Here is a 56,752-nt window from a genome sequence, read left to right as displayed (position 1 = left end):
ACGCTCGCCTCGGGCGCGACCGGATGGGCGCCGAACCCGCAGACCTACTACACGGCCGACAGCGTGCTCGGACCGTGGATCCGCGGCGTCCAGGCCGGCGACCCCTACGAGAACGTGGCGTACAACCAGATCCCCGAGGGCGGCGACGGACTCCTCTCGGTCGGCGACGGCCGCAAGACGACCTTCGGCTCGCAGTCGACGAACGTCCTGACCCTCGGCGCCGGCAGGCACGTCTACATGGGCGACCGGTGGAACGACGGCGCGGCCGACTCGAACTACGTCTGGCTGCCGATGACCATCGGCGAGAACGGGCGCCTCGAGATGCGCAATCCCGCCGTCGAGGACCCGGCGCGCTGGGCCGACGGCTGGAACGCGTCGTACTGGGACGACAAGGGCGTCGGAGCCGGCCTCTGGTCGGTCGTCGACGACCGCCTCCCCGACACCGTCACCCGCGCGGCCGACATCGGCGCGAAGCTGCCCGCGACCGTCTCGGTCCGCTCCCCCGGCGGCACGCGCGACGTGGCCGTCGAGTGGGAGCCGACCGGTCCGAACGTCCTGGGCACGCTCAGCGTCACGGGAGTGCTGGCCGGCGACGCCGAGTACTCGGACGGACGCCGCTTCACCCGCACCATCGAGGTCGCCGAGCCCGGGATCGCGAACCTCGCACGCCTGGCGACGGTGACGACGACGAGCCGCTCGGACCTCGCTCCGAAGCTCGTCGACGGCGACCTGAAGGGCAAGGGCTGGGACGACTGGACCTCCACCGGGTACCCGCGCGACAGCCGCCTGACCTTCACCTGGGGCTCGCCGCAGGACCTCGACTCGCTCACCGTGCACACCTTTAAGGACGGAGCCGCGAGCTGGCCCTCGAGGATCGAGGTCGAGTACCAGGTCGACGGCGCCTGGCGCACGTCGACCGTCGCGGCGACCCTGACCCAGGTCGCGACCGACGCGGCGCCGACCGTGGCGCTGGATCTCTCCTCCCTCCCCGACACCGCGGCCGTGCGCCTGCACCTCACCAGTGCGGCGAACACCTGGCAGTCGATCTCGGAGGTCGAGATCTGGGGCGAGGCGCCTCCGGTCAACCTGTGCCGGATCGCCGGCTCGAGCGTGAGCGCGTCCTTCAGCCAGACGGAGTGGGCGACCCTGCCCGCGGCGAACGCGTGCGACGGGAACGCGGCGACCACCTGGTCGACGTGGTCGAGCGCGCCGCTGCGGAGCAGCGCGGACTTCACGCTGACCACCGCGGCGTCCCACCGCGTCGACCGGGTGACGTTCACCAACATCGAGGGCACGATCGCGTCGGCGAGCGTGGCGTACCGCGGCACCGACGGCGTGTGGCGCCCGACCACCGCGCAGACCGCTCCGGTCGCGGCGAACGGCGCGGCCACCACGCTGACGTTCGGCGCCGTCACGGCGACGGGACTGCGGATCACCTTCGCGACTCCGGACTCGTTCGTGAAGATCACCGAGATCGTGGTGCCGGAGGCCGCCGCCCCGGCGGTCGTCGCCCCCGTCAGCGTCACGAGCCGCTGCATCGCCAAGAAGGCCGTCCTGACGGTCACCACGGCGAACGGCTCGGCGATGCCGATCGACGTGACCGTGCGCTCGGCCTACGGGCAGAAGGCGTTCGCGCAGGTCGCTCCCGGAGCGAACGCGACCCACGCGTTCACGACGCGCCTGGCCACCGCACCGGCGGGCCAGGTGACCGTGACCGCGGTCGGCGGCGGGGAGACGCTCGAGCAGACCGTCGCCTACCCGGCGCGGAGCTGCTGACCCGGAGCGCTGAAGGGAGCCCCGGTCGGGTGGACATCGTCCCCCGACCGGGGCTCCTCCGCGTGACGGCGCGAGTCGGCGTGCACCGGAAGAGGGGTCTCGGAGCGGACGGCGGCACTGGTACGAAGGACTCGCCGCTCGCAGTGCCGCTCGGCAGAACCAGGATCCACGCGTGACCCGCTCCGCCCGCACGGCCGCCCTCGCCGCCGCCGCCCCGACCGCCGGCCTCGTGCTGGCGCTCCTCTTCGCCACCGCCGCAGCCGCCCCCGAGGCCGTGCCGCAGACTCCCGAGACGGCGGTCGCGGAGCCGTCCGCGACTCCGACCGCGACTCCGACGACGACGCCGAGCCCCGTGGACTCGATCAGGAGCCCGCGCTCAGGCGCCACCGATGCCGTCGGTGGCGTCGCGGAGGAGCGCCCCGAGGGCACCGACCTCGACGGGACCCCGGAGCCGCAGGTGTGCGCGCCGGTTCCGCCCGCCGCACCGGCTCCCGCGCCCTCGATCGCACCGAGCGTGCCGGAGGAGCAGTCGACGGACGGTGTCGACGTCGGCGTCTCGATCGATCCCCCGGTCGACGGCGGTGCTCTGACCATGACCGTCGCGGGCGACGCGGCCGCGCTGACCGAGTCCGGGTCCACCGCCACGGCCCGCCGCTTCCTCGGCGTCCTGCCGACCGTCACGGTGCGCGACACCCGCGATCCGGACGCGGTGCCGGAGGGCGCGGACTGGTCCGTGCTCGGCACCGCCGCCGACCTCACGGGCGACGACGGGCAGCCGGCGCTCGGAGTCGAGCACCTGGGCTGGGCGCCCCGGCTGCTCGAGGGCGAGGGTCCCGTTGTCGCGGGACCGGCCGTCCGGACCGTGCTGGACGGCGGCACGGAGGGACCGCGCCCCGGGCTCGTCTCGGCCGAGCTGCTCGCCCTGGCCGACGGGGCGGCGGCCCGGCCCGGACGGTGGACCGCGGACGCCGAGCTGGTGCTGCGCACCGCGCCGTCCGTCCGCGCGGGCGGCTACGCCTCCGTCGTCACCCTCTCGCTCTTCGAGTGAGCGCGGCTCGCGGCCGCCCGTGATCGAGTCGTAGGCTGATCCGACCGCTGCAGGCGGATCGGACAGGATCGATCCGCTTCGATCACACTCGAGCACACGGGACGAGACATGTCGACGACGACCGCCAAGCCCTTCACCGGCCCCCTCCGCCGCCGCTTCGGCGCCGCCCTCGACGCGGAGGCGCTGGTCCCCCTCCTGGCCGCCGCCCGGCTCCCCCTCGGGGTGCTCGAGCACGCGCCGACCCTCGAGGCGCTCCGGCGCCGTGCGGAGGAGGACCTCGGCACGCCGTGGCCGCAGCCGCTGCTCTCGCACTACGCCCGCTACGCCCGCGACGGCAACCGGACCGACTACGAGGGCCGCATCGGCGAGCGCCAGCGCCGCCTCACCCGCGCCGCCGTGCTCGCAGCGGCCACCGGCGAGCAGCGCTGGCTCGACGAGACGGCCGACGGCGTGCAGCTGCTGTGCGAGCAGAGCAGCTGGAGCTGGGCCGCGCACGACGACGCGCTGCCCCTGCTCGGCCGGGTCGTCCCTCCGATCGACCGCCCCTACCTGGATCTCGGAGCGGGTGAGGTGGTCGGGCAGCTGGCGTGGATCGACGCCCTGCTGGGCGAGCCGCTCGGCCGACGGGCCCCTGGCCTGCGCGAGCGGATGCGTGCCGAGACGCGGACGCGCGTGATCCGGCCGTTCCTCGACCGGCGCGACTGGCACTGGCTCGGGCTCGACGGCGACGTGCACAACTGGAACCCGTGGATCCACGGCAACGTCCTGCTCGCCGCCGTCGCGCTGGTCGACGACCCGGAGGAGCGGGCCGACGTCATCGCGCTGCTGCTCGAGGGGCTCGACCGGTTCCTGGACTCGCTGCCGGCGGACGGCGCGATCGACGAGGGCTTCGCCTACTGGTGGAACGGCGCCGGCCGGGCGCTCGAGACCCTGGAACTGCTGGCCGAGGCGACCGACGGCGCGCTCGACGCCTCCGAGCTGCCCGTCGTGCGGCAGGCCGTGCGGTTCCCCCATCGGATGCACCTGGGCGGTGCGTGGTACGCGAACGTCGCCGACGGGCCGGCGCGCGCCTCCGACACTCTGCCCTGGCACGTGCTGCACCGCTGGGGGCGGCGGATCGGGGACCGGGACGTGATCGCGCACGCCGCCGTCCAGCGCCGGCCGGCCGAGCCGCTCGCCGATCCGGCGGCCGGGCTCGGGCGCCTCGTCCGCGCCCTCTCGGACCGGCAGTGGATCGCGGCCGAGCCCGGGCCGGCGCCCCTCGTCTCCCCCACCTGGCTGCCGTCGGTGCAGCTCCTCGTGACGCGCGAGCACCCGGGCGGCGCGGAGGGTCTGGCCCTCGTCGTCAAGGGCGGGCACAACGGCGAGCACCACAACCACCTCGACGTCGGCAGTGTGATCGTGGCGCTGGACGGCGTGCCCGTGCTGGTCGACGCCGGACAGCCGACGTACACGTCGCAGACCTTCGGCCCTGAGCGGTACGGCATCCGCGCGATGCAGAGCCGCTGGCACTCCGCTCCGGCACCGTGGGGTCTCGAGCAGGGGGTCGGCCGCGGGTTCGGCGCGTCGGACGTCTCGTCGGGACCGGCCGGGCTCCTGCTCGAGCTCGCCACCGCGTACCCCCTGCCCGCCGGATCGAGCCTGAGGCGCCGCGCCCGGCGCGAGGGGGCGCAGGTCGTCGTCGAGGACGAGTGGCGCCTGCCCCGCCCCGCGAGCGTTGTGGTGGACGGCGTCGAGGTGCACCTGCTGATCGCGGGAGACGTGGAGCTGCAGGACGGCGCCGCGGTCGTGACTCCGATCGAGGGGGCGCGGCGGCTGAGGCTCGAGTGGACCGGCGCCGAGGCGACGACGGAGGAGTGGCTGCTCGAGGATCCGCTGCTCGAGGCGAGCTGGGGGGTGCGGCTGACCCGGCTGACGCTGACGGTCGGCGCGGAGGGCGCCGAGGTCTTCGAGGGCGCGCTGCGCGTCACGGCGTCGGTGGCCTGAGGGCTCGGCCCTGCGCGGACCGGCCGTTCGGCGACGCTCGGCGGGAATGCGCTTGCCCCCGATCGATCCGCGGTCCTACACTCTGGTAAACGCTTTCCGCCCGGCCCGTCGGCCGATCGGGGCACCGCACAGCAGAAGGGCCTCCCGTGTCAGAGTCGACCACCCCCGCCACCACCTCCGCCGAACCGCGGACCCTCGGCATCATCATGAACGGCGTCTCGGGCCGCATGGGATACCGCCAGCACCTCGTCCGCTCGATCCTCGCGATCCGTGAGCAGGGCGGAGTCCTGCTCTCGGACGGCACCCGCGTGCAGCTCGAGCCGCTGCTCGTCGGGCGCAGCGAGGCCAAGCTCGCCGAGCTCGCCGCGAAGCACGGTCTGCAGCACTGGACCACCGACCTCGACGCCGCGCTCGCCGACCCGAAGTGGCAGATCTACGCCGACTTCCTGGTCACCAAGGCCCGCGTCCCCGCGTTGAAGAAGGCCATCGCCGCCGGCAAGGACATCTACACCGAGAAGCCCACCGCCGAGAGCTACGCCGAGGCGCTCGAGATCGCCGAGCTGGCCAAGGAGGCCGGCATCAAGAACGGCGTCGTGCACGACAAGCTCTACCTGCCCGGCCTGCAGAAGCTCAAGCGCCTGATCGACTCCGGATTCTTCGGCCGCATCCTCTCGGTGCGCGGCGAGTTCGGCTACTGGGTCTTCGAGGGCGACTGGCAGGACGCTCAGCGCCCCAGCTGGAACTACCGCAAGGAGGACGGCGGCGGCATCATCGTCGACATGTTCCCGCACTGGAACTACGTGCTCGAGAACCTGTTCGGCGCCGTCGAGGGCGTCTACGCCAAGGCCGCGACCCACATCCCGGTGCGCGTCGACGAGAACGGCGAGGAGTACACCGCCACCGCCGACGACGCGGCCTACGCGATCTTCGACGTCGCGGGCGGCGCGACCGTGCAGCTGAACTCCTCCTGGGCCGTGCGCGTGAACCGCCCGGAGCTCGTGGAGTTCCAGGTCGACGGCACCCTCGGCAGCGCGGTCGTCGGACTCTTCGGCGCCAAGGTGCAGCCGCGCGTCGCGACCCCCAAGCCGACCTGGAACCCCGACCTGCCCGAGCAGCACGTCTACGCCGAGGACTGGCAGGAGCTGCCCGTCAACGACGTCTTCGAGAACGGCTTCAAGACGCAGTGGGAGGAGTTCATCCGCCACGTGGTCGAGAACGGCCCGCACCCCTACGACTTCTTCGCCGGCGCCCGCGGCGTCCGCCTCGCCGAGCTGGGCCTCGAGTCGGCTCGCGAGGGCCGCCGGATCGACGTCGCCGCGCTCGACGCCGAGGCCGACGAGCAGGCCCTCGCCGCCACCTCCGCCGAGGTCGCTCCGTGACCGACGTCACCCTGCTCGCCGCGGACGGATCGCTCCGCACGCACACCGTCTCTCGCGCGCCGGACCTCGTGCGCCCCCGCCGTCCGCTGGGCGCGCGGGTGGCCTACGCGGCCGCGCACGTCGTCCCGGTCACCTGGGCCGAGAACACCCCCGGCAGCCCCGCGGCCGTCGATTGGGACGCGACGCTCGCGTTCCGGCACCACGTCTGGTCGTGGGGCCTCGGAGTCGCCGACGCGATGGACACCGCCCAGCGCAACATGGGCATGGACTGGGCCGCGACCACCGAGCTCATCCGCCGCAGCGGCGCCGAGGCGGCCTCGGTCGGCGGCGACGTCGTGGTCGGAGTGAACACGGACCAGCTGACCGACGACGTCGTGCCGCTCGAGCGCGTCATCGACGCGTACCTCGAGCAGCTCGAGGTCGCGGAGGACGCCGGAGTCGGCGTGGTGCTGATGGCCAGCCGCCACCTCGCCCGCGCGGCGGAGTCCGGAGCGGACTACGAGCGCGTCTACCGCGCCGTGCTCGAGCGGGCCTCGCGCCCGGTCGTGCTGCACTGGCTCGGACCGGCGTTCGACTCCGTGCTCACCGGCTACTTCGGCAGCGAGGACGTCGCCACGGCATCGGACACCGTGATCCGCATCATCGAGGACAACCTCGCGAAGGTGCGCGGCATCAAGATGTCGCTGCTCGACGCGGACGCCGAGATCGCGGTGCGAGCGCGCCTCCCGTTCGGCGCGACGCTCTTCACCGGCGACGACTTCAACTACGTCGGCCTCATCGAGGGCGGGCAGGACGCCGACGGCGAGGTGCGCCACTCCGACGCCCTCCTCGGCGCATTCGCGGCCTTCGCGCCCAACGCCTCCGCCGCGATCCAGGCGCTCGACGCCGACGACGTCGAGGCCTACCGCCGCATCCTCGGGCCCACCGAGGCGCTCGCTCGCCAGGTCTTCGCGGCGCCCACGCAGTACTACAAGACCGGCGTGGCGTTCCTCTCGTGGCTGAACGGCCACCAGACCGCGTTCGCGATGGTCGGCGGACTGCACTCGGCGCGCTCGCTGCCGCACCTCTCCGAGATCGTGCGGCTGGCCGACGAGGCGGGAGCGCTGGAGCGTCCCGAGCTCGCCGCCGCCCGCTGGACGGGCCTGCTCGCCGTGAACGGCGTCGACGCGCTCCGGACGGTGCTCGCATGACCGCGCTCGATCCGGTGGTGCGGGCCGATGCGACCACCGTGCATCCGCGGCTCTCGCTGAACCAGGCGACCATCAAGTACGCGGACCTGCGCGAGGCACTCGACGTCACCGCGCGGGCCGGCTACTCCTCGATCGGCCTGTGGCGCGAGCCCGTCGCCGAGGTGGGGGTCGCGGAGGCGATGCGCCTGGTCGCCGAGAGCGGCCTGCGCGTCTCGAGCCTGTGCCGGGGCGGCTTCTTCACCGTGCCCGAGGGGCCGGACCGCCGCGCGGCCCTCGAGGAGAACCGCCGGGCCATCGACGAGGCGTCCGCGCTGGGCGCACCGGCGCTGGTGCTCGTCGCGGGCGGCCTGCCGACCGGCTCGCGCGACCTCGTCGGCGCGCGCGCCCGGGTCTCGGAGGCACTGGCCGAGCTGGCCGACTACGCACGCGGCTCCGGAGTGCAGCTGGCGATCGAGCCGCTGCACCCGATGTACGCGTCAGATCGCGCCGTCGTCTCGACGCTCGGCCAGGCCCTCGACCTCGCCGCGCCGTTCGAGGCGGCCGCGGTCGGCGTCGTGGTCGACACGTTCCACGTCTGGTGGGACCCGCAGGTGCTGCCGCAGATCCTGCGCGCCGGGGCGGACGGGCGCATCGCCTCGTACCAGGTGTGCGACTGGGCCACTCCGCTCGCCGCCGACGTGCTGCTCTCGCGCCACTACGTGGGCGAGGGGGTCATCGACTTCGCGCTGCTCACGCAGACCGTCGTCGAGGCGGGCTACACGGGCGACATCGAGGTCGAGATCTTCCATCAGGAGGTCTGGGACACGGCGTACGCGGACGTCGCGGCCAAGGTCGCGGCGGGCTTTGCGGAGCACGTGGCTCCGCATCTCTGACCCGCCGCTCAGGCCTCGGCGAGCGCCAGCGTGACGACGAGCGCCGAGTGGACCGTCGGCTCCGAGACCGCGAAGTAGCGCTCGGAGCCGTCGATCCAGGCCTCGGTCGCGCCCTCGCGGGTGCGGAAGCGCACCGCCTCGTCGATGTCCGTGCCGCGACCGTCGGCCTTGGCGACGGCCTGCGCGCGGAGCCCCTCGAGCACCTGCTCGGCGCTCTCCTGCCCGGAGGCGATGCGCTCGCGCACGACGCGGGTGCGGGCCGCGTCGATCCCGACGTCGCGACCGGTGGCCAGCGCCGCGACGACGGCGCCCTCGCAGTGGGCGATGCTGATGCGCATCCGCTCGAGGGCGGGGTGCTCCCCCGCGAGGACGGGGCGGCCGTGCGGTCCGCCGCAGCGGGCGCAGCGGGCCTCCACCGCGATCTCGAGCGGGTCGATGCCGAGCGTCTCGGCGGCGAGCTCGCGCACGAGCACCCGGCCCAGGAGGAAGCTGTCGCGCGCCTCGCGGCGGCCGGTGGCTTCGAAGCGCAGGCGCTCGGCGAGGGTGAGGAGGCGGAGCATCCGGTGCCGCGAGGAGTCGAGCACCTCGGGGCGCGCCCAGCGCAGCTGGACGTCGTCGGTGGCGAGGAGGGGGAGTCCGGTCATGGACCGCACGGTACGGGCCGCAGGCGTCCTCGACGTGACGACCGGGTGGCCGGGGGACGACGCGGCGAAGGGGCGACGGGGCTCGTCCCGCACGCGCGCCCTCGTGTTGACTGGAGGGGATGCAGACGTTCCTCCCGTTCCCCGACTTCCACGCGAGCGCGAGCTCCCTCGACGACCGGCGCCTGGGCAAGCAGCGCGTCGAGACGCTGCAGGTGATGAAGGCGCTCACCGTCGCCGGCTACGGCTGGCAGCACCACCCGGTCACCGCGATGTGGCGCGGCTACCGGCCCGCGCTGATGGAGTACCAGCGCGAGACCTGCGCCGTCTGGACGGAGCGGGGCTTCGCCGACACCTGCCTCGTCAAGACGATGGCCGTGCTCGAGACGGTGCCGGAGGACGCCGAGGCGTACCTGCTCGGCGGCTTCCCGGTGCCGCCGTGGCTGGGCCGGGAGGAGCTGCACCGCTCGCACCGCTCCAAGCTGCTCGCGAAGGCGCCGGAGTTCTATGCACCGCGCTTCCCCGGCACCCCGGACGACCTCGACTACGTCTGGCCCGTCGCGACGTCCTGAGCGGTCAGTGCGCGGTGCGGCGGCGGAGGAACGGGATCGCGAGCGGGTTGCGGAACACGTGCCCGCGGTTCGCCGAGACGAGGCCGCAGATGATGACCACGAGGTGGGCCACGGCCAGCACCGCGAAGACCGTGATCGGGACGCCGATCGGGTAGAAGCTCGTCGACGGCGCGTCGGCGGTCAGCGCGAAGAGCAGCACGAAGTGGCCGACGAGGCAGAGGACGGTGATCAGGACCGTCGTGAGACCCCAGTTCGCCGCCCGCCGGCCGTTCTCGGCGACCGCTCCCCCGCGCCGCCGGGCCGACGGGTACACGGCCGCCATCACGACGCCCGCGACGATCAACGAGAGGAACGGGATCCCGGTCAGGGCGAGGAAGCCGAGGGCGTAGGGCATCGCCCCGGTCGGCGGTGCGGGCTGCGCGGGCGGCAGCGCTTCCGGACGGGGGTCGGGAGGGGTGCTCGACATACCAGCACCCTAGAAGACCGGCCGCGCTCATCCCGCCCTCAGGGCGAGCGCCGGCTCGATCCGCGCGGCACGGAGCGCCGGTCCGACCGCGGACAGCGCCCCCGCCCCCACGCCCGCGACGAGGCCGACGGCGGCGCTGGTCGCGTCGAGCACGGGCGACCAGCCCTGCAGACCGCTGAGCACCGAGGTCGCGAGGACGCCGAGAGCGAGCCCCGAGACGCCACCCGCGAGTCCGATGACCGTCCCCTCGATGAGGAACAGCAGGCGGATGTCGCGTCGGGTCGCTCCGACGGCCCGCCGCAGCGCGATCTCGCGGGTGCGGGCCGACACGGCGAGGAACATCGACGTGGCGCTGCTGAAGCAGACCAGCAGGAGCAGCACGGCCGAGACCACGAGCAGGTTGGCCGCGAGGTCGCTGCTCACCCCGCGGGCGAGCAACCGCAGGTCGGCGACGGTCTCGACGACGACCCTCTCGGGATGCCCCGGGTCGACGGCGAGCGGGATCGATCCGGCCACCGCGGCCGGACGACCCGGGCTCGTCCGGGCGACGACCTGGCGCTCGGACCGCGGAGGAACGGACAGGTCGGTGAGCGAGACGAGGATCGACTCCGTCAGCGCGGGATCCCGCTCCGAGGACGTGAGGAACCCCGCGACGACGACGGACTGCCCTGCGATGCGGATCGTGTCCCCCGTGCGCCCGATGGGGATCCCGAGGTCCTCCGCCGCTCCGATCCCGAGCAGTGCGACGGGCACGCCGTCGACGACGTCGAGCCAGGCCGGCGCCGTCGTGGGGGCGACCGCGACCAGCTCGACGGCGAGGAACGACTCGTCGACCGCCAGGACGGTCGCCTCCGTCGACAGTCCGTCCGGCCCGAGGAGACGCCCCGGTCGTCCCTCCGATCCCGTGAGCAGGACCCTCGGGCCCGCCGCGGAGACTCCGCCGAGACCGGCGATCGCCGCGGCCGCGTGCCGCAGGTCCTCGTCCGAGGAGGACTCGGGCATCCGGACGGTCACCTGGTCGAGCGCTGCGGCGTCGAGCCGCTCGGTCACCTGCTGCGCGGCGGTGGCGCTGATCCCGACCGAGGACACGAGTCCGGCGATCGCGAGGACGAAGGCGGCAAGGACCCCCAGGGTGCGGGCGGGCGAGAGCAGCAGCGCTGACACCGCGTCGGCCAGCACCCAGGCCGGACCACGTCGCCCCCGCTCCCGCGGCACCGCGGTCGCCACTCCTCCGAGCACCCCGAGCCGATCGTCGAGGCCGTCGCCGCTGTCGGCGACGATCGCGCCGTCCTCGAGTCGGATCCGCCGTCCCGCGTTCGCGGCGACCTCCGCCGAGTGCGTGATGAGCACGACCGTGACCCCGCTGCGGTGCAGCTCGACGAGCAGGTCCATCACGACCGCGGTCGTCGCCGAGTCGAGGTTCCCCGTGGGCTCGTCGGCGAGGACGACCGCGGGCCGCCCGACCACGGCGCGGGCCAGGGCGACCCGCTGGCGCTCCCCGCCCGACAGCGTGCCGGCGGGCTGCTCCGCCAGTCGGAGCAGGCCGAAGCGGTCGAGCACCGCGGCGACGGCGGTGGTCTGCGACTCGTGGGACTCCCTCCGCATCCGCAGGGGCAGCGCCGCGTTGCGAGCGACGCTCTCGCCCGGCAGCACGAACGAATCCTGGAACACGAAGCCGAAGGTGCGCGCCCGCAGGGCGTCCCGGTCGCCCTCCGGCAGCTGCGAGACGTCGAGCCCGCCGATGCGGTACTCCCCCGCGTCGGACGAGTCGAGGAGCCCGAGCACGTTGAGGAGCGTCGACTTGCCCGCTCCGGAACGGCCGACGACGGCGACGAACTCGCCCTCGTGCACGTCGAGGTCGATGCTCTGGAGCGCGAGGGTGCCGGTCGCGCCGGCGTAGCGCCGCGAGACGCCGCGGAGGGACAGGAGCGGCACGGTCACGGGCCCACCTCGATCCGATCGCCCTCGAGGAGCCCCGACTCCTCGTCGATGCGCACCCAGCCGTCGCCGGAACCGAGCACCTGGACCGGCACCCGCTCTCCCCGGTCGAAACCCGCCGTCTCGGAGGAGACGACGTAGGGGTCCGTGGACGCGTCGTGGACCGCCGTGAGCGGCACCGCCAGCACCGGCTCGCCCGCCTCGACGGTCGTGAGCGTGACCGTCGACTTCTCGGCGAGATCGGCCCAGTCGGCCGGGAGGTCGACGCGCACGTCGCGTCCCGACACGCTCTGCGCGGTCCCGTCGGCGGCGACGAACCCGCCGACCGTTGCGACGGTGCCGCTCTGCTCGGGCCGTCCGCTCGCCCGCAGGGTCACCGCGGTCCCGACGACGAACTCGTCCGCATCGAGGACGCTCGCGCGGGCGACCACGCGGCGCGGGCTCGTCTGCAGCGTCGCGAGCGGGGCGCCGGCCTCGGCGATCGCGCCGACGTCGAGCACGGTCAGCACGCCGACCGCGTCGGCGTGCAGCTGCACGATCTGCGCGACGTCGATGTAGGCCTCCGGAGCCGCAGCGATCGCCGGAGTCGTGGCCGTCGCGGGAGGTGTCGTCGCCGTCGTGACGGCAGCACCGGTGGCCACCGGACCCGGTGCCGACGGGGACGGCGCCGGAGCGACCACCTCGCCGGGACGGGTCGGCAGGTCGTACCCGAGCCGCTGCCAGAGCTGCTCCGCCGCCGCGAGGGTGCGGGCGGTGAAATCCTCGTCGACGTCGAAGTCGCCGGGGACCACGGCCTTCAGCGCGGTCTCGAACGCCCGCACGTCCTTCCCCTCGTCGCCCACGCGGAGGTCGCGGTACAGGGGCGAGGCGACGTGCAGCGCGATCCGGGGCCGGTCGGCGACGGCGAGCAGGAGCCCTCCGTTGACGAGCGCCGCTCCCGCAGCGGTGCCGACCTCGGTCACGTAGGGCAGCACGTCCTCACCGCCCGCGTCGCGGAAGGCGACCGTCGTCGTGTCCCCCGCGTCGACGGCCCCCTGCAGCATCCGAGCCGGATCGATGGAGCGCCTCTCGACCGCCGCGTCGACCGGCGGAGGAGCCAGGAGCGCCTCGTCGTCGACGACCGACGTCGAGCGCATCGAGGCCCCGAGCGCGACTCCCGCGGCACCGACCAGCAGCACCGCGACCGCGAACACCGCCAGAGCGCGCGGACGCACGACGGCGGGCAGGCGGACACGGGAGGGCGGCTCGTCGCTCACCGGCCGCTCCCCGCGATGATCCGGTCGGCCCGCTCGACGATCTCCCGCTCCTTCTCGGCGACCTCGTCCAGAGCCGCTCGCTCCCGATCGATGAGGGCCGCCTGGTACTGCGCCTCGAGCGAGCTCAGCGTCTCGACCAGCTCGGTCCTCGCCTTGCACTCGACGTCGAGGACGGCCGTCCTGATCGCCGCCTCGGGATCCTCGGGCACCTCGGGAGCCCAGGGCGACGTCTCGCCCTCGCGCAGGCGGAGTCCCTCCGCGACGAGGCAGTCGGTCCACCTGGCCCTCGCCTCGTCCCAGCGCGGGTCCGTCATCGCGAGCATCTTCGCGTCGTCGGCGACCTGCTTGGCCGGACCGGAGATCGCCAGCTCCGCGTCTCCGCTGTAACCGCGCCCGGGCTCCGGGATCCGGGGGGTCGACTCGAGGCAGACGTCGAACGCGGGATCCCATCCGGGATCCGCCGCCGCGGCCGCCATCAAGGCCTCGTTCGCCGCCTCCATCACCGCGTCGTTCGCGGGGTCGAGCCCGTACCCCCACTGCCGGGCGTTCTCCGGGCTCCAGATCCCGTACAGCGTGTCGGGCAGCATGCCCGACGTCGTGAGGTCGAAAGCGGCCGGAGGGTAGGTCCGCCCGCCCTCCCGCATGCACGCGTCCCAGAGCAGCGCGTTCGCCTGGCCCACCCGGCCGAGCGCGGCGGGAGACAGGAAGAACGCGTCGATCGGGAACGTCATCGTCTCGTTCGCCGCGTCCAGGCCGGCCCTGACGTCCGCGTATTCACTGATGTCGACGCGCTCCGGCGTCGTGGCGCCGGTCGGTTCGGGGCCCGGCCCGGTGCACGCGCAGAGCGCGAGCACCGGGACCAGGACGAGCGGCGGGAGTAGGCGGACCCCCGCCATCAGTCGACGCTCGAGATGAAGTCGTTCCAGTCGGAGTGGTACCAGACCCCGGGCGAGCGGTCCTGGAGGTTCGAGATCTTCTCGTACGCCTTCACCTTCAGGTACTGGCCTCCGCGGTCGATGTGCTCGAACCAGGTCTTCTGACCCGGGTACCGGTTCTTGATGCTCGAGATGGAGTCGTTGAAGATGCGGCCGCCGACGGCGTAGTACTCGTGGTAGTTGGCGTTGCCGCGGCCGGAGTAGCTGCTCGAGTAGTCCTTGTCGGTCCAGACGCAGCTGAAGCCGGTGGGGCACTGACTCTCCGCCGCGGTGGCGACGGGAGCAGCGAGGGTCGCTGCGGCGACCGCTACGAGGGCGAAAGCGCTTGCGCGCCGGGTGAGGGACATGGGATCTCCTTCGGATCGGTGAGGTTTCCTCGGAGAGTAGGGACAACACCGGTATGGCGCAATGGCGCTGCCCTGTGGAGGAAGCCCTCGGGCCACCGGCGCGCGGCACCGAGGAGAGCGGACGGGCCGCGCCACCGCACCGAGGCCGCGCTCTCCCGAGCGGCCCCTGCATCGGACCCGCTCGCCGTCATCCTGTGTTTCTTCTCAGGCGATCATCAGCCCTTGGCGCCCGACCATCCCCGACCCGCCGAGCGCGGCGCGCACGCGCCGACCGCCCGGCTGCCTCCGCCCCGCGTCCCAGCCCCCTTTCAGGCCTCGGACCGGGCCTTCGTCTTCGGGAGGTCTCGGGTTAGTCTGTCGAGGTTGACCTGTCGCAGAGCGCGTCAGGGCGTCGGTCGCGACCGTCGCGAGACCGGGGGTACCCGAAGGAGACGGATTGGCGACGGACAGACGGACCACCGGCGGCGTGATCAAGGCGATCGTCGGCTTCCTGGGCATGAGCGTCGTGGCCGGAGTCCTCGTGACCGCCACGGTGACGCCCGCTGTGGCGATCGCCGGCGTCGCCGCGAACCAGTCCATCGGCGTCTTCGACGGCCTCCCCGAGTACCTCGAGGTCGACAAGCTCTCCGAGAAGAGCAACATCTTCGCCACGCGCGCCGACGGCTCGACCCAGCTGCTCGCCTCCTTCTACGTCGAGAACCGCGTCGAGGTCCCGCTCGACCAGATCTCGCAGTTCGCTAAGGACGCCGCGGTCTCGGGCGAGGACCCGCGCTTCTACGAGCACGGCGGAGTCGACCTCCCCGGCACCCTGCGCGCGGTCGCTCAGACCTACGTGCTCGGCAACGACGTGCAGGGCGGCTCCTCCATCACGCAGCAGTACGTGAAGAACGTGCTCATCGAGAAGGCCGTCCGCAACATCACCGACGAGGCCGAGCGCGCCGCGGCGATCGAGAGCGCGACGAAGACCACTCCCGAGCGCAAGCTCCGCGAGATGAAGCTCGCGATCGGTCTCGAGAAGGAGTACACGAAGGACCAGATCCTCCAGGGCTACCTGAACATCGCGTTCTTCGGCGGCACCACCTACGGCCTCGAGACGGCCGCCAACTACTACTTCAACACCACCGCCGCGAATCTCACGATCGCCCAGGCCGCGAGCCTCATCGCCATCGTGAACAACCCGGCGAACCTGCGCCTGGACCAGCCCGACGACCCCGACAACGGCGCCGCGAACGGCTACGCCCGCAACAAGGACCGGCGCGACTACATCATCGGCAAGATGCTGGAGGAGGGGAAGATCACGCAGGCGGACCACGACGCGGCCCTCGCCACGCCGGTCCAGCCCGCGATCACCGAGCCCAGCACCGGCTGCTCGACCGCCGGCAACGCGGGCTTCTTCTGCGACTACGTCACGAACGTCCTCAAGAACTCCCCCACCTTCGGCGACAACGAGGACGCGCGGTGGACGAACTTCCGCCGCGGCGGCCTCGACGTCTACACGACGCTCGACGTCTCCCTCCAGGACACGGCGGTGAACGCCGTGAACGCGCAGGTCCCCGAGACGTGGAACTTCGACGTCGGCGCCGTCGCCGTCAGCGTCGAGGTCGGCACCGGCCGGGTGCTCGCGATGACGCAGAACAAGAAGTACTCGCAGGACCCCGACGTCCTGAACGCCGACGCCTCCTACAGCGCGATCAACTTCAGCACCGACAAGGAGTACGGCGGCTCCTCCGGCATCCAGCCGGGATCCACGTACAAGCTCTTCACCCTGATCGAGTGGCTGAAGGAGGGGCACAGCATCAACGAGCGCGTCGACGGCACGCGCAAGTCGACCTGGGGCACCTTCACCGACTCGTGCGTGGACGGCGGAACCGACACGAACAACGAGACGAGCGCCAAGAACGACGAGGGCGGCACCGGAGAGGTGGGCACGCCCGTCTCCTTCACGAAGACGTCGCTGAACACCGGCTTCGTCGGCATGGCGCGCAAACTCGACCTCTGCGGGATCCGAGACACCGCCCTCGACATGGGCGTGAAGCAGGGCCGCGGCGCCGAGCTCGAGCACAATCCGTCCTCGGTCCTCGGCACCAACTACGTCTCTCCGCTCTCGATGGCGGGCGCGTACGCGACCGTCGCCTCGGGCGGCATCACCTGCGACCCCATCGCGATCGACCGCATCACCGACACGGCCGGGGCGGAGCAGCCGGTCCCGCCGGCCAACTGCCGCCAGTCGATCGACGCGAACGTCGCCGCCACCGCCGCCGTCGCCCTGCAGTCGACCTTCACGGCGGGCGGCACGGCGACCGCCTCGCGCACCCGCGACAGCATCCCGCTGATCGGCAAGACCGGCACGACCGACAGCGCCGCCGCCACCTGGATGAGCGGAGCGAGCACCCGGGTCGCGACCGTCGTCGGCGTCTTCAACGTGAAGGGCGCCGCGAACCTGCGCCTCCGCCAGTTCAACTTCGACTCCGGGTCCGCGGCGACCGCCCGTCACCGCATCTGGCCGGTCGTGATGGCGGCCGCGAACGCCGAGTACGGCGGAGCGGCCTTCCCGAAGGCGAACGGCTCGCTCCAGGTCGTGCCGCGGGTCGAGATCCCCGATGTGACGGGGCTCGCCCTCGCGGATGCGAAGGCCAAGCTGTCCGCGGCGGGCTTCCCCCTCATCGAGGGCGGCACCGAGGCGTCCGACGCCCCGGTCGGCACCGTGACGCGCCAGGACCCGTCGGGCTCGGCTCAGGCGGGCACCGGCATCACGGTGTTCACCAGCAGCGGGAACCAGAAGACGGTGCCGGACGTGACAGGTCAGGACCTGGAGGCGGCGAAGGCCGCTTTCGGGGCCGCCGGATTCACGCAGATCACGCTGTCCTGCACCGAGGCCGGCGATGCGCCGGACACCGGGAAGGTGACCGGTCAGGAGCCGGCGGGCGGCTCCTCCGTCGCCCCGGACGCAGCCCTGAAGGTCTCGATCACCGCGAAGAAGTGCCCCTGACGGGTATAGCCGGCTGAGTCCGGCTCGTCAGACCACGTTCGGCTCGCGGAATCCTCGGATTCCTGCGAGCCGAACGTGTTCCTGCGAGCCGAACGTGTTCCTGCGAGCCGGACCTACTGCCCGCGCCCCCGGATCGCCCCGACGATCGCGACCACCGCGAAGTGCACGATGAGCGCCGCGATGCCGAAGCACGCCAGCGCCCCGCTCGCTTCGGCGTAGGGCCGTGCCGCGTCGGTCATCGATCCCGGCGTGACGACGTCGAGCGCGAAGAAGCCGACCGCCAGCCCGAAGCAGACGAGCGAGATCCAGAGCAGTGCGCGGATCGCGCGACCGACCGGGTCGTAGTAGCGCGGGTTCGACATCGGGCCTCCGGTTCTCGTGCTCTCCCGTGTCTATCCGCCGGAGCGGGCCCGCGCAAGCGGTCGCGCGAGCGGCCCGGCGCACACCACGACGCCCCGGCTCCCGAGGTGAGGGAGCCGGGGCGTCGGCGGGCGGCGGGCTACGCCGCCAGCGGCATCCGCGACGAGGACGTCACGACCAGCTCGCCGCCGACGGCGTCCACGTGCACCGCGCCTCCGTCGGTCACGTCGCCGCTCACGAACAGGTCGGCGATGCGGTCGTCGACCGAGCGCTGCACGAGGCGGCGGAGCGGACGGGCACCGTACTGCGGCTCGTAGCCGTGCTCGGCGAGCCAGTCGATCGCCGCCTCCGTGACCTCGAGCGACACCTCGCGCGGCGCGAGACGGGCCCGGGTCGCGTCGAGCACGATGCCCACGATCTCGCGGAGCTGCTCGCGACCGAGCTTGCGGAACAGCACGATCTCGTCGATGCGGTTGAGGAACTCGGGCCGCATCGCCTCGCGGAGCCGGCCCATGACGCGGTCGCGCAGGTCCTTCTCCGAGGCGAAGCCCTCGGCCGACGCGTCGCTCTGCGCGACGAAGCCGAGCGCGCCGGAGCGCGAGGCCAGGAACTCCGACCCCAGGTTCGAGGTCATGATGATCACCGTGTTGCGGAAGTCGACCGTGCGGCCCTGGCCGTCGGTCAGACGCCCGTCGTCGAGCACCTGCAGGAGCACGTTGAACACGTCGGGGTGCGCCTTCTCGATCTCGTCGAACAGCACGACGGAGTAGGGGTTCCGCCGCACGCGCTCGGTGAGCTGGCCGGCCTCGTCGTAGCCGACGTACCCGGGAGGGGCGCCGACCAGCCGCGAGACGGTGTGCCGCTCGCCGAACTCGCTCATGTCGAAGCGGATCACGGACTGCTCGTCGGCGAAGAGCGAGCCGGCCAGCGTGCGCGCCAGCTCGGTCTTGCCGACGCCCGTCGGACCGAGGAACAGGAACGAGCCGACGGGACGCGAGGCGTCGCCGAGGCCGGTCCGGCTGCGGCGGACGGCGCGGGCGACCGCGGTCACCGCGTCGTCCTGGCCGATGACGCGCCGGTGCAGCTCGTCCTCGAGGTGCGCGAGCCGCTCGCGCTCCCCCTCCGTCAGGCGCGACACGGGGATGCCCGTGGCGCGGGCCACGACGGCCGCGATCTCCGTCTCGCCCACTTCGGCCCCGGTCGTCGCGCGTCCGGTCGAGGTCGCGGCGTCGAGCTGTGCCTGCACCGAGGAGATCTCGTCGCGCAGTCGCGACGCCTCCTCGTAGTGCTCGGCCGAGACGGCCGCGTTCTTGTCGCCCTCGAGCACCGCGAGGCGCTCGAGCAGGGCCGCGGTGTCGACTCCGGCGCCCAGCGAGAGGCGGAGGCGCGCACCGGCCTGGTCGATCAGGTCGATCGCCTTGTCGGGCAGCACGCGGTCCGGCAGGTAGCGGTCCGACAGCTCCACGGCGGCGCGCAGGGCGTCGTCGGTGAAGCTCACGCGGTGGTGCTCCTCGTAGGCCTGACGCAGTCCGTGGAGGATCGCGACGGCGTCCTCGACCGACGGCTCGCCCACGCGGACGGGCTGGAAGCGGCGCTCGAGCGCCGGGTCCTTCTCGATCGTGCGGTACTCCTTGAGCGTGGTCGCTCCCACCAGGTGCAGCTCGCCGCGGGCGAGCCGGGGCTTGAGGATGTTGCCCGCGTCCATGCCGCCCTCGCCGGCGCCACCGGCGCCGACGACGGTGTGCACCTCGTCGATGAAGACGATCAGCTCGCCGGAGCGGGCCGCGATCTCGTCCATCGTCTTCGTCAGGCGCTCCTCGAAGTCGCCGCGGTAACGGGTGCCGGCGAGCATGCCGGGGAGGTCGAGGGAGACGACGCGCTTGTCGCGCAGCTGCTCCGGGGCCTCGCCCGCGACGATCGCGCGGGCCAGGCCCTCGACGATCGCGGTCTTGCCGACGCCGGCCTCGCCGACGAGCACCGGGTTGTTCTTGGTGCGCCGGCTGAGGATCTCGATGGTCTGCTCGATCTCGTCGGCGCGGCCGATGACCGGGTCGAGCTTCCCGTCGCGGGCGAGCTGCGTGAGGTCGGTGCCGTACGTGTCGAGCATCGGCGTCTCGGAGGCGGGCGTGCCGGTCTCCTGCTGCTGCTCCGGACCGGTGGTGACGGTCTCGCGCAGTCCCTGGGTGAGCGCCTCCGCCGTCACACCGGCGCGCGCCAGGACCTGCCCGGCGGGCGCGTCCTGACCGAGCACGAGCGCGAAGAAGAGGTGCTCGGGATCGATGTAGGTCGATCCGCTCGAGCGGGCGACCTGGTAGCTGTGGAACAGCGCCCGCTGGGCGCTGGGCGTGATGGTGGCGGCGTTCGGCGACGCCTGCCCTTCGGCGGCCTGCGGCAGGCGCGCCTCCGTCGCGGTCGCGATCGCGCCGGGGTCGACGCCGATGCGCCGGACGGCCTGCGCGACGGCCTCGTCGTCGACGAGGACGCGCAGCACGTGCAGCGCGTCGAGCTCGGTCTGGCCGCGCTCGAGGGCGAAGCGTCCTGCGGACTGCAGGATGCTCTGGGTACGGGCGGTGAGGAATCGGCTGAGGTCGATGGACCGCGCCGCGCGGGCGCGCTCACCGTCGAGGTAGCGGGCGAGGAAGTCGTCGAACGAGCTCGCTCCGGCCTCGTTGAAGTTGTCGGGCACCAGTCCTCCTGAAGAGTTGAGTCACTTGCACTCAAGTTCAACGCGGAGAGCCGGATCCTATTCCCGGGTCGTCGCTGTACAGCTCCCCCCGCCCTCGGTACCGTCGAGTCATGAGCAGTGACGGAGGAGAGGTGCGTGCGCAGGAGCGCGCGAGACCGACGGCTCCGTCGCTGCAGGAGCTGCGAGCGCACCGCGAGGAACTGCTCGACCTGGCGTCTCGCTCCGGGATCACCTCGGTCGCCGTCTTCGGTTCGGTCGCACGCGGCACATCGACGAACGGCAGCGACATCGACCTGATCGTCGACGCCGAGCCCGGCACGAGCTACTTCTCCCTCGCGGCCTTCGCTCTCGGCGCGGAAGCGCTTCTCGGTCGCTCCGTCGACGCCGTCTTCCGGTCAGGTCTGCGTCGAGGACGAGACGACGCCGTGCTCCGCGATGCGGTGCCTCTGTGACGGACCGATCGGCACGCTGGCTCGACCTGATCGTCGAGGACTGCGCGAAAGCGCAGGCCGCAAGAGCCACATCGGTGACTGACAGCCACAAGTGCTGAGCACATGGAGATCGAGTTCGACGCCGTCGTCGTCTTCTGGCGCGGGCCGGCGCCCTGGCACTTCGTGCGGGTGCCGGAGGAGCACGTCCCGGCGATCGCGGACGCCGCGGCCCACGTGTCGTACGGCTGGGGCATGATCCCCGCGACGGTCGTGCTCGGCGCGAGCACTTGGAGCACGTCGCTCTGGCCGAAGGACGGCGGCTACCTGGTGCCACTCAAGACCGCAGCGCGCCGGGCGGAAGGCGTCGAGGTCGACTCCGCCGTCACCGTGCGCCTGCGCATCTGACGCCTGCCGGACGTGCGAGAGGGCACGGCCGGAGCCGCGCCCTCTCTGTGCGCCGACGCGCCTTTCCTCCGGGGTGGGAGCTCTAGGGGACCGTGTAGCCGGCGGCGCGGAACATCTCGTACCACTCGGCCCGGGTCAGGGGGATGTCGGAGCCGAGTGCCGCGTCGTGCACGCGCTGCTCGTTGGTGGTGCCGAGCACGACCTGCATGTTCGCGGGGTGGCGCGTGATCCACGCGGTCGCGATGGCGATCGCGGGCACGTCGTACTGCGCGGCGAGGCGGTCGATCACGGCGTTGAGCTCCGTGTACGCGGGGTTGTCGAGGAAGACCCCGGTGAAGAAGCCCGCCTGGAACGGCGACCACGCCTGCACGGTGATGTCGTTGAGGCGGCAGTAGTCGACGATGCCGCCGTCGCGCATGATCGACTGGTCGAGCGCCGCCATGTTCGACGCGACTCCCTGCGCGATCAGCGGAGCGTGCGTGACCGAGAGCTGCAGTTGGTTCGCCACGATCGGCTGGTTCAGCGACTTCTTCAGCAGCTCGATCTGGAACGGCGTGTGGTTCGAGACGCCGAAGTGCGTCACCTTGCCGGCGGCGTGCAGCTCGTCGAAGGCGCGGGCGACCTCGTCCGGCTCGACGAGCGCGTCGGGGCGGTGCAGGAGCAGCACGTCGATGCGGTCGGTCCGAAGAGCCTTCAGCGACCCCTCGACGGACTCGACGATGTGCTCGTAGGAGAAGTCGAAGTAGGGGCCGTCGCCGACGATGCCGCACTTGGTCTGCAGCACGATCTCGTCGCGCTGGGACGGGGTGAGCTGCATCGCCTCGGCGAAGCGCTCCTCGCAGTGGTGCACGGCGTTGCCGTAGACGTCGGCGTGGTCGAAGAAGTCGATGCCGGAGTCGCGCGCGGTGCGCACGAGATCGCGGATGGCGTCGTCGGTCATGTCGGGGATGCGCATGAGGCCGAGGACGACGTTCGGGGATTCGATGCCGGAGGCACCGAGGGGGACGTGCTTCAAGAGGGACTCCTTCGTCGGGTACTCCCCCACGGTAGGGGGGCCGGCTGAGTGGCGTCCAACAGCGGGTGCTGGTGCGATTCATGCGACGGAGTGGTCAATCCGGACGCTTGCTCGCCCCCCTTCCCGGTGGCAGGGTGCCGTCATGACGATCGAGGTGCGCCCGGCGTCCGTCTTCGACGACGTCGCGACGATGAACGGGCCGAAGCGAGCGGATGCGAGCGTGTGCTGGTGCCTGAGCTACCGGTTGCTCTCCTCCACCGAGAACACCTCCCTCCGCGGTCCTGCGCGGGGCGAGCGGATGCGCGAACTGGTGGCGCAGGATCCCCCGCCTGGCGTCCTCGCCTACGACGGCGACGAGGTGGCGGGCTGGGCCGCCGTGCACCGCCGCGCCGACACGAGCTACGCGAAGAACCGCAGAATCCCGCACGTCGACGACCTCGACGTGTGGACCGTCTGGTGCATCCGCGTCCGCCCGGGCTTCCGCCGCCGCGGCATCTCGCACGCCCTACTCGCGGGAGCCGTCGACTTCGCTCGGTCTCACGGCGCTCCGGCGATCGAGGGCTACCCGGTCGACAACCACGGCGCGAAGGTCGAGCAGACGATGGCCTACGTCGGCACCCGCGCTCTGTTCGAGCGCGCCGGCTTCTCCTGGGCGGCCGACACCACCTCGGTATTGAACGGCTTCCCGCGGGTGCTGATGCGCCTGCCGCTCTGAGTGCCCGGCGCCCGGGAACGAGGAACGGCCCCTCACCCGTGTCGGGGAGGGGCCGTTCGCCGTGGAGGACCGGACGTGGTGTCGACGCCTAGAAGTCCCAGTCCTCGTCCTCGGTGTTCACGGCCTTGCCGATCACGTAGGAGGAGCCGGAGCCCGAGAAGAAGTCGTGGTTCTCGTCCGCGTTGGGCGAGAGGGCCGACAGGATCGCGGGGTTCACATCGGTGACCTGCTTGGGGAACATCGGCTCGTAGCCGAGGTTCATCAGGGCCTTGTTGGCGTTGTAGTGCAGGAACTTCTTGACGTCCTCGGTCAGGCCGAGCTGGTCGTAGAGGTCCTGCGTGTACTGCGCCTCGTTGTCGTAGAGCTCGTAGAGCAGCGAGAACGTGTAGTCCTTGATCTCGTCGCGCTTGGCCTGGTCGACGCGCTCGAGGCCCTTCTGGAACTTGTAGCCGATGTAGTAGCCGTGCACGGCCTCGTCGCGGATGATGAGGCGCACGAGGTCGGCCGTGTTGGTGAGCTTGGCCCGCGAGGACCAGTACATCGGCAGGTAGAAGCCGGAGTAGAAGAGGAACGACTCGAGCAGCGTCGAGGCGACCTTGCGCTTCAGCGGGTCGTCGCCGCGGTAGTAGTCCATGACGATCTCGGCCTTCTTCTGAAGGTTCGGGTTCTCCACGGACCAGCGGAATGCCTCGTCGATGTCCTGGGTGTTGGACAGCGTCGAGAAGACCGACGAGTAGCTCTTCGCGTGCACCGACTCCATGAACGCGATGTTCGTGTAGACGGCCTCCTCGTGCGGGGTGATCGCATCGGGGATGAGCGACACCGCGCCGACCGTGCCCTGGATGGTGTCGAGCAGGGTCAGGCCCGTGAACACACGCATCGTGAGCTGCTGCTCCTCGTGGGTCAGCGTGTTCCACGACTGGATGTCGTTGGACAGCGGGACCTTCTCGGGCAGCCAGAAGTTGCTCGTGAGGCGGTTCCAGACCTCCACGTCCTTGTCGTCCTGGATGCGGTTCCAGTTGATGGCGTTGACGTGGCTGACCAGCTTGAGCTTCTCAGGGGGAGTCATGATCTCTTCTTCGTGCGGATAGGTCGTGCAGAGGTGTCGAAAGGGGCAGCGGCGGACGCTACAGCATGCAGCTGACGCAGCCGTCGACCTCCGTGCCCTCGAGCGCGAGCTGGCGGAGACGGATGTAGTAGATGGTCTTGATGCCCTTGCGCCAGGCATAGATCTGCGCGCGGTTGATGTCGCGGGTGGTCGCGGTGTCCTTGAAGAACAGCGTCAGCGAGAGGCCCTGGTCGACGTGCTGCGTCGCCGCGGCGTAGGTGTCGATGATCTTCTCGTAGCCGATCTCGTACGCGTCCTGGTAGTACTCCAGGTTGTCGTTCGTCATGAACGGAGCCGGGTAGTAGACGCGGCCGAGCTTGCCCTCCTTGCGGATCTCGATCTTCGACGCGATCGGGTGGATCGAGGACGTCGAGTTGTTGATGTACGAGATCGAGCCGGTCGGCGGGACGGCCTGCAGGTTCTGGTTGTAGATGCCGTGCTCCATGACCGAGGCCTTGAGCGAGCGCCAGTCGTCCTGGGTGGGGACGGCGATGCCGGCCTCGGCGAAGAGGCGGGCGACGCGCTCGGTGGCGGGAGCCCATTCCTTCTCGGTGTAGGTGTCGAAGAACTCGCCCGAGGCGTACTTCGAGTCGGCGAAGCCCTCGAAGGTGGTGCCGCGCTCGATCGAGATGTTGTTGGAGGCGCGCAGGGCGTGGAACAGCACCGAGTAGAAGTAGATGTTGGTGAAGTCGATGCCCTCCTCGGATCCGTAGTGGATGCGCTCGCGGGCGAGGTAGCCGTGCAGGTTCATCTGGCCCAGGCCGATGGCGTGCGACTTGTCGTTGCCGTCCTCGATCGAGCGGACCGAGGTGATGTGCGACTGGTCGGACACCGAGGTGAGGCCGCGGATCGCGGTCTCGATGGTGCGGCCGAAGTCGGGCGAGTCCATGGTCAGCGCGATGTTCATCGAGCCGAGGTTGCAGGAGATGTCCTTGCCGATGGTGGCGTAGGAGAGGTCCTCGTTGTAGGTCGTCGGGGTGTTGACCTGCAGGATCTCGGAGCACAGGTTCGACATGTTGATGCGGCCCTTGATCGGGTTCGCCTTGTTCACCGTGTCCTCGAACACGATGTAGGGGTAGCCCGACTCGAACTGGATCTCGGCGATGGTCTGGAAGAACTCGCGCGCCGAGATCTTGGTCTTCTTGATGCGCGGGTCGTCGACCATCTCGCGGTACTTCTCGGAGATCGAGATGTCGCCGAAGGGCAGGCCGTAGACGCGCTCGACGTCGTACGGCGAGAAGAGGTACATGTCCTCGTTGTTCTTCGCGAGCTCGAACGTGATGTCGGGCACGACGACGCCGAGGGACAGCGTCTTGATGCGGATCTTCTCGTCGGCGTTCTCGCGCTTGGTGTCGAGGAAGCGCAGGATGTCGGGGTGGTGCGCCGAGAGGTACACGGCTCCCGCACCCTGGCGGGCGCCGAGCTGGTTGGCGTAGCTGAAGCTGTCCTCGAGGAGCTTCATCACGGGGATGATGCCCGAGGACTGGTTCTCGATCTGCTTGATCGGGGCGCCGGCCTCGCGGATGTTGGAGAGCGAGAGCGCCACTCCGCCGCCGCGCTTGGAGAGCTGCAGCGCGGAGTTGATGCCGCGGGCGATCGACTCCATGTTGTCCTCGATGCGCAGCAGGAAGCACGAGACGAGCTCGCCGCGCTGGGCCTTGCCCGTGTTGAGGAACGTGGGGGTCGCGGGCTGGAAGCGGCCGGCGACGATCTCCTCGACGAGGGCGACGGCGAGCTTCTCGTCGCCCTGGGCGAGTCCGAGGGCGGTCATCACGACGCGGTCCTCGAAGCGCTCGAGGTAGCGCTTCCCGTCGAACGTCTTGAGCGTGTACGACGTGTAGTACTTGAAGGCGCCGAGGAACGTCGCGAAGCGGAACTTCTTGGAGTAGGCGAGGTCGTTCAGCTGCTGGATGAACTCGAACGAGTACTGATCGAGCACGGCCTGCTCGTAGTACTCCTTCTCGACCAGGTAGTCCAGGCGCTCCTTGAGGGAGTGGAAGAACACGGTGTTCTGGTTGACGTGCTGCAGGAAGTACTCGCGAGCGGCCTCGCGATCCTTGTCGAACTGGATCTCTCCGTTCGGGCCGTACAGGTTCAGCATCGCGTTGAGCGAGTGGTAGTCCATCTGCGCGGCGTCCCGGGGGGCGTCGATCACTGCTGCGTCCAAAACGTGTCCAATCCTTCATCGACGGCGCGGACGTCGTCGGGGGTTCCGAATACTTCGAAGCGGTAGAGGTGCGGCACGGCGCACTTCCTCGCGATGATGTCGCCGGCGAGGCAGTAGGCCTCGCCGAAGTTCGTGTTGCCGGCGCCGATGACGCCGCGGAGCAGGGAGCGGTTGCGGGGCTGGTTCAGGAACCGGATGACCTGCTTGGGCACCGCTCCCCCGTCGATCCCGCCGCCGTAGGTCGGCAGGACGAGCACGTAGGGCTCGTCGACGTGGAGCGTGTCGGCCTTCGCCCCGTCGCGGTGCGAGTGCAGCGGGATGCGCTGCGCGGGCCGCCCCAGCTTCTCGATGAAGCGGTGCGTGTTGCCCGAGCTGCTGGAGAAGTAGACGAGCTCACTCATCGTGTGCTCCTCCTCCGGGTGCCCTGCGGGGCGTCGTGGCGGTCGTTCCGGTGAGGACCCGAGCCTCGCGACTCGGATCCTCCGCCGGTCCGGGGCAGAACCTGCCCACCCGGACCGGCGGAGCGTGGGGCCGCCGCGTCGGGGAGGGACGCGGGCGGCGAGGGGTGTCAGGCCCCGAGGGTCGCGATCTTGTCGGGGCGGAAGCCGCTCCAGTGGTCGTCGTCGGTGATGACGACGGGCGCCTGCAGGTAGCCGAGCGCCTTGACGGCCTCGAGGGCCTTCTCGTCGACGGAGAGGTCGAACACCTCGTAGTCGATGCCCTTGCTGTCGAGGGCGCGGTAGGTCGCCGTGCACTGAACGCAGGAGGGCTTGGTGTAGACCGTCACGGCCATGCGTGTCGTCCTTTCCGGGAGGGTGTCTGGGCCGGCTCCGAGGCGTTCCGTCGGCGTGCCGATCGGGGTGGGAGACGGTCGTGAATGGTACGTCTGGGGTGGTGCTGGGCGCCGGAGGGACGCTCGCCCCGACCTGCTCAGCAATACTACATATAGGGGGGCGCCCGGCGGGAGCCCACTAGGGCTAGTAGTTACATTCGTGTAGTTATCCACCGGTTCGTCCCCCGTTCATCCACAGGCCGAGGCCCGCGGATCCGCGTGAGGACGCGGATCGCCCGGAGTTATCCACCGCTGTGGAGAGGCTCCCGGCGTTCCCTGTGTACAACGCTCGTCGGCGTGTCGCTGTTCCCGACATCCGGGGTCGGAGGCAGGGCCGGACCACCACATGTAGGGGTCGTCGCGCGTCCGGGATCATGCTCGAACGGTAGGCCGCACCACCGACACCGGGGGCGCGGCCGAGAGCTCTCAGGCCAGGCGCGCCAGGTCCCGCGCCACGGCCCGGAGGTACGGCAGCGGGTCCGCGATCGCCGCGGCGGCCGACCCCGCGGCCTCGACCAGCGAGCCCGACGCGGCGAAGCCCGTGGTGGGCGCCTGGATCGCTCCGGCGACCAGCATCGCCCGCGCACCGGCCTCCTCCGCCAGCCCCAGGAGGTAGGACGGCACCTTCCCCGCCCTCGACTGGGCGTCGAAGCGCCCCTCCCCCGTGAGCACGACGTCCGCACCGTTGATCAGCGCGGGGAGGCCGAGCGCCTCGCCCACGGCGGCCGAGCCGGGGGCGAGGCGGGCGCCCCATGCGAGCAGGCCGAACCCGGTGCCGCCGGCCGCGCCCGTGCCCGCCTCCTCCGGATCGGCGTCGAGGTGCGCGGCCAGGTGCCGCAGCCCGTCGTCGAGCCGCAGCACGTCGTCGCGTGAGGCGCCCTTCTGCGGTCCGAACACGTGCGCTGCTCCGGAGTCGCCCAGCAGCGGGTTCGTCACGTCGCTGAGGATCAGCGCGCCGCCGACCGGAACCCGCCGCAGCGCGTGCAGGTCGACGGCCGCGAGGTCGTGCAGGGCGCCTCCGCCGTCTGCGATCTCGTGCCCGGACACGGTGAGGAAGCGCGCGCCCAGCTCGCGGAGGGCCCCGACTCCGCCGTCGGTGGAGGAGCTGCCGCCGATCGCCAGCAGGAGCGAGTGCGCCCCGGCGTCGAGAGCGGCCGCGATCGCCTGCCCGAACCCCCGGGTGTGCGCGGTCAGGGGGCGGAGCGGATCGAGCAGGGTGATGCCGCTGCCGGAGGCGAGCTCGACGACCGCCGCGCCGTCGGGCAGGAGCAGCCACGAGGTCTCGACCGGCCTGTCGTCGGGCCCGGTCACGGTGAGCGTGTGCCGCGCCGCCTCGGGGACGGCGACCTCGAACGCGTCGACCGTCCCCTCCCCGCCGTCGGCCATCGGAGCGAGCACGACCTCGTCTCCGGGACGCTCCTCGCTCCAGCCCTCGGCGAGCGCCTCCGCGACCTCGACGGCCGTCGCGGACCCCTTGAAGGAGTCGGGGGCGATCACGACACGAAGGGCTGCGCTGCTCATGCGCCCCATTCTGGCAGCCGCGCTCGGCCCGCCACTCGGCAGGAAACGGGCTCCGAGCGCCTCGCACAGCCCGGTTCGCGGCCGATCGACGCCGGCCTGTGAAGAATCTGCTCGCCCGAACGGGACATCGGGCACGATGACGCGATGCCCCGGCCCGCGCCCCTCCCGCTCGAACTGCGCGGACGCGCCTTCTCGGTGGAGGAGGCGCGGGCCGCCGGCGTGACGGAGGACCGGCTCCGCGCGTCCGATCTGGCGATCCCCTTCCGCGGAGTGCGGGCACCGGCCGGAGCCGTGACGAGCGTCCTCGAGCGCGCCACGGCGTACGCGACGATCATGCGGCGCTCCGTGTTCTGCGGACTGACCGCCGCTCGGCTCTGGCCGCTGGATCTTCCGAGCGAGCCTCCGGACGAACCGCTGCACGTCGCGGTCCGGCATCCGGCGCGAGCCCCGCGAGGGCGTGGGCTGGTCGGCAGCTCGCTCGCGGACCCCGAGCTGAACGCCGTGCGCCGGGGCGGGCTGCTCCTGGCCGACGGCGCGAGCGTCTTCTGCCAGCTCGGCGACGTGCTCCGGCTGGAGGATCTGGTCGCGGTCGGGGATGCGCTCGTCCTCTCTCCCGTGAAGCCGCGGACGGGCGATCCCCGACCGTGGGTCCCCCTGCCCGAGCTGCAGCGCCGCGTCGAGCGCCTCGAGGGCCGCGGATCACGCGCCGTTCGTCGCGCGCTCGCCCTCGTCCGCGAGGGAGCGGAGTCGCGGCGCGAGACCCGGCTCCGCCTCGTCCTCGTGACCGCGGGACTCCCCGAGCCCGAACTGCAGGTCGAGCTGTTCGACGCACTCGGGAGGATCGGCCGGGTCGATCTGCTCTACCGGAGGTGGCGTGTCGTGGTGGAGTACGAGGGCGACCACCACCGTACGGACCGCGAGCAGTGGGGTCGCGATCTGATCCGCTACGAGAGGCTCGCGGCGGCGGGCTGGACGGTGGTGCGCATCGCCTCCGCCTCGTTCGACGCGGATCCGCTCGGCTGCGCCGCCCGCGTCCGTCGGCCGCTCCTTGCGGGCGGATGGCGTCCCTCGTCGTGACAGCAGCACGGACCCGAGCAGCGAGTGGACGCGGACCGGGTGCCCCGAGCCATGTAGACCCCGACACTCGACGACTCGTGACGATCGGGAGAAGCGAGACGACGCGAATCGGGCGCCCTACCCCGCGCAGACCCCGCCGCACGACCACTCACGATCGACGGCAGACGCGAGAGGACACGAACCGGGCGCTGCACCCCACGCTGACCCCGATACGCGGCCACTCGCCAGAGGCGCGAACGACGAGTGGACGCGAACCGGGCGCTCGAGCGCCCGGAGACCCCGGTACGCGACCGGTCGCGGGGTGCGAGCGCAGGTCGGAGGGCGCGCGGTCAGAGCGGGGTCGCGAGGCGGTAGCCGCGCTTGATGACCGTCGCGACGAGGCGCGGCTCCGGGAGCGACTGGCGCAGGCGGCTGATCGCGACGTCGACCGCGTGGTCGTCGAGCGCCTCGGGGGCGGAGGCGGCGAGCACGCCGCGCGCGACGGTCGCGCCCTCGGCGGCGACCAGGGTGCGGAACAGCGCCAGCGCCACCGGGGTCAGCGGCACCCGCTCCCCCGCGAGCACGGCGTGGCGGCCGCGGAGCTCGAGGGGTCCGTACGCGGTCTCGATGCGCGGGGCGCTCTGCTCGAGGTGCTCGCAGAGCAGGCGGATGAGGGCGCCCATCCGGAACCGGTCGGGGACGATCGGCAGGATCTGCGCCTCGACGAGCGGTGCCGCAGTGACGGGGCCGACCGCCGCGGCGACGACCGTCTCGCGGAACGCGGCCTGCAGGGCGTCGAGCCGGCCCGCGGCCTCGGCGACGGTGAAGAGGGCCTCGACGGCGGGGGCGCTGGTGAAGGTGACGGCGTCGATCCCGCCGCAGCAGATCGCCTCGATCAGGCGGAGGACCCGCGCCGAGTCCTCGTGCACGCTCCAGCGGTAGGGGGCGGCGGTGAGGACCGTCGCGCCCGCGTCAGTCAGGCGCTCGAGCTGGTGCGGGTCGGTGAAGCCGTGCAGCTGCACCGCGATCGTGCGGCCGTCCACTCCCTCGCGCAGGGCCAGGTCGACGAGGGAGGTGGTGGTCTCGCGCTCGCTCATGCCGTGGTCGTCGAGGCCGGCGGCGCGGACGGCTCCGCGGGCCTTCGGACCCCGGACGAGGATCCGCGCGGCCGAGAGCGCGTCGGTGAGCTCGTCGCCGAGGCCCGCGGCGTCGGCCGCCTCGAGCCAGCGGCGCATGCCGTAGGAGGTCGTGGCGAGCAGCACGTCGGGGCGCCCGGCGACGATCGCGCGGGTCTCGTCCTCGAGGACGCCCTCGGTGTCGATGCCGCGCATCCGGATGGTGGGCGCGTGGGTGACGTCGGCGCCGCGGCGCTCGAAGGCGGCGACGAGGTCCTCGGAGCGGCGGTCGGAGGTGACGCCGATGCGGAAGCCGACGAGCTGGTCGGGCCGGAATCCCGGGGAGGAGGCGTCGGATTCGGGTGCGTCGGTGGTGCTCATCGGCGGCCCCCTCGGGCTCTCACGTCGTCAGCGCATCGACCGCGCGGGCGATGCTCTCGGGATCCTGAGAATCATCGCACGAGGCCTGGCGCACGACCTCGCCGATGACGATGACCGCGGGAGAGCGCGGAGCGAGGTCGGCCAGCAGCCCCATCACCTCGCCGACGGAGGTGATCGTGGTGCGCTGGGCGTGCGACCAGCCGCGCTCGACGATCGCGAGCGGCATCCCGGCGGTCATGCCCGCGCGCTGCAGCCCGGCGACCAGGTGCGGGAGGGTGTTCACGCCCATGAGGACGACGAGCGTGCCGCCCAGCCCGGCCAGGTGCCCGAGCTCCTCCTCGCTGAAGGGGGCGTGGCCCGAGACCACGGTGAACGCGCGGCTGACCTCGCGGTGCGTGACCGGGATGCCCGCGGCGGCCGGCACCGAGATCGCGCTCGTCACTCCTGGCACGACCGTGACGGGCACGCCGGCGACGCGGCAGGCGCGCACCTCCTCGGAGCCGCGGCCGAAGACGAACGGGTCGCCGCCCTTCAACCGCACCACGTCCAGGCCGTCGAGCGCGCGGGCGACCATCAGCCGCTCGATCTCGTGCTGCGGCACCGCGTGGTGGCCGGGCGTCTTGCCCACGTCGATGAGCTCGGCGCCGGGCGCCCAGTCGGCGAGGCTGTCGTGCGGGCCGAGGCGGTCGTAGAGCACGACGTCCGCCTCGCGGAGGGCGCGGTGCGCGGCGAGCGTCATCAGGTCGGAGTCGCCGGGGCCGCCCCCGACGATGCTCACGTGCCCGAGGGGCCGGTGGGGAGCGCCGGCCTCGTCGACGGTCCAGATCCCGTGCCGGGCGGCCTCGGCGGAGGCGGCGGCGCGCAGCTCGGCGGCTCCCTCGACCCAGACGAGGAGCGCGGGGCATCCCGCGGCCAGGAGCGACGCGGAGGCGAGCCGCACGGGCAGCGCGTCGTCGGCCTCGCGCCGCTCGACGACCGCCCCTGCGGCGCGGTAGCGGGCGAGCACGCGGCGGGTCCCGGAGGCGGTGCCCACGACGAGCACGCGCCGGCCGGTCAGATCGAGCGAGAGCTGCATCAGGACTCCTTCACCGAAGCGGAAGCGGACGCCGCCAGCGCTGCCGGCGGCCCCACGACGCTGACAGGCCCGACCGGGATCGTCGTCCCCGCCACCAGCACCGGCCCGTCGGAGCGCTCGTCGCTCCCCGCCGGCCGGATCTGCCCGCGCTCCCGCACCGTCGAGACCCGCGGATCCGCGGTGTCGGGTGCGTTCACGAACGAGCGGAAGCGGCGCAGCCGGTCGGGGTCGGCCAGGGTCGCCGCCCACTCGTCGACGTAGGTGTCCACGTGGGTCGCCATGGCGGCCTCCAGTTCGGCGGCGATCCCGAGCGAGTCCTCGCAGACCACCTCGCGCACGTGGTCGAGGCCGCCGGGCAGGTCCTCCTGCCAGCGGGCCGTGCGCTGGAGGCGCTCGGCCGTGCGGACGTAGTACATCACGTAGCGGTCGATGTACTGCACGAGCGTGGCGTCGTCGAGGTCCTGCGCGAGCAGCTGCGCGTGGGCGGGCTGGTAGCCGCCGTTGCCGCCGACGTAGAGGTTCCAGCCGGTGTCGGTCGCGATCACGCCGATGTCCTTGCCGCGCGCCTCCGCGCACTCGCGCGCGCATCCGCTGACGCCCAGCTTGAACTTGTGCGGGGAGCGCAGGCCGCGGTAGCGCTCTTCGAGGAAGATGGCCATGCCGACCGCGTCCTGCACGCCGTAGCGGCACCACGTCGATCCGACGCACGACTTCACCGTGCGCAGCGACTTGCCGTAGGCCTGGCCCGACTCGAAGCCGGCGTCGACCAGCAGGGTCCAGATCTCGGGCAGCTGCTCGAGGCGGGCGCCGAACATGTCGATCCGCTGGCCGCCGGTGATCTTCGTGTAGAGGCCGTACTGCTCGGCCACCTCGGCGATGACCTTGAGCTTGGCGGGCGTGATCTCGCCGCCCGGGATGCGCGGGACGACGGAGTACGTGCCGTCCTTCTGCATGTTGGCGAGCGCCCGGTCGTTGGTGTCCTGCAGGGGCGCCTGGCCCTTGTCGAGGATGTAGGCGTTGGTCTGCGTCGCGAGGACGGAGGCGATCACGGGCTTGCAGACGTCGCAGCCGAGGCCCGAGCCGAACCGCTCCATGACCTGCTCGGCCGAGTGCAGGCCCAGGATCCGCACCGACTCGAACAGCTCGCTGCGGCTGAGCGAGACGTGCTCGCAGAGCGCGCGCGACACCTCCACGCCGGCGCGGGTGAGCTCGGTGTCGAGCAGCTTCTTGACCAGGGGGACGCACGAGCCGCACTGCGTGCCGGCGCGGGTGCAGGCCTTCAGCGGCCCGAGCTCGGTGCAGCCCTCGCCGATGGCGTGGCGCACCTCGCCCACCGAGACGTTGTTGCACGAGCAGAGCTGGACGTCGTCGGGCAGGTCGCCGCTCGGAGCCTCGGCGCCGGCCGCCGCGAGGTACGCGCTGGGCTCGGCGGGCAGCTCGCGGCCGAGCAGGGGGCGGAGGGAGGAGTAGGGCCCCGCGTCGCCGACGAACATGCCGCCCAGCAGGGTCTTCGCATCGTCCGAGACGACGATCTTCTGGTACAGCCCGCGGGCCGGGTCGGCGTAGACGACCTCGAGGGCGCCCTCGCCCGCCCCGAGCGCGTCACCGAAGCTGGCCACCTCGACGCCCGAGAGCTTGAGCTTGGTGGCGTCGTCCACTCCGGGGAACGTCGCGTCGCCGCCGAGCAGCCGGTCGGCGACGACCTCGGCCATCGCGTTGGCCGGTGCGACCAGGCCGACCGTGCGCCCCTGGATCGCGGCGACCTCGCCGATGGCCCAGACGTGCTCGCGGCTGGTGCGGCAGGCGTCGTCGACCACCACTCCTCCGCGCGGAGCGACATCGATGCCGACCGCGCGCGCCAGCTCGTCGCGGGCGGTGATGCCGATCGAGAAGACGACGAGGTCGGCGCCGATGCTCGAGCCGTCGGTCAGGGTGACGCCGAGCACGGTGCCGGTGGGCGAGGTGAGGATCTCGGTGGGCCGGTTGCCGAGGTGCAGCGCGATGCCCTGCGCCGAGATGATGCGGCCGAGCGCCTGGCCCGCGCCCTCGTCGAGCTGCGCGCTCATCAGCCAGCGGCCGGAGTGGATGAGCGCGGTGCGCGCGCCGAGCCGGTGGGCGCCGCCCGCGGCCTCGAGGCCGAGCAGCCCTCCTCCGACCACGACCACGTTCGCCGGGCGGCCCTTGCGCTCCTGGAACGCGGCGAGGTCGGCGACGAGCGAGTCGACGTCCTCGAGCGTGCGGTAGACCCGGCCGTGCTCGGCACCGGCGATCGGGGGAACCGTGGCGGAGGAGCCCGTCGCCAGGACGATCTCGTCGCCCTCGAACCAGCGGCCGTCCGCCAGCTCGACCCGCGGGTGCTCCGGATCGATCGCCACCACGCGGGAGGAGGTGATCAGCCGCGCCGACTCCCACAGGGCGCCGTCGCCGAGGGTCAGGTCCACGCGCCCCTCGAGCCGCTTCGAGAGCGCGACGCGGTCGTAGGGGTGGTGCACCTCCTCGCCGAAGACGGTGATGTCGAGAGCGGAGTCGGCCCGCGCGACGAGCGCGTCGACCAGGCGGTGCGCGGCGGGGCCGGCGCCGACGACGAGCACGCGTCGGGGGGCGTCGGCGGCGGGGTTCGCTCCTGCGGTTGTCATGGGGTCCACCGTAGGCAGGCGCCGTTTCCCCGCCGTTGCCCGGACGTAACGCTCTGTGACGGGCGTCTCACGGTGCCGCGGAGCGGTCGTGAGAGCTTCGTTACGCCCGGGACACCGCAGACGTCATCGGCTGAAACGCGGGGTCCCTACCGTGTCCTTCACCGCCTCCGACCGGCTGCGGGATCCTCGATCGAGAAGGCGGGACCATGACACTCCTCGACCTGACCCGCTCCCCCTCGTCGACCACGACCTGGGTCCCCGTCTGCAACCGCCTCGAGCTCGAGCCGCTCTGGGGCGAGGCCGCGCTCGTCGGCGGCGTCCAGCTCGCGCTCTTCCTCCTCCCCGACGGACGCGTCTTCGCCGTCTCGAACCTCGACCCCGCGACGGGGGCCGCCGTGCTCTCCCGCGGCATCGTCGGCTCGCGGAACGTCGACGGCGTGCAGCGCGCCACCATCGCCTCGCCGCTGCACAAGGACGTCTTCGACCTCGAGACCGGCCGGTGCTACACCTCCGAGTCGCTGCACCTCGCGACGTGGAGTGTGCGGGAGTCGGACGGCGTGATCGAAGTGGCCCAGCGGACCGCTCTCGTCGCGGCCTCGCACGGCACCTCCGACGACGACGGGCGTCGCGCCGTCGCCGCCCTGGTCGACGCGGTGCGGACCGCGAACCCCGCGCTCGACGTGCTCGACTCCTTCGTGGACGTGCAGCAGCCGGACGTGCCCGAGACCCTCGGCACGCTCGAGCCCGGTCGCCCCGCGGTCGTCGTCCCGCTGCTGCTCAGCGCCGGCTACCACGTGCACGTCGACCTCGCCGAGGCCGCGGCCGAGGCGGAGCGACCCGTGCGGGTCACCGGCGCGCTCGGGCCGGATCCGCGGCTCGCGACGGTCCTCGCCCGCCGCCTGCACGAGGCGGGCCTGGGCGAGGGCGACCGGATCGTGCTCGCCGCCGCCGGCTCCAGCGACGCCGGGGCGGTCGCCGACTGCTGGACCACCGGGCGCCTGCTCGCCGCCGAGCTCGGCCGCGAGGTGAGCGTCTCGTTCATCTCGGCCGCCGAGCCGCGCGTCGCCGAGGCGGTCGCCGCCGAGCGCGCGGCCCACCCCAGCGAGCGCGTCGTCGTCTCGACCTACCTCCTGGCCCCCGGCTACTTCGCCGGCCTGGCCGCCTCCGCGGGCGCCGACGTCGCGTCCGCCCCTCTTCTCACCGCCGTCGATCCGCCCGCGCGCGAGCTCGTCGACATCGTCTCGGAGCTGTTCGGGCGCCACGCCTGAGCACCCCGCTCCCCCCGCACCACCACCGCTCCACCTCCCCTTCCCGAGCCCGCCCCCGCGCGCGCCGACCCTTCCCCGGAGGACCACGATGACTGCTGCACCACCGACCACCGCCCCCGCCACCGCCGCTCCCGGCTCCGGCATCACCCGCCGGCCCGGCCGCTGGATCGACGGCTGGAACCCCGAGGACCCCGCTCAGTGGGAGGCGGAGGGGCGCTCGGTCGCCGGCCGCAACCTGCGCTGGTCGATCTTCGCCGAGTTCCTCGGCTTCGTCGTCTGGCAGCTCTGGTCGGTCGTCGTGGTGCAGCTGCCCGCGGCAGGCTTCGACTTCACCACGGGCGAGATCTTCTGGCTGATCTCGATGCCGAGCCTGGTCGGGGCGACGCTCCGGATCCCCTACACCTTCATGGTCCCCCGCTTCGGCGGGCGCAACTGGACCATCGTCTCGGCGGCGCTCCTGCTCATCCCGAGCATCGGGCTGGCGCTCGCGGTCGGGAACCCCGAGACGCCCTTCGGAGTGATGCTGCTCATCGCGGCGCTCGCCGGCTTCGGCGGCGGCAACTTCGCCAGCTCCATGGCGAACATCACCTTCTTCTACCCGCACGCCCAGAAGGGCTACGCACTGGGGCTCAACGCCGCGGGCGGCAACCTGGGTGCGGCCGTCGCGCAGCTGATCGTGCCGATCGCCATCACGATCGGCGCCGCGGCGACCGTCAACCTGCCGCTCGCCGGCTGGATCTGGGTGCCCTTGATCGTCGTCGCGATGATCGGGGCGTACAAGCGGATGGACAACCTCTCCACCGCCAAGGCCGACGTCGCCGCCTCCCTCGCCGCTCTGCGCGAGCCGCACCTGTGGATCCTGGCCGTGCTCTACATCGGCACCTTCGGCTCCTTCATCGGCTTCGCCGGGGTGTTCCCCAAGCTCATCGCCGACACGTTCCCCGAGTACTCGACCTTCGCCGTGGGCTCTGCGACCCTCACGCTAGCGTTCCTCGGCGCCCTCGTCGGCTCGCTCTCCCGCCCCTACGGCGGCCGCCTCGCCGACCGCTTCGGCGGGGCGCCGGTCACGATCGTCGCGTTCATCGCGATGGGCGCCGGCATCGTCGGAGTCATCGCGACGCTCCCGCTGGGCAGCTTCTGGCTGTTCCTCCTCGGCTTCCTCGTGCTGTTCGCCGCGGCGGGCATCGGCAACGGGGCGACCTACCGGATGATCCCCACCGTCTTCGCCCTGCGCGCCCGCCAATCGGGCAGCGACGGCGTCGGCGCCCAGCGCAAGGCGGCCGCCGCCCTCGGGCTCATCTCGGCCATCGGCGCCTACGGCGGCTTCGTCATCCCGCAGCTCCTGGGCTTCTCGAAGACCGAGTTCGGCGACTACACGACGGCCCTGGGCTGGTTCGTGGGCGCCTACGCGGTGATGCTCGCGATCACGGCGGGCGTCTACCTCCGCCTCGCCGCGACGACGGGGACCAGGATCTAGGCATGGAGACCGCCGCCGCACCGTCCGCCCCCGCGGGCGTCGACTCCCACTGCCCCTACTGCGCACTGCAGTGCGCGATGACGCTGACGCCGGTCGACGCACCGACGCCGATCGCCGTCGCCGGGCGGGAGTTCCCGACGAACCGGGGCGGGCTGTGCGCGAAGGGCTGGACGGCGGCGGAGCTGCTCGCGAGCGGACAGCGGCTGCGCGCTCCGCTGATGCGGGGCGCGGACGGCACCTTCGCCGAGGTGACGTGGGAGCGGGCGCTGGACGCCGTGGCGGAGGCGGTCGTCTCGACCCGCGACCGCCACGGCGCCGACGCGGTCGCGGTCTTCGGCGGCGGCGGTCTCACCAACGAGAAGGCGTACCAGCTGGGGAAATTCACCCGCATCGCCCTCGGCACCTCGCGGATCGACTACAACGGCCGGTTCTGCATGTCCTCGGCCGCGGCGGCCGGCAACCGGGCGTTCGGAGTCGATCGCGGGCTCCCGTTCCCGGTGGCCGATCTCGACGAGGCCGACACGATCCTCCTGCTCGGCTCGAACGTCGCGGCGACCATGCCGCCGTTCCTCGCGCACCTCGCCGGGGCGCGCTCGCGCGGCGGTCTCGTGGTCGTCGATCCGCGCCGCTCCGCCACCGCCCGCCTCACCGAGGACGGCGCGGGAACGCACCTGCAGCCGGCTCCCGGCACCGACCTCGCCCTGCTGCTCGGGCTCACGCACCTCGTGCTCGCGGAGGGGCTCGCCGACGCGGAGTACCTCGAGGCGCGGACGACCGGCTTCGACGCGGTCCGCCGCAGCGTCGCGTCGTGGTGGCCCGAGCGCACCTCCTCCGTCACCGGCGTGCCGGTCGAGCTGCTGCGCCGCACCGCGCGGCGGCTCGCCGAGGGCCGCTCCTACGTGCTCACCGGCCGCGGCGTCGAGCAGCACGTCGACGGCACCGACACCGCCACCGCGGCGATCAACCTGTCCCTCATCCTGGGCCTCGTCGGCCGCCCCGGCTCGGGCTACGGCACCCTCACCGGCCAGGGCAACGGGCAGGGCGGCCGCGAGCACGGCCAGAAGGCCGACCAGCTGCCCGGCTACCGCTCGATCCGCGATCCGGAGGCGCGCCGCCACGTCGCCGGGGTCTGGGGAGTCGACGAGGCGTCGATCCCCGGTCCGGGGCTGCCGGCCGTCGCCCTCCTGGGCGAACTAGGCCGCTCCGTCCGGTGCCTCCTCGTGCACGGCTCGAACGTGGTCGTCTCGGCGCCCGACGTCGACGCGGTGCGGGCGGGGCTCGAGGCGCTCGACACCCTCGTGGTCTGCGACTTCTTCCTCTCCGAGACGGCGGCGCTCGCCGACATCGTCCTCCCCGTGCCGCAGTGGGCGGAGGAGGAGGGCACCATGACCTCGCTCGAGGGCCGGGTGCTGCGCCGCCGCCGCGCCCTCGAGCCGCCGTCGGGCGTCCGCAGCGAGCTCTGGATCCTGAGCGAGCTCGCCCGCCGGCTCGAGGCGCCCTCGACCTGGTCGACCGTTCCGTCCGAGGTGTTCGACGAGCTGGCGCGCGCCTCCGCCGGCGGCCCGGCCGACTACTCCGGACTCTCGCACGCCCTGCTCGACACGGGAGCGGAGGCCTACTGGCCCTACCCCGTCGGCAGCACCGGCACCCCGCGCCTCTTCGGCGAGCGCTTCGGCCACCCCGACGGCCGCGCGCGACTGGTCGCGGTCTCCGCCGCCGACCGTTGGGTCGTCGACCGCGGCGACGAGCTGACGCTGATCACCGGGCGCTACCTGCAGCAGTACCAGTCGGGCACGCAGACCCGCCGGGTCGCCGAGCTCGACGCGGCCCGCCCCGAGGCGCGGCTCGAGATCCACCCGGCCACCGCCTCGCGACTCGGCGTGCGCGACGGCGCCCCCGTCTCGATCGGCAACGCGCGCGGAGTCGTCACCGCCCGCGCGAGCGTCACCGCCGACATCCGCCACGACACCGTCTTCCTGCCCTTCCACTACGCGGGGCGCCAGTGCGCCAATCTGCTGACGGAGGCGGTCGTCGATCCGATCTCGTCCATGCCGGAGTTCAAGCGCACCCGCGTCTGGGTCCGTGCGGAAGGAGTGCCCGATGCCTTCTGAGACCCCCGAGCGCGTGGTGCTCCTGGGCTACGGTCCCGTCGGCGCGCGCTTCGTCGAGGAGCTGCTGCCCGCCGTCCGCGCCGGGTCCGTCACCCTCACGGTCGTCGGCGCCGAGCCCGAGGACGCCTACAACCGGGTGCTGCTCGCCGAGTACGCCGTCGGCCGGGCCGCGCGCGACCGCCTCGACCTCGGCGACCGGGCGACGGCGGAGGAGGCGGGCGTCGTCTTCCTCCTCGGCGCGGCCGCCGTCGGCCTCGACCGCGCGCGGAACGTCGTGCGCCTGCACGACGACGAGCGCCTCGCCTACGACCGCCTCGTCTTCGCCACCGGTGCCCGGGCGAACGTGCCCACGCTCGCCGGGATGGAGCGCTCGCGCCGCGACCGCCGGGTGCGCTCGGCCTCCCCCGAGACCCTCGATCAGGGCGCGAGTCCGCTGCCCGACCGCGTCGTCGCGCTCCGCGACCTCGCCGACGCGCACGTCGTCCGCGAGGCGGTCCGCGCCGGCTCGCGCATCGTCGTGCTGGGCGCGGGAGTGCTCGGAGTCGAGTTCGCGCTCGCCGCCGCGGAGCAGGGCGCCGAGGTCGTCGTGGTCTACCACGGCGACATCCCCATGGGGCGCAACCTCGATCACGGCGGCGGGCGGATGCTCGCCTCGGCGGCCCGCGCGGCCGGCGTCGACATGGTGTCGCACGCCCGCTCCGAGAGCATCCTGCTGGCCCACGACGACCTCGGCCGCGCGCACTTCCAGGCGCTGGTCTGCGCCGACGGCAAGCAGATCGAGGGCGACCTGCTCGTGCTGTCCTGCGGAGTCGGCGCGCGCACCGAGCTCGCGGCGAGCGCCGACCTCGCGGTCTCGACCGGGATCCTCGTCGACGAGCACCAGCGCAGCTGGAGCGACCCGGACGTCTACGCGATCGGCGACTGCGCGCACGTCGCCCCGCGCGGCTCCGCTCTGCCCGACGGCCGGGTCGAGGGCGGGCCCAGCGGACTGATCGGACCCGGCTGGCAGCAGGCCGACCGCCTCGCCGCCCGCATCACCGCCGAGGCGTCCGGGCGCGCGGCCGACGAGCGCGTGCCCGAGGCCCGCCAGGCCGTGGTCATGCTGAAGGCCGAGGGCGTCGACCTCGTCGCGGGCGGCGACCCGACCCCCGAGCCGTGGGACGCGACTCCCCACTCCGCCTCGTGCGGCGACCACGCCGAGGTGACCGTCTGGGCCGATCCCGCCCGCGGCGGCTACGCGAAGCTCGTGACGGTCGGCGGCGTGCTGCGCGGCTTCGTCTCGGTCGGCCTGCCGCGCGTGGGCGCCGAGCTGACGCTGCTGTTCGAGCGCGGCTCCGAGCTGCCCGCCGACCGCTCGAGCCTCCTGCGGCTGGACGCCCCGGATGCGGGGGCCGCCCCGACCGGTGACCCGTTCGCTCCGGACGCCACCGTCTGCTGGTGCAACGGCATCTCGGCCGGCACCATCACGGAGGCGGCAGCCGCCGGCCACGACACGGTCGCCTGCATCGGCACGGCGACCCGGGCCGGCACCGGCTGCGGCGGCTGCACCGGCCGCATCGCCGAGCTGCTCGCGCGCACGGCCGTCCCGGCCTGAGGGCCGCGGGACGACGAAGGGGGAGGCCGGACGGGTGCCCGGACTCCCCCTTCGCGGGATCTGCTGGGATCAGGCGCGCGAGGTGCGGCGCTTCACGGCGACCAGCGACACGGCGCCCGCCAGGAGCAGCGCTGCACCGCCGAGCGCGAGGCCGGAGGCGTCGGCTCCGGTGCTCGCGAGCGTGCCTCGTCCGGTCGTGTCGCGCGGCGCCCCGGCGACGGCCGTCGGTGTCTCGGTCGGTGACGGCGCGGCCGTCGGAGTAGCCGGAGCAGGCGCGGAGGTGGCGATCGGCGTCGGAGCGGCCGTCGGAGTCCCGGTCGGGGTCGGAGCGGCCGTCGGGGTGGGCTCGGCCGTGGGCGGCACCGCGGGCCCCTCGCCGGGAGCGCCGCCGTCGAGGGAGGCGGCGGCGATCAGCCGGCCGTACTCGTCGAACGAGGCGTAGGTGTGCGGCTCGTCCGTGTACTCCGCCGGGATGGTCTGCGTGTACGCCCCGCCCGCGATCACGGACGTGCCGATCTGCGTCGGCTCGGAGTAGATGTAGCTCGTGACGGCGAGCCCGTCGAGGTCGCCCGGCGTCTCGTCGCTGAACTGCAGTCCGCTCACCGTGAGGTCGAAGGCGACGCCGCTCTCGTACTGCGCCGGCGCGAGGTCGTAGTCGCCGACCGCGATGAGGCCGCCGTTCTCGAGCGCCTCGAGGCTCGGCGCGGTCGGGATCGGTGCCTCGCCGACGAGGGTCTCCTCGTAGGTGTCGGCGTCGATCGTCCACGTCACGGTCTCTCCGCGGTAGGCGGCCACCTCGTAGACCGTGGCGGGCGGATCGTCCCGCGGGTTCTCGGGGTCCGTCAGGTACACGTCGACGGGACCGGAGTACGTCGTGAGGGTGCCCGTGCCGTCGGCGTCGAGGGTCGTGGTCGTCCAGCCGACGGAGCCAGCCGAACCGGGGACCTGGAAGCCGGCCACGGCGAGGCGGCCCGCCGACTCCGGGCCGAAGTCGACCTCGACGGTGCCGCCGTTGGCGGGGATCCCGTCCTTCTCGCCGGCGGCAGCGGGCCCTGCTCCGACGAGCACCCCCGCTGCGGTGATGGACAGGACGACGGCGGCCCTCAGGCCGCCGGTGATGATGCGCGCGCGTGTGTCCACGTGCTTCCCCCCGGGATGGTGCTGATGATGGCGCGGCGCAGATCGGCCGCTCAGGGCGATCATCCAGGTCTGCTCAGGGAATCACAAGCCTGCGGTCACGATCGGTCGCACGACCGGCGCGGAGCCTCACAGGCCGACGTCGACCGCGTCGGCCAGACGGCGGGTCACCGCGCGCAGCTCGAGCTCCGCACCGCGGAGCCGCTCCTCGATCTCGGCCGCGCCACGCTCGCTCGCATCGTGGCGTCGAGCCTGCTCCTCGGCCGCCTCGTCCGCGGAGCTCCGCGCCTCGGCGAGAGCACCGCCGAGATCGTCGGAGGAGGCCCGCAACGCGGCGAGCTCGTCACGGAGCCCGCCGAGCTCGCTCCGGACCGCCGCCAGCTCGTCCCGCAGCGCGGCCGTCTCGGCGCGGACCTCCTCGGTGCGCAGGCGCGCCTGCTCGAAGTACGGCGCCACGAGGCGGTGCACGGCCTCGCGCAGGGCGAGTCCGCCCCGGCCGAGCTTCGTCGGCACCGAGCCGGGGGCGTCCCGGTACTGGTCGTCACTGGTCATCGTCGTCGTCCCGTCCGGAGAGCCGGCGGTGAAGCAGATCCATCGCCCGGCGGTCCTTGTCCATGATGGCGGCCTCGAGGCCGGTGTCGGCGGTGCGCTCCGCGAGGTCGCCCGGCCTGGTGCGGCGCACGAGCGAGCGCTCGATCAGCTCGACCGACCGCTCGAACGAGAGCGGACCGCGCGCCGTCGCCCGTCCGCGGCGGCCGAGGGCCTCCAGGTCGACGGCTCCCGTGACCACGTCGCGCATCGCGGCGAGCAGGGAGTCGGCCGAGCGGGTGATCTTGAGGCAGTCCACTCCGTCGATCAGGAACTCGGCCACTCCGCTCGTCCCGGTGACGATCGGCACGCAGCCCGCGGCGGCCGCCTCGACGGGAGCGACGCCGAACGCCTCGCCCGACCAGGTCGGGAACAGGAACGCGTCGGCCCGGCCGTGCGCGGCGAGCACCTCCTCGCGCGGGCGGGCGCCGTGGAACTCGACGACGCCGTCGAGTCCCGCCTCGGCGGCCCGGGCGCGGTAGCCCTCGACGTCGCCGTCGCCATACAGGTCGACCCGGAAGTCGCGCGTCTCAGCGGCCAGCGCCGCGGCCGCCTCGAGCACCAGGTCGACGCCCTTGTGCTCGCCGAGCGACGCGGCGAAGGTGAAGCGCGTGATCCCGCCGTCGCGGTAGGTGCGCTCGGCGCCGGTGTCCGGCGGCACACTCACTCCGCGGCCGATCACCTCGACGTCGCCGAGCGGCCGTCCGCCGGCCTCGATCGCCTCGACCAGGGCCGAGCTGACCGCCACGATCTCGCCGCGCGCGAAGTGCAGCGGATCGTCCGCTCCGTAGACGGCGAGCACCCGCTCGGGCAGTCCGTCGACGAGCTGGTTCGGCACCCGGTCGCCCAGGTTCCACATCCAGCTCGCGTCGACCGCGCGCAGCAGGTCGATCAGCGCGAGCCCGCCCAGCCCGATCAGGTTGAAGGCGACGACGTGCGTCGGAGCGAAGTCGCGCAGCTCCTCGAGCAGGATCCGCGTGTTCTCGAACCGCGACACCGCGCTCTCGTGGTGCATCAGCTGGGCGATCTCGCCGCCCGTCCGCGGCAGCGGGAAGTACGTGCGCAGGCTCAGCGTGCGGTGCACCTCGACGCCGGAGGGCTCGGGCGGGAGGTAGGTGGGCGTGGTCAGGACCCGCACGGTGTGGCCGCGCTCCGCCATCGCCTCGGCGACCCGCGCGCAGGTCATCTCGTAGCCGCCGAGCACCTGCGGCGGGTAGAGGTTGCTGAGGAAGAGGAGCCGCAGCGGCGCAGTCTCGGTGGTCATGCTGTCGGTGGTCATGCGGAGGGCACCTGCCGATCGGGAGTCGCGTCCTCGCGGATCCGGGCGGTGACCGCCTCCGTGTAGCTCGCACGGGCCTGACGGTCGTTGCCGCCGTCCCAGTAGTTCACGAGGTAGAGGCCGGTCTGCTGGGTGCGCGGGACGAAGGGGAACAGCTGAGCACGGGGCTCGATCTGGGCGATGCGGTAGCCGGCGTCGACGGCGCGCACGTGCAGCCAGATGTCGTCGGCGTCGGGAGCGGTCTCGCGGAACGCGTCGCCGTGCCGCGCGACCTCCTCCATCAGTGCGCTCGGGAACAGCTGGCCCGAGACGGAGGTGCCGAACACGTCGAAGGACGCGCGGGTGTCCTCGACCGGGCGCCAGCTCGTGTACGGCGCGACCGCTCCGTCGACGAGGCCCACGCGGTGCGCGCGGTAGCAGAGCACCGTCTCCCGCGGGTAGCGGGAGCGGGCGTCGAGCAGGCCCCGCAGCCACGTGCGCGGGTAGACGATGTCGTCGTCCGAGGTGACCAGGTCGCGCTCGCCCGCGCGGCCCGAGAGCAGGTGCGGGTAGTACTTGGTGTGCACCCGGTAGCCGTCCACCAGCCGCACCTCGAGGCCCCGACGGCGCAGCCGCTGGAGCGCCGGCGGGAGGTCGGCGGCGAGCGCCGGGTCGTCGAGCCACAGCACCAGTCGGGCGGGCCGGGCGTCGCCGCGGGCGATGGACTCGAGGGCCACGTGCACGCGTCGGATGCGCTCGCCGTGCGTGGTCATGGTGACCACGACCTCGCCGTCGGGGTCGACGACGGATCGGCGCGAGAAGCGGTTCGCGAGGTCCAGCGCCAGCAGCTCGAGCCGGAACGCGAGCGAGGCGGGGTGGTCGATCGGACGCGCGGCGACGACCGCCGCTCGGCGCTCGCGGAGCCCGCGCGGCACGGCCCGGATCCGGCGGGAGAGCGCCAGGAGGCGGGTCCTCGGGCGCACCCTCCGACCCAGCGCGGCGAGCCGGGTGCGAGGTCGTACTCGGCGGCCGAGCGCGGCGAGGGCGGGATGCATCGCTCCAGGATAACGGGAGCCGTCGGCGGGCCTCGGGGCGGTCAGGCCCCGTCGACCACGGCGAACGCGCGCACCGGGAAGGTCCCGAAGCCGCTCACCTTCGGCGGAACCGCGGTGAAGCGCGCCCCGGAGGCGGGCAGCTCGCCGAGGCCCGCGAGGTGCTCGACGACGTGCACGCCGGCCCCCAGGAGGAGGGAGTGGGCCGGGCGCGTCCCGGTGCCCTGGGTGTCGTCGATGTTCAGCGAGTCGATGCCGACGAGCACCGCGCCGCCGTCCACGAGCGCCCGCGCACCGTCCTCGGTGAGGAACGGAGCGTCGCGCGCGTACTCCGCGGTGGCGAAGTGCGCGTCCCAGCCCGTCGAGAGCAGCACGGCCGCACCGCGCACGTCGAGTCCGGCGAACGCCGCCGCCCCGACGGCCCTGTCGCCGCGCGCGGTCACCACGAGCGCCGGGAGGTCGACGAGCGTGGCGAGATCGAGGCCCGCGAGGTCCGTGCCCCCGTCGTAGCGGTGGAACGGGCTGTCGAGGTAGGTGCCGGTGTTGCCGATCATCTCGATGACGTCCAGCGCGAACTCCGTACCCGGGGCGTAGGAGGCGCGCGAGGCCTCGCGGGTCAGGTGCGGCCGGATGCGCGGCGCGGGCAGCCCCGGGTAGGTGACGAGGCCGTCCGAGACGGTGTGGCTGAGGTCGACGAAGCGGCGCGGGGAGGAGGTCATGCGCCGATCCTCGCAGTGGCCGGATCTCGCCGTCGCACTACTTCCTGCCACTCCCCCGCGCCTTCGGGCCACAGACCGGGCGCCCCGGGGTCAGCGCTTGGGCAGCGCCGCCGACAGGTCCGCGATCAGGTCGTCGGCGTCCTCGATGCCCACCGAGAGCCGCACCAGCGACTCCGACACCTCGAGCGGAGTGCCCTTGACCGACGCGTGCGTCATCTCGCTCGGGTAGCCGATCAGCGACTCCACGCCTCCCAGCGACTCGGCGAGCTGGAACAGCTCGGTCGACTCGGCGAACTTCCGCGCGGCGCGGGGCGTCGCGAGCTCGACCGACAGCATGCCGCCGAACCCCGACATCTGGCGCTTCGCCAGCTCGTGGCCCGGGTGCGTCGGCAGTCCCGGATAGTGCACGGCCGTGACCGCCGGGTGCTCCGCGAGGAACTCCGCGACCTTCTGCGCGTTGGCCGAGTGCCGCTCCATCCGGATCGCGAGCGTCTTGATGCCGCGCACGGTCAGCCACGCGTCCATCGGGCTCGAGATCGCTCCGACCGCGAACTGCAGGAACCCGATCTTCTCGGCGAGGGGTCCCGAGCGCAGCGCGAGCGCGCCGCCCACGACGTCCGAGTGGCCGCCGAGGTACTTCGTGGTCGAGTGCACGACCACGTCGGCGCCCAGCGCCAGCGGCTGCTGCAGAGCGGAGGAGGCGAAGGTGTTGTCGACGACGACGATCAGGTCGTGCGCGTGCGCCAGGTCTGCCAGCTCCGCGATGTCGCTGATGGTCATCAGCGGGTTCGACGGGGTCTCGACCCACAGCATCTTCGTCTCGCCGGGGACGATCGCACGCTGCACCTCGCGCAGGTTCGACATGTCGACGGCGGTGTTGCGGATGCCCCACGCGGCGTGCACGCGGTCGATCAGCCGGTGGCTCCCGCCGTACGCGTCGTTGCCGAGCACGATGTGGTCGCCCGGGGCGAGCGCGGCGCGGAGCAGGGTGTCCTCGGCCGCGAGGCCCGACGCGAAGGAGTAGGCGACGTCGGCGCCCTCGATCGAGGCGATGAGCTCCTGCAGGGAGTCGCGCGTCGGGTTCGCCGAGCGGGCGTACTCGTAGCCGCCGCGGAACCCTCCGATGCCGTCCTGGACGAAGGTCGACGTCATGTAGACGGGCGGCACGACGGCGCCGGTGGTGGGGTCGAACTCCTGTCCGGCGTGGATGGCGCGGGTGTCGAAGTGCTGCTTCTTGGGCATGAGCGTGCTTTCCGGGTCGAGAGGAGTCGGGGAGGGGGGTGCGCCGGTCACGCGCTGGCGAACGACAGGAGGTCCTGCCGCGTGATGACCGCGACGGGCTTGCCCTCGTCGGTGACGAGGAGGGCGCTGCGATCGGTGAGCGCGGCGCGGGCGGCCGAGACGCTCTCGCCGAGCCCGATCAGGGTCAGCGGGTCGCCGGCGGAGGGGCCGAGCGGGTCGGTCATGGAGGCGGCGCCGCTGAAGACGCGGTCGAGCAGCTCGCGCTCGTCGACCGCTCCGACGACCTCGCCCATCACGACGGGCGGCTCGGCCGAGAGCACCGGCAGCTGCGAGACGCCGTACGTCGTCATGATCTCGATCGCGTCGCGCACGGTGTCGCTCGGATGCGCGTGCACGAGGTCGGGCAACTCGCCGGTCTGCGGATTCGCGGCGCGGGCGCGCAGGACGTCGCGGACGGTGCTCTCCTCGCGGTGCTCGAGGAACCCGTAGGAGCGCATCCACCGGTCGTTGAAGATCTTGCCGAGGTAGCCGCGGCCGCCGTCGGGCAGCAGCACGACGACCACGTCGTCGGGACCGAGGTCGGCGGCCGCCTTGAGCGCGACCGACACGGCCAGGCCGCTCGAGCCGCCCACGAGCAGCCCCTCCTCGCGGGCGAGCCGGCGGGTCATCGCGAACGACTCGGCGTCGCTGGAGGCGATGATGCCGTCGACCACGCTCGGGTCGTAGGCGCTGGGCCAGAAGTCCTCGCCGACGCCCTCGGTGAGGTAGGGACGCCCGCCGCCGCCCGAGTAGACCGAGCCCTCGGGGTCGGCGCCGATGATCTGCACGCGGCCGTCCGACACCTCCTTGAGATACCGGCCGGTGCCGCTGATGGTGCCGCCCGTGCCCACTCCGGCGACGAAGTGGGTGATGCGGCCGGCGGTGTCGCGCCAGATCTCGGGGCCGGTGGTCTCGTAGTGGCTGAGCGGCCCGTTGAGGTTCGCGTACTGGTTGGGCTTGAAGGCGCCGGGGATCTCGCGGGCGAGGCGGTCCGAGACGGAGTAGTAGGAGTCGGGGTCGTCCGGCTCGACGGCCGTCGGAGTGACGACGATCTCGGCCCCGTAGGCCGTGAGCACGTTGCGCTTGTCCTCGCCGACCTTGTCGGGCAGCACGAAGACGCAGCGGTAGCCGCGCTGCTGGGCGACGAGCGCCAGGCCGACACCCGTGTTGCCGCTCGTGGGCTCGACGATCGTGCCGCCGGGCTTCAGCAGGCCGTCGCGCTCGGCCGCGTCGATGATGCGGGTGGCGATGCGGTCCTTCGAGGACCCGCCGGGGTTGAGGTACTCCACCTTCACGAGCACGGTGGCCCGCACTCCGGACGCGACCGGTCCGAGCTTCACGAGGGGGGTGTCCCCGATGAGGTCCAGCACCGAGTCGGCGTAGGCCATCCCGGTCTCCGGGCGTGCTGGCAGGGCTCGATCGAGGGTCATGGGAAAAGCGTAGCAACCGCTGTTCGGCATGTGACGGGAGCCCCTGAACCGCCGCCGGGAACCCGCGCGAGCCCCGTGACGCGGGTGCTCGTGCTGCCCTATCGTGGGGGTCCGCGGCCGTCTCGACGCCCGCTCGAGACGCCCCCCGAGACGCGCGGAACGGACCAGCATGACCACTCCGATCGCCGCCGTTCCGCGGCGCGGCACCGACGGCCGGCTCCTGCGCCTGCTCGGACCCGCCATGGTCGCCGGAGTCGCCTACCTCGATCCCGGCAACGTCGCCAGCAACATGACGGCCGGCGCCCGCTTCGGCTACCTCCTCGTCTGGGTGGTGGTCCTGGGCAACCTGATGGCGTGGCTGATCCAGTACCTCTCTGCCAAGCTCGGCCTGATGACCGGCCGCAGCCTCCCCGAGCTGCTCGGCGACCGGCTCCGCGGCCGCTGGGGCCGCCGGGCCTACTGGGTGCAGGCCGAGGTCGTCGCGATGGCGACCGACCTGGCCGAGGTGATCGGCGGCGCGATCGCGCTGAACCTCCTGTTCGGGCTGCCGCTGCTCGCCGGCGGCCTGGTGACCGGCGCGGTGTCGCTCGCGCTCCTGCTCATCCAGACCCGCGGAGGCGCGCGGCCGTTCGAGCGCGTCATCACGGCGCTCATGGTCGTCATCGCCGTCGGCTTCACGATCGGGGTCGTCGTCGATCCGCCCGACGCCGGCTCGGCCGTCGCGGGGCTCGTGCCGCGCTTCGAGGGCTCGGAGTCGGTGCTGCTCGCCGCGTCGATCCTCGGCGCGACCGTCATGCCGCATGCCATCTACGCCCACTCGGCCCTCGCCCGCGATCGCTTCGGCCGGGTCGACGGTGTCGGCGCCCGCCGGAGGATCCTCACGGCCACTCGGATCGACGTCACCGTCGCGCTCGCGATCGCCGGCACCGTGAACCTCGCGATCCTCCTCCTCGCCGCCCACTCGCTCGCGGGCGTCGCCGGCACCGACAGCCTCGAGGGGGCGCACGCGGCCATCGGAGCGGCGCTGGGCCCTGTGATCGCGACCCTGTTCGCGGTCGGCCTCCTCGCCTCCGGGCTCGCCTCGACGTCGGTCGGCGCCTACGCCGGAGCCGAGATCATGCACGGTCTGCTGCACGTGCGGGTGCCGCTCGTCACCCGGCGGCTCGTGACGCTGATCCCGGCGCTCGTCGTGCTCGCCGTGGGCTTCGACCCGACCCGCGCGCTCGTGCTCAGCCAGGTGGTGCTGTCGTTCGGCATCCCGTTCGCGCTGGTGCCGCTGGTTGTCCTGACGCGCGACCGCCGGCTGATGGGCGACCAGGCGAACCGCTGGTTCACGACGCTCGGGGCGGTGCTCGCGGCGGTGTTCCTCATCGTGCTCAACGCACTGCTGCTGTGGCTCACCTTCGCGGGCTGACCCTCCCGGCCGAACCCCGTGCCGTTCGCGTTGATCCGATCCGGAGCCTCTCTCGTTATCCTCTGAGAGCGCCTCTCAGGGCGCCTGCGCCGCGCGACGGCGCGACCGCCCCCGGATGGAACGAGAGAACGCCGCCGTGCCCAAAGACACGATGTCCGCCAAGAACCGCGCCCGCCAGGAGAAGGTCGAGGCCTACAAGCGCGAGCAGGCCCGCAAGAAGAAGAGCGGCCGCATCTGGATCGTCTCGCTCTCGGCCCTCGCGATCCTCGCGATCGGCGGCATCGTGGCCGTCACCGTGATCGGCAACCAGCAGATCGTCGAGGCGCGCAACATCGACGGCCTGCAGACCTTCGAGAACGACGCCGACCACGTCACCGGCGCCGTCGAGTACCCGCAGACGCCCCCGGCGGGAGGCCCGCACAACGCCGTCTGGATGAACTGCGGCGTCTACGACCAGCCCGTCCCGAACGAGAACGCGGTGCACGACCTCGAGCACGGCGCCGTGTGGGCGACCTACGACCCCTCCCTCCCCCAGAGCGAGGTCGACTCGCTGATCGCGGCGCTCCCCGACACCTACACCGTCGTCTCGCCCTACGAGGGCCTCGAGTCGCCGATCGTGCTCAGCGCCTGGGACGCCCAGGTCGCGATCGACTCGCCCGAGGACCCGCGCATCGACGCCTTCGTCGAGCGCTTCTGGCAGGCGTCGACCGCCCCCGAGCCCGGAGCGCCCTGCACCGGGGGCATCGACGCCCCCGGCAAGCAGTGATGGCGGCGGGCAGCACCCGAGGCCGCGTCCTCGTCGCCGCGGTCGCCGTCGTCGCCCTCCTCCTGGGCGTCGCCGGCGGCTACGTCGTCGGAGCGCTCGCACCGTTCGCGCCGACGGCGACCCCGTCCTCGACGAGCGCCGAGGCCGGATTCGCCCGCGACATGCAGGTGCACCACCTCCAGGGCGCCGAGCTGGCGCTGATCGCGCACGAGCGCAGCACCGACGGCGAGGTCCTGACGATCTCGACCGACATCCTGCTCACGCAGCAGCAGCAGGCCGGCCAGCTCTTCGGCTGGCTCGTCTCGTGGGACCTGCCCCAGGCCTCCCCCGAGCCGTCGATGACCTGGATGGGCCGGCCGACCCTCGAGGGCGCCGCCGACGAGCACTCGTCGATGGGCATGGGCACCGAGGAGGGCGTCGTCCCCTCGAGCATGCCCGGCCTGGCGACCCCCGATCAGATCCGCGCGCTCACTGCGTCGTCCGGCCGCGACCTCGACCGCATGTTCCTCGAGCTGATGATCGCGCACCACCGCGGAGCGATCGACATGGCGGAGGCGCTGCTCGCGCGCAGCCGCGACCGCGTCGCAACCGACTTCGCCACCTCCGTCGTGAAAGCGCAGGAGGCCGAGATCTCGCTGATGGAGCAGATGCTCGAGGCCCGCCCGGCCGCCTGACGCCGGATCCCCCTCAGGCCGTGACGGACGACTCGGCCTGCTGGGCGTAGAGGGAGGCGTAGAGCCCGTCGAGCGCGAGCAGCTCCCGGTGCGTCCCCGACTCGACGATGCGGCCCGCGGCGACCACGTGGATGACGTCGGCCGAGACGACCGTCGAGAGGCGGTGGGCGATCGCGATGGTCGTCCGGCCGCGCGACGCGTCGTCGAGGGCGGCCTGCACGATCCGCTCCGAGACGGTGTCGAGGGCGCTCGTCGCCTCGTCGAGGATGAGGACGGCCGGGTCCTTCAGCAGGACGCGCGCGATGGCGAGCCGCTGCTTCTCGCCGCCCGAGAGGCGGTAGCCGCGCTCGCCCACGAGGGTGTCGTAGCCGCCGGGGAACGAGACGATCGTGTCGTGGATGTTGGCGGCGCGAGCAGCCGACTCGAGCTCCTCCTGGGTCGCGTCGGGGCGGGCGTAGCGCAGATTGTCGCCGATCGTCGCGTGGAAGAGGTACGTCTCCTGGCTGACGATGCCGATGTGCGAGACGAGCGACTCCTGGCGCAGCTCGCGCACGTCGGTGCCGGCGAAGCGCACCGCGCCGCCGGTCACGTCGTACAGGCGGGGCACGAGGTACGAGATCGTCGTCTTGCCCGCACCGGAGGGGCCGACGAACGCGACGAACTGGCCCGGAGCGATCGAGACGGAGACGTGGTCGAGGGTCGGCCGCACCTCCTCGCTCTGATCGGGGTAGCGGAACACGACGTCGTCGAGCTCGACGCGGCCGAGCTCCCCGTCGACGTCGCGGGCGTCAGCGCGGTCGGTGATCGCGGGCCGCAGGTCGAGGTACTCGAAGATGCGGGCGAAGAGCGCACCGGCCGTCTGGAGGTCGAGGGCGACCCGCATGAGTCCCAGGAGCGGCCACATCAGCCTGGCCTGCACGGTCGTGAACGCGACGACCGTGCCCGCGGTGACCGTGGTGCCGCCGAGGATCAGCCACGCGGCGGCGAGGTACACGACGACGGGGATCACCGAGAGGAAGATCTGCACCGTCGCGAAGAACCACTGGCCGGACATCTGCTGGCGCACCTGCAGATCGATCTGCCGGCCGTTCTCGTCGGCGTAGCGCGACACCTCCGACTCCTGCCGCCCGAAGCTCTTCGCCAGCAGGATGCCGGAGACGCTCAGCGTCTCCTGGGTGATCGCGGTCATCTCGGACAGCGATTCCTGCGTCTTCGTCGCGATGCGCGCGCGCACCTGACCGACGCGGCGCTGAGCCACGACGAGGACGGGCATGAGCACGAGCGCGACGATCGTCATCTGCCACGACAGCAGCAGCATCGCCACGACGGCCGCGATCACGGTGACCGTGTTGCCGAGCACGCTCGACACCGTGTTGGTCAGCACGGAGGCGACCCCGCCGACGTCGTTCGCGAGGCGCGACTGGATCACTCCGGTGCGCGTGCGGGTGAAGAAGCCGAGCTCCATCGCCTGCAGGTGGCGGAAGAGGCGGATGCGCAGCTCGCCCATCACGGAGTTGCCCACCGTGGCGGTCAGCAGCGTCTGCCAGACGCCGAGGACCGCCGACAGCACCCAGACCAGCACCATGATGCCGACGAGCTCGAGCAGGACCGGGAGGTTCGGAGTGCCGTCGGGCGGGAACAGGCCGCGGTCGAAGGCGAGCTGGGTGAGCAGCGGCGGCACGACCGTGAGGGCGGCGCCGACGAGGACGAGCGCGACCGTGAGCGTCAGCTTGGCGCGGTGCGCGCGGAACAGATCCGCGATGCGCCGCAGCAGGTGCTCGACCCGCGGGGCCTCCTCGTTCTGCCGCCGCTGGCTGTCGGGATCGCTGCTCGAGATCCTCCCGCGCACCGCTCCCGGGCGCATGCCGCCGCTCGCCGCCACGTCGCCCATCCTGCTCATCGCTCGACCATAACCCCGGCCGCCGACACCTTCTCCCGCTTCCGCCCAGGGCGGATCCGTGCTTGCGGCTGCGCCTGAACTGCGCGGAACGCCGAACGGCCCGGGGCCCCTGCTGAGCAGGAGTCCCGGGCCGTGGAGCGACGCGCGGTGCCGTGAGGCGCAAGGCGGAGGAGGAGAGCTGTAGCGGAGCTACTGCCGACGACGACAACGCCGCGGATCGCGGTGCCGCGGGTCGCTCAGCCCTTGGTCGCGCCGGCGAGCAGGCCGCGGACGAAGAACCGCTGGAGGGCGAAGAACACGATGAGCGGCACGATGATCGAGATGAACGCGCCCGCCGTGAGCAGCTCCCACGACTGCCCGTAGGAGCCCGAGAGGTCCTGCAGCGCCTTCGTGATCGGCAGCCCCTGCCCGGAGGTGAAGACGGTCGCGACCAGCAGGTCGTTCCACACCCACAGGAACTGGAAGATGCCGAAGGAGGCGATCGCCGGCACCGAGAGCGGCAGGACGATGCGGAAGAAGATCTGGCCGTGGCCGGCTCCGTCCACGCGCGCCGCCTCGATGACCTCGCCGGGGATCTCGGAGATGAAGTTGTGCAGCATGAAGATCGCGAGCGGCAACGCGAAGATCGTGTGCGCGATCCACACCTTCGCGTACGAGCCGTCCAACCCGTTCACCCCGAGCCCGGGGAGGATGTAGAGGTTGCCGATGCGCAGTCCGTCCGAGAACAGCTGGAGCAGCGGCACGAGTGCCATCTGGATGGGCACGATCTGGAGCGAGAACACGAGCACGAAGAGCGTGTTGCGGCCCTTGAAGTCGATCCAGGCGAACGCGTAGGCCGCGAGGCTCGCGATCGTGATCGGGATCAGCGCCGCGGGCAGCGTGATGACGAGCGAGTTCACGAACGCCTTGCCCAACGTCAGGCTGTCGCCCGAGTTGATGGCGTTCGCGTAGTTGTCGAGCGTGAAGCCGGGGTTGGCGAAGATCGTCCACCAGCCGGTCGTCTTGATGTCGTTCGCGGGGCGGAACGACGAGATGAACAGCCCGAGGGTCGGGATCGTCCAGATCGCCGCGATGATCGCGGCCGCGAGGGTCGCTCCGCGCGAGGTGGTCGCCTTGCGGACCTTGCCGCTGGCCGTCTCGATCTTCGACTCCCCGCGGGCGAGGCGCCGTTCGGTGGTGCGGTCGACCGGGACCTGGATCGGAGTGGGCGTGACGCTCATCGGATCTCCCTCTGCTTGGCGAGCTGGCGGGCGTTGTAGACGACGATCGGCAGCACGAGCAGGAACAGGATGACCGCGAGGGCCGCGCTGTAGCCGCTGCGGGCTCCGAGCTGGAACTGGCGCACCATCTCGAAGGCCAGGACCGTCGTGTCGGAGCGGCCGCCGGTCATCGCCGAGACGATGTCGAAGACCTTGAGGGAGGCGATCGAGATGGTCGTCAGGACCACGACGATCGAGGAGCGGATGCCCGGCACCGTGACGTTCCAGAACGACTGCCAGGCGTTGGTGCCGTCGAGCGACGCCGCTTCGAGCTGCTCGGACGGGACGCCCTTGATGGCGGCGGAGAGCACCGTCATCGCGAAGCCGGCCTGCGTCCAGATGAGCACGACGACCAGGAAGAGCGTGTTCCACGGCTCCAGGCCCAGCCAGTCGACCGGAGTGGCGCCGAACGCGGTCAGGATGCCGTTGAGAACACCGATCTGCTCGCCCTGGCGCACGTCGTAGAAGAACTTGAAGATGATCGAGGCGCCGACGAACGAGATCGCCATCGGCATGAAGACCAGCAGCTTGAAGAACTTCTCGCCGCGGCTCTTGTCGATGAACACGGCGTACGCGAGGCCGATGGCCGTCGCGGTGATCGGGGCGAGGAGCACCCAGACCACGGTGTTCAAGAACGCCGTCACGCCGTCGGGGCTGGTGAAGACCCAGATGAAGTTGTCGAGCCCGGCGAAGCCGGATCCGTCGTTCTTCATGAACGCGTTCAGCGCCGTCGTGATCGTCGGGTAGATCAGGCCGATCAGGATGAAGAACGCGGCCGGAGCCATGAACGCGACCAGCTGGAGCCCGTAGCCCGCGCCTTTGCGGGACCGGAAGTCGAGCAGGAACAGGATCCCGCCCAGCACCGCGGCGACGACCGCGACCCACATGACCGAGTTGTAGAGGCCGAACGCGAGGAGCAGCACGACCGGCAGGAGCACGGTGACCGCGAGACGCAGGACCGTGTAGCCGGTGCCGCGCCGGGGCGCGATCTCGACGAAGAACAGGATGATCGCGACGACTGCCGCGAACGCGAGGAGGATGATCGGGATCTGCGCGAGCGGGGGGATGCTCGCCAGCCACTGGAAGAATGCGGACATGGACGCCCTTTCGAGTGCGACTCTGAACTCAGGTGAAGCCTAGCGACGACGAGGGCCGCCGCCCAGGGAGCGGCGGCCCTCGTCGTCGTTGCCGCTAGGAGGTGTATCCGGCCTGGATCTCCTCGAGGACCTGGTCGGTGCTCGAGCCGTCGATCCAGTCGACCATGCCCTTCCAGAAGCTGTCGGCACCCACGGACTTCGGCATGAGGTCCGAGCCGTCGAAGCGGAACGTGGTGTCCTCGCTCTGCAGGATGGCGATCGAGTCCTTCAGGATCTCGCTGCCCGCGTTCTCGGCGTCGAGTCCCTTGTTGGCCGAGATGACTCCGCCGAGCGAGACGCGGCTGTTGGCCCAATCGGCGCTGGCCAGGTACTCCTGGACCTTCGCGGTGTCCTCGTCGTTCGAGAACGCGGCGACCATCTCGCCACCACCGGTGACGGCCTGCGGGTCGTCGGCCGAGGTCGGCGGGGTGAGGAAGGCCCAGACGTCGCCGTCCTCGGACACGTCGGCGCCGGCCGAGATCAGGAAGCCCTCGAAGAAGGAGGCCTGGTGGGTCAGCGCGCAGGTGCCGTTGGCGATGTTCTGCGCGACGTCGCCGAACGCGGTCGAGTTGATCGACGAGATCGGGGCCGGCCTCACGGAGGACGGCGTCCTCGATCCAGTCGGTGCCGGGCCAGCCCGACGCCTCACCGGAGTTGAAGCCCGCGCACCAGGACGGTCCGCCGGTCTTCTCGGCGATCGTCTTGCCGAGCGCTTCCATCTCGTCCCACGTGGTGGGAACGGAGACGCCCCATTCGGCGAACTTGGCCGGGGAGTACCAGATGTAGCCCT

Annotated in this window: 47 protein-coding genes and 1 pseudogene (2 of these 48 cut by a window edge); 19 read left to right on the top strand and 29 right to left on the bottom strand. The window is 72.3% G+C overall.

The genetic code is table 11. The annotated features are described in order from the left end of the window. The 6 genes from ASF48_RS11200 to ASF48_RS11175 all read left to right on the top strand — a co-directional run. On the top strand, positions 1–1,776 hold the 3' portion of the coding sequence (locus ASF48_RS11200; protein ID WP_055791151.1) for a discoidin domain-containing protein. 1,071 nt of this gene lie to the left of the window's left edge; only the last 1,776 of its 2,847 coding nucleotides appear in the window; the start codon falls outside the window, past its left edge; it ends in the stop codon at positions 1,774–1,776. 172 nt (positions 1,777–1,948) lie between these two features. Continuing rightward, positions 1,949–2,824, top strand: a complete 876-nt coding sequence (locus ASF48_RS11195) for a hypothetical protein (RefSeq protein ID WP_055791149.1) — start codon at positions 1,949–1,951, stop codon at positions 2,822–2,824. A 108-nt stretch (positions 2,825–2,932) separates the two neighbouring features. Beyond that, positions 2,933–4,810, top strand: coding sequence for a heparinase II/III family protein (locus ASF48_RS11190; RefSeq protein ID WP_055791147.1), 1,878 nt, complete (start codon positions 2,933–2,935; stop codon positions 4,808–4,810). Between the two features lie 206 nt (positions 4,811–5,016). After that, entirely contained in the window at positions 5,017–6,189 is a 1,173-nt protein-coding gene (locus ASF48_RS11185; protein WP_055791607.1) for a Gfo/Idh/MocA family protein, read from the top strand. Further along, entirely contained in the window at positions 6,186–7,379 is a 1,194-nt protein-coding gene (locus tag ASF48_RS11180) for a DUF993 family protein (RefSeq protein ID WP_055791145.1), read from the top strand. Before ASF48_RS11185 ends, ASF48_RS11180 begins: the two co-directional genes overlap by 4 nt. Continuing rightward, the gene (locus tag ASF48_RS11175) at positions 7,376–8,251 is read left to right on the top strand and encodes a sugar phosphate isomerase/epimerase family protein (protein ID WP_055791142.1); all 876 of its coding nucleotides are present in this window, start codon (positions 7,376–7,378) and stop codon (positions 8,249–8,251) included. The genes ASF48_RS11180 and ASF48_RS11175 overlap by 4 nt, the downstream gene beginning before the upstream one ends. An 8-nt stretch (positions 8,252–8,259) precedes the next feature. On the opposite strand, the gene ASF48_RS11170 is transcribed toward ASF48_RS11175, so the two are convergent. Continuing rightward, positions 8,260–8,895, bottom strand: a complete 636-nt coding sequence (locus ASF48_RS11170) for a 4'-phosphopantetheinyl transferase family protein (protein ID WP_055791139.1) — start codon at positions 8,893–8,895, stop codon at positions 8,260–8,262. Between the two features lie 119 nt (positions 8,896–9,014). Between ASF48_RS11170 and ASF48_RS11165 the strand changes: the two genes are divergently transcribed. Next, a complete protein-coding gene (locus ASF48_RS11165; protein WP_055791135.1) occupies positions 9,015–9,464 on the top strand; it encodes an MSMEG_6728 family protein in 450 nt (149 codons plus the stop codon). A gap of 4 nt (positions 9,465–9,468) precedes the next feature. Here the strand turns inward: ASF48_RS11165 and ASF48_RS11160 are convergent, their stop codons facing one another. The 5 genes from ASF48_RS11160 to ASF48_RS11140 are packed head-to-tail and all read right to left on the bottom strand — an operon-like array spanning position 9,469 to position 14,406. Beyond that, complete coding sequence (locus tag ASF48_RS11160; RefSeq protein ID WP_082481290.1) at positions 9,469–9,930, bottom strand: DUF4870 domain-containing protein; 462 nt, start codon at positions 9,928–9,930, stop codon at positions 9,469–9,471. 27 nt (positions 9,931–9,957) lie between these two features. Continuing rightward, on the bottom strand, positions 9,958–11,871 hold the full coding sequence (locus ASF48_RS11155) for an ABC transporter ATP-binding protein/permease (protein ID WP_055791129.1): 1,914 nt from the start codon (positions 11,869–11,871) through the stop codon (positions 9,958–9,960). After that, positions 11,868–13,124 (bottom strand): hypothetical protein, encoded by a 1,257-nt coding sequence (locus ASF48_RS11150; protein WP_055791126.1) that lies wholly within the window; start codon positions 13,122–13,124, stop codon positions 11,868–11,870. Before ASF48_RS11150 ends, ASF48_RS11155 begins: the two co-directional genes overlap by 4 nt. Beyond that, the gene (locus ASF48_RS11145) at positions 13,121–14,020 is read right to left on the bottom strand and encodes a hypothetical protein (protein ID WP_055791123.1); all 900 of its coding nucleotides are present in this window, start codon (positions 14,018–14,020) and stop codon (positions 13,121–13,123) included. The genes ASF48_RS11150 and ASF48_RS11145 overlap by 4 nt, the downstream gene beginning before the upstream one ends. Continuing rightward, positions 14,020–14,406, bottom strand: coding sequence for a peptidase inhibitor family I36 protein (locus ASF48_RS11140; protein WP_055791120.1), 387 nt, complete (start codon positions 14,404–14,406; stop codon positions 14,020–14,022). Before ASF48_RS11140 ends, ASF48_RS11145 begins: the two co-directional genes overlap by 1 nt. Positions 14,407–14,842: 436 nt before the next feature. Here ASF48_RS11140 and ASF48_RS11135 point away from each other — a divergent pair, with 436 nt between their 5' ends. Further along, positions 14,843–17,395 (top strand): transglycosylase domain-containing protein, encoded by a 2,553-nt coding sequence (locus tag ASF48_RS11135; RefSeq protein WP_157603148.1) that lies wholly within the window; start codon positions 14,843–14,845, stop codon positions 17,393–17,395. A 113-nt stretch (positions 17,396–17,508) separates the two neighbouring features. Here the strand turns inward: ASF48_RS11135 and ASF48_RS11130 are convergent, their stop codons facing one another. Both ASF48_RS11130 and ASF48_RS11125 read right to left on the bottom strand, forming a co-directional pair. After that, on the bottom strand, positions 17,509–17,757 hold the full coding sequence (locus ASF48_RS11130; RefSeq protein WP_055791114.1) for a hypothetical protein: 249 nt from the start codon (positions 17,755–17,757) through the stop codon (positions 17,509–17,511). Positions 17,758–17,894: 137 nt separating this feature from the next. Next, the gene (locus ASF48_RS11125; RefSeq protein ID WP_055791110.1) at positions 17,895–20,441 is read right to left on the bottom strand and encodes an ATP-dependent Clp protease ATP-binding subunit; all 2,547 of its coding nucleotides are present in this window, start codon (positions 20,439–20,441) and stop codon (positions 17,895–17,897) included. A gap of 110 nt (positions 20,442–20,551) precedes the next feature. On the opposite strand from ASF48_RS11125, the gene ASF48_RS11120 reads away from it, so the two are divergent. Next, entirely contained in the window at positions 20,552–20,893 is a 342-nt protein-coding gene (locus ASF48_RS11120; protein ID WP_055791107.1) for a nucleotidyltransferase family protein, read from the top strand. A gap of 102 nt (positions 20,894–20,995) precedes the next feature. Then, entirely contained in the window at positions 20,996–21,277 is a 282-nt protein-coding gene (locus tag ASF48_RS11115) for a DUF1905 domain-containing protein (RefSeq protein ID WP_055791104.1), read from the top strand. A gap of 82 nt (positions 21,278–21,359) precedes the next feature. Here ASF48_RS11115 and ASF48_RS11110 read toward each other — a convergent pair whose 3' ends face one another. Further along, positions 21,360–22,292: an aldo/keto reductase gene (locus ASF48_RS11110; RefSeq protein WP_268788506.1), complete on the bottom strand. Its 933-nt coding sequence runs from the start codon at positions 22,290–22,292 to the stop codon at positions 21,360–21,362. A gap of 142 nt (positions 22,293–22,434) precedes the next feature. On the opposite strand from ASF48_RS11110, the gene ASF48_RS11105 reads away from it, so the two are divergent. Further along, entirely contained in the window at positions 22,435–23,007 is a 573-nt protein-coding gene (locus ASF48_RS11105) for a GNAT family N-acetyltransferase (protein ID WP_055791102.1), read from the top strand. Between the two features lie 88 nt (positions 23,008–23,095). On the opposite strand, the gene nrdF is transcribed toward ASF48_RS11105, so the two are convergent. From nrdF to ASF48_RS11080, 5 genes are all read right to left on the bottom strand, one after another. Continuing rightward, positions 23,096–24,076 carry a class 1b ribonucleoside-diphosphate reductase subunit beta gene (gene nrdF, locus ASF48_RS11100; RefSeq protein WP_055791099.1) on the bottom strand — a complete coding sequence of 327 codons (981 nt, stop codon included), beginning with the start codon at positions 24,074–24,076 and terminating at the stop codon, positions 23,096–23,098. Positions 24,077–24,134: 58 nt separating this feature from the next. Beyond that, on the bottom strand, positions 24,135–26,240 hold the full coding sequence (gene nrdE, locus ASF48_RS11095; RefSeq protein ID WP_055791597.1) for a class 1b ribonucleoside-diphosphate reductase subunit alpha: 2,106 nt from the start codon (positions 26,238–26,240) through the stop codon (positions 24,135–24,137). Positions 26,241–26,266: 26 nt separating this feature from the next. Continuing rightward, on the bottom strand, positions 26,267–26,683 hold the full coding sequence (nrdI, locus tag ASF48_RS11090; RefSeq protein WP_055791095.1) for a class Ib ribonucleoside-diphosphate reductase assembly flavoprotein NrdI: 417 nt from the start codon (positions 26,681–26,683) through the stop codon (positions 26,267–26,269). A 167-nt stretch (positions 26,684–26,850) separates the two neighbouring features. Beyond that, on the bottom strand, positions 26,851–27,075 hold the full coding sequence (gene nrdH, locus ASF48_RS11085) for a glutaredoxin-like protein NrdH (RefSeq protein ID WP_055791091.1): 225 nt from the start codon (positions 27,073–27,075) through the stop codon (positions 26,851–26,853). Positions 27,076–27,540: 465 nt separating this feature from the next. Beyond that, positions 27,541–28,635, bottom strand: coding sequence for a glycerate kinase (locus ASF48_RS11080; protein ID WP_055791088.1), 1,095 nt, complete (start codon positions 28,633–28,635; stop codon positions 27,541–27,543). A 144-nt stretch (positions 28,636–28,779) separates the two neighbouring features. Between ASF48_RS11080 and ASF48_RS11075 the strand changes: the two genes are divergently transcribed. Continuing rightward, positions 28,780–29,712, top strand: coding sequence for a hypothetical protein (locus ASF48_RS11075; RefSeq protein WP_055791086.1), 933 nt, complete (start codon positions 28,780–28,782; stop codon positions 29,710–29,712). A gap of 329 nt (positions 29,713–30,041) precedes the next feature. Here the strand turns inward: ASF48_RS11075 and ASF48_RS11070 are convergent, their stop codons facing one another. From ASF48_RS11070 to nirB, 3 genes are read right to left on the bottom strand one after another with little or no spacing between them, the layout of a single operon-like run. Beyond that, positions 30,042–31,187 carry a uroporphyrinogen-III synthase gene (locus ASF48_RS11070; RefSeq protein ID WP_055791082.1) on the bottom strand — a complete coding sequence of 382 codons (1,146 nt, stop codon included), beginning with the start codon at positions 31,185–31,187 and terminating at the stop codon, positions 30,042–30,044. Between the two features lie 19 nt (positions 31,188–31,206). Next, on the bottom strand, positions 31,207–32,262 hold the full coding sequence (cobA, locus tag ASF48_RS11065; protein WP_055791079.1) for a uroporphyrinogen-III C-methyltransferase: 1,056 nt from the start codon (positions 32,260–32,262) through the stop codon (positions 31,207–31,209). Beyond that, positions 32,262–34,898, bottom strand: coding sequence for a nitrite reductase large subunit NirB (gene nirB / locus ASF48_RS11060; RefSeq protein WP_055791077.1), 2,637 nt, complete (start codon positions 34,896–34,898; stop codon positions 32,262–32,264). Before nirB ends, cobA begins: the two co-directional genes overlap by 1 nt. A gap of 206 nt (positions 34,899–35,104) precedes the next feature. On the opposite strand from nirB, the gene nirD reads away from it, so the two are divergent. The 4 genes from nirD to ASF48_RS11040 all read left to right on the top strand — a co-directional run bounded on the left by nirD (position 35,105) and on the right by ASF48_RS11040 (position 41,348). Then, entirely contained in the window at positions 35,105–36,166 is a 1,062-nt protein-coding gene (gene nirD, locus ASF48_RS11055) for a nitrite reductase small subunit NirD (RefSeq protein ID WP_082481287.1), read from the top strand. Between the two features lie 88 nt (positions 36,167–36,254). After that, the gene (locus ASF48_RS11050) at positions 36,255–37,643 is read left to right on the top strand and encodes an MFS transporter (protein ID WP_055791075.1); all 1,389 of its coding nucleotides are present in this window, start codon (positions 36,255–36,257) and stop codon (positions 37,641–37,643) included. Positions 37,644–37,645: 2 nt separating this feature from the next. Further along, entirely contained in the window at positions 37,646–39,754 is a 2,109-nt protein-coding gene (locus ASF48_RS11045; RefSeq protein ID WP_055791074.1) for a molybdopterin oxidoreductase family protein, read from the top strand. Next, the gene (locus tag ASF48_RS11040) at positions 39,744–41,348 is read left to right on the top strand and encodes an FAD-dependent oxidoreductase (protein WP_082481284.1); all 1,605 of its coding nucleotides are present in this window, start codon (positions 39,744–39,746) and stop codon (positions 41,346–41,348) included. Before ASF48_RS11045 ends, ASF48_RS11040 begins: the two co-directional genes overlap by 11 nt. Positions 41,349–41,417: 69 nt before the next feature. Here the strand turns inward: ASF48_RS11040 and ASF48_RS11035 are convergent, their stop codons facing one another. From ASF48_RS11035 to ASF48_RS11005, 7 genes are all read right to left on the bottom strand, one after another. After that, on the bottom strand, positions 41,418–42,488 hold the full coding sequence (locus tag ASF48_RS11035; protein WP_055791068.1) for an LPXTG cell wall anchor domain-containing protein: 1,071 nt from the start codon (positions 42,486–42,488) through the stop codon (positions 41,418–41,420). Between the two features lie 126 nt (positions 42,489–42,614). After that, positions 42,615–43,037 (bottom strand): hypothetical protein, encoded by a 423-nt coding sequence (locus ASF48_RS11030; RefSeq protein ID WP_055791065.1) that lies wholly within the window; start codon positions 43,035–43,037, stop codon positions 42,615–42,617. Further along, the gene (locus tag ASF48_RS11025) at positions 43,027–44,352 is read right to left on the bottom strand and encodes a glycosyltransferase family 4 protein (RefSeq protein ID WP_055791062.1); all 1,326 of its coding nucleotides are present in this window, start codon (positions 44,350–44,352) and stop codon (positions 43,027–43,029) included. The genes ASF48_RS11030 and ASF48_RS11025 overlap by 11 nt, the downstream gene beginning before the upstream one ends. After that, positions 44,349–45,386 carry a glycosyltransferase gene (locus ASF48_RS11020; RefSeq protein WP_157603147.1) on the bottom strand — a complete coding sequence of 346 codons (1,038 nt, stop codon included), beginning with the start codon at positions 45,384–45,386 and terminating at the stop codon, positions 44,349–44,351. Before ASF48_RS11020 ends, ASF48_RS11025 begins: the two co-directional genes overlap by 4 nt. A gap of 41 nt (positions 45,387–45,427) precedes the next feature. Then, on the bottom strand, positions 45,428–46,102 hold the full coding sequence (locus ASF48_RS11015) for a cyclase family protein (protein ID WP_055791056.1): 675 nt from the start codon (positions 46,100–46,102) through the stop codon (positions 45,428–45,430). Positions 46,103–46,192: 90 nt separating this feature from the next. Beyond that, complete coding sequence (locus ASF48_RS11010; RefSeq protein WP_055791053.1) at positions 46,193–47,344, bottom strand: cystathionine gamma-synthase; 1,152 nt, start codon at positions 47,342–47,344, stop codon at positions 46,193–46,195. Between the two features lie 47 nt (positions 47,345–47,391). After that, the gene (locus ASF48_RS11005) at positions 47,392–48,771 is read right to left on the bottom strand and encodes a cystathionine beta-synthase (protein WP_055791051.1); all 1,380 of its coding nucleotides are present in this window, start codon (positions 48,769–48,771) and stop codon (positions 47,392–47,394) included. Between the two features lie 211 nt (positions 48,772–48,982). On the opposite strand from ASF48_RS11005, the gene ASF48_RS11000 reads away from it, so the two are divergent. The 3 genes from ASF48_RS11000 (at position 48,983) to ASF48_RS10990 (ending at position 51,667) form a co-directional block, all read left to right on the top strand. Then, positions 48,983–50,227, top strand: a complete 1,245-nt coding sequence (locus tag ASF48_RS11000) for an Nramp family divalent metal transporter (protein WP_055791048.1) — start codon at positions 48,983–48,985, stop codon at positions 50,225–50,227. A gap of 136 nt (positions 50,228–50,363) precedes the next feature. Next, complete coding sequence (locus tag ASF48_RS10995) at positions 50,364–50,993, top strand: DUF3105 domain-containing protein (protein ID WP_230673588.1); 630 nt, start codon at positions 50,364–50,366, stop codon at positions 50,991–50,993. After that, positions 50,993–51,667, top strand: coding sequence for a DUF305 domain-containing protein (locus tag ASF48_RS10990; RefSeq protein WP_055791043.1), 675 nt, complete (start codon positions 50,993–50,995; stop codon positions 51,665–51,667). Before ASF48_RS10995 ends, ASF48_RS10990 begins: the two co-directional genes overlap by 1 nt. A gap of 13 nt (positions 51,668–51,680) precedes the next feature. Here the strand turns inward: ASF48_RS10990 and ASF48_RS10985 are convergent, their stop codons facing one another. The 5 genes and pseudogenes from ASF48_RS10985 to ASF48_RS20125 form a co-directional block, all read right to left on the bottom strand. After that, positions 51,681–53,558: an ABC transporter ATP-binding protein gene (locus ASF48_RS10985; protein ID WP_055791040.1), complete on the bottom strand. Its 1,878-nt coding sequence runs from the start codon at positions 53,556–53,558 to the stop codon at positions 51,681–51,683. A 245-nt stretch (positions 53,559–53,803) separates the two neighbouring features. Further along, a complete protein-coding gene (locus ASF48_RS10980) occupies positions 53,804–54,787 on the bottom strand; it encodes a carbohydrate ABC transporter permease (RefSeq protein WP_055791037.1) in 984 nt (327 codons plus the stop codon). After that, positions 54,784–55,923: a carbohydrate ABC transporter permease gene (locus ASF48_RS10975; protein ID WP_055791034.1), complete on the bottom strand. Its 1,140-nt coding sequence runs from the start codon at positions 55,921–55,923 to the stop codon at positions 54,784–54,786. The genes ASF48_RS10980 and ASF48_RS10975 overlap by 4 nt, the downstream gene beginning before the upstream one ends. 94 nt (positions 55,924–56,017) lie before the next feature. Next, a complete protein-coding gene (locus tag ASF48_RS20130) occupies positions 56,018–56,560 on the bottom strand; it encodes a hypothetical protein (protein WP_442965571.1) in 543 nt (180 codons plus the stop codon). 31 nt (positions 56,561–56,591) lie between these two features. Continuing rightward, positions 56,592–56,752, bottom strand: a pseudogene (locus ASF48_RS20125) (ABC transporter substrate-binding protein); its annotated part runs 484 nt beyond the window's last position; the annotation flags it as partial.

Origin of the sequence: Rathayibacter sp. Leaf299 (assembly GCF_001423055.1) — a bacterium.
In the GTDB taxonomy this organism is placed as follows: Bacteria; Actinomycetota; Actinomycetes; order Actinomycetales; family Microbacteriaceae; genus Rathayibacter; species Rathayibacter caricis.
Note: the sequence above shows the minus strand (reverse complement) of the source record. Positions and strands in the feature narration are given on the sequence as shown.

What these genes read in the sequence shown, in the direction of transcription:
- ASF48_RS11190 (WP_055791147.1), top strand. Translation starts at nt 2,933, where the DNA reads ATGTCGACGACGACCGCCAAGCCCTTCACCGGCCCCCTCCGCCGCCGC.
- ASF48_RS11185 (WP_055791607.1), top strand. Translation starts at nt 5,017, where the DNA reads ATGAACGGCGTCTCGGGCCGCATGGGATACCGCCAGCACCTCGTCCGC.
- ASF48_RS11175 (WP_055791142.1), top strand. Translation starts at nt 7,376, where the DNA reads ATGACCGCGCTCGATCCGGTGGTGCGGGCCGATGCGACCACCGTGCAT.
- ASF48_RS11170 (WP_055791139.1), bottom strand. Translation starts at nt 8,895, where the DNA reads ATGACCGGACTCCCCCTCCTCGCCACCGACGACGTCCAGCTGCGCTGG.
- ASF48_RS11165 (WP_055791135.1), top strand. Translation starts at nt 9,015, where the DNA reads ATGCAGACGTTCCTCCCGTTCCCCGACTTCCACGCGAGCGCGAGCTCC.
- ASF48_RS11160 (WP_082481290.1), bottom strand. Translation starts at nt 9,930, where the DNA reads ATGTCGAGCACCCCTCCCGACCCCCGTCCGGAAGCGCTGCCGCCCGCG.
- ASF48_RS11145 (WP_055791123.1), bottom strand. Translation starts at nt 14,020, where the DNA reads ATGGCGGGGGTCCGCCTACTCCCGCCGCTCGTCCTGGTCCCGGTGCTC.
- ASF48_RS11140 (WP_055791120.1), bottom strand. Translation starts at nt 14,406, where the DNA reads ATGTCCCTCACCCGGCGCGCAAGCGCTTTCGCCCTCGTAGCGGTCGCC.
- ASF48_RS11130 (WP_055791114.1), bottom strand. Translation starts at nt 17,757, where the DNA reads ATGTCGAACCCGCGCTACTACGACCCGGTCGGTCGCGCGATCCGCGCA.
- ASF48_RS11120 (WP_055791107.1), top strand. Translation starts at nt 20,552, where the DNA reads ATGAGCAGTGACGGAGGAGAGGTGCGTGCGCAGGAGCGCGCGAGACCG.
- ASF48_RS11115 (WP_055791104.1), top strand. Translation starts at nt 20,996, where the DNA reads ATGGAGATCGAGTTCGACGCCGTCGTCGTCTTCTGGCGCGGGCCGGCG.
- ASF48_RS11105 (WP_055791102.1), top strand. Translation starts at nt 22,435, where the DNA reads ATGACGATCGAGGTGCGCCCGGCGTCCGTCTTCGACGACGTCGCGACG.
- nrdF (WP_055791099.1), bottom strand. Translation starts at nt 24,076, where the DNA reads ATGACTCCCCCTGAGAAGCTCAAGCTGGTCAGCCACGTCAACGCCATC.
- nrdE (WP_055791597.1), bottom strand. Translation starts at nt 26,240, where the DNA reads ATGGACTACCACTCGCTCAACGCGATGCTGAACCTGTACGGCCCGAAC.
- nrdI (WP_055791095.1), bottom strand. Translation starts at nt 26,683, where the DNA reads ATGAGTGAGCTCGTCTACTTCTCCAGCAGCTCGGGCAACACGCACCGC.
- nrdH (WP_055791091.1), bottom strand. Translation starts at nt 27,075, where the DNA reads ATGGCCGTGACGGTCTACACCAAGCCCTCCTGCGTTCAGTGCACGGCG.
- ASF48_RS11080 (WP_055791088.1), bottom strand. Translation starts at nt 28,635, where the DNA reads ATGAGCAGCGCAGCCCTTCGTGTCGTGATCGCCCCCGACTCCTTCAAG.
- ASF48_RS11075 (WP_055791086.1), top strand. Translation starts at nt 28,780, where the DNA reads ATGCCCCGGCCCGCGCCCCTCCCGCTCGAACTGCGCGGACGCGCCTTC.
- ASF48_RS11070 (WP_055791082.1), bottom strand. Translation starts at nt 31,187, where the DNA reads ATGAGCACCACCGACGCACCCGAATCCGACGCCTCCTCCCCGGGATTC.
- cobA (WP_055791079.1), bottom strand. Translation starts at nt 32,262, where the DNA reads ATGCAGCTCTCGCTCGATCTGACCGGCCGGCGCGTGCTCGTCGTGGGC.
- nirB (WP_055791077.1), bottom strand. Translation starts at nt 34,898, where the DNA reads ATGACAACCGCAGGAGCGAACCCCGCCGCCGACGCCCCCCGACGCGTG.
- nirD (WP_082481287.1), top strand. Translation starts at nt 35,105, where the DNA reads ATGACACTCCTCGACCTGACCCGCTCCCCCTCGTCGACCACGACCTGG.
- ASF48_RS11050 (WP_055791075.1), top strand. Translation starts at nt 36,255, where the DNA reads ATGACTGCTGCACCACCGACCACCGCCCCCGCCACCGCCGCTCCCGGC.
- ASF48_RS11045 (WP_055791074.1), top strand. Translation starts at nt 37,646, where the DNA reads ATGGAGACCGCCGCCGCACCGTCCGCCCCCGCGGGCGTCGACTCCCAC.
- ASF48_RS11040 (WP_082481284.1), top strand. Translation starts at nt 39,744, where the DNA reads ATGCCTTCTGAGACCCCCGAGCGCGTGGTGCTCCTGGGCTACGGTCCC.
- ASF48_RS11030 (WP_055791065.1), bottom strand. Translation starts at nt 43,037, where the DNA reads ATGACCAGTGACGACCAGTACCGGGACGCCCCCGGCTCGGTGCCGACG.
- ASF48_RS11025 (WP_055791062.1), bottom strand. Translation starts at nt 44,352, where the DNA reads ATGACCACCGACAGCATGACCACCGAGACTGCGCCGCTGCGGCTCCTC.
- ASF48_RS11020 (WP_157603147.1), bottom strand. Translation starts at nt 45,386, where the DNA reads ATGCATCCCGCCCTCGCCGCGCTCGGCCGCCGAGTACGACCTCGCACC.
- ASF48_RS11015 (WP_055791056.1), bottom strand. Translation starts at nt 46,102, where the DNA reads ATGACCTCCTCCCCGCGCCGCTTCGTCGACCTCAGCCACACCGTCTCG.
- ASF48_RS11010 (WP_055791053.1), bottom strand. Translation starts at nt 47,344, where the DNA reads ATGCCCAAGAAGCAGCACTTCGACACCCGCGCCATCCACGCCGGACAG.
- ASF48_RS11005 (WP_055791051.1), bottom strand. Translation starts at nt 48,771, where the DNA reads ATGGCCTACGCCGACTCGGTGCTGGACCTCATCGGGGACACCCCCCTC.
- ASF48_RS11000 (WP_055791048.1), top strand. Translation starts at nt 48,983, where the DNA reads ATGACCACTCCGATCGCCGCCGTTCCGCGGCGCGGCACCGACGGCCGG.
- ASF48_RS10990 (WP_055791043.1), top strand. Translation starts at nt 50,993, where the DNA reads ATGGCGGCGGGCAGCACCCGAGGCCGCGTCCTCGTCGCCGCGGTCGCC.
- ASF48_RS10985 (WP_055791040.1), bottom strand. Translation starts at nt 53,558, where the DNA reads ATGGGCGACGTGGCGGCGAGCGGCGGCATGCGCCCGGGAGCGGTGCGC.
- ASF48_RS10980 (WP_055791037.1), bottom strand. Translation starts at nt 54,787, where the DNA reads ATGAGCGTCACGCCCACTCCGATCCAGGTCCCGGTCGACCGCACCACC.
- ASF48_RS10975 (WP_055791034.1), bottom strand. Translation starts at nt 55,923, where the DNA reads ATGTCCGCATTCTTCCAGTGGCTGGCGAGCATCCCCCCGCTCGCGCAG.